This window comes from Lachnospiraceae bacterium GAM79, from assembly GCA_020735665.1.
Lineage (GTDB): Bacteria > Bacillota > Clostridia > Lachnospirales > Lachnospiraceae > Coprococcus.
Genome location: CP085928.1, coordinates 1,780,172 through 1,837,842 on the forward strand (window position 1 = coordinate 1,780,172; position 57,671 = coordinate 1,837,842).

Below are 57,671 nucleotides of genomic sequence, written 5' to 3' on the forward strand. Positions count from 1 at the left end.
TCACAGATGATAAATAATTTATATTTATCAGTTACCCCGCTTTTCAATGCCTCTACAGCTTCCGCTGTATTTTTTACTACAACCTTTGTTCCGGATGGTTTCGCCATCTTTAGTGCGTTTAATCTCAGCGGATCATTTTTAACCGTGTCACTTACCAGCAGCAGGCAATCTGCCCCTAATGATGCTGTCCATGACACTGCTACCTGTCCATGTAAGAGACGATAATCAACACGAATTGATTTAATCATATAAACCTTCTCCTTTCTTTTCTGTCAATACACAGATTAAAAATCATCATCATCATACGTTGCATTTACTGTATTACAATAAACCATCATATCTTTAGCCTCTGCAACCGCACTTTCAATTACAGATGCCGTATCCTGATCCTCTGCACTCAACAGGATACCGATCACTGCAGCCAGATTCACACCGGCAACAACATGTATCCTTGGATCAGACAATAATGCGGATGCATTATTATTCACACTTCCGCCTAAAAGATCTGTCATTATCACAATCTCTGCCTCTGAATTCGCTTCAACAATTCTCTTTAATTCCGGAAGCGGATCCGGGCATTCATCTGTATAAGCATTGATACAGGTCAGATTTTCCTGTGTACCTGCCAGCATTTCAATCGTTGTCAACATTCCTTCGGCCATCTTTCCGTGTGTTGCTAAGACATATTTTCTCATCCGTTCTCCTCCCTTCTGCTCCTTTCAAGCTTTTCTTTCATAATCCTGTCATAGTCTTCTGTTTTTGGCGAAACAGCCTGTTCCATCCGGGAAAACAGCGGATGACAAGTAAAATTATTTTTTTCTTTTGTTACATGAGCCGCTATATATTGAAACAATGCAGCTGTATATAACGGTGTGATCTCTGCCGGAAGCCGGCATGGTATCCGAATCTGTCCATTTCGTTTATCGTGAACCTGATCCGTAATCATATAGCAATGTTCCGTGATCAACGATGTTGCTTTATAAATATCATACAGTCGATCAGAGGTTTTACCACAGTCTATAAAGAAAACCGAATAATCCGGAGTTAGCTGCATATCCGGTCCATGTATAAATTCTTCGCTCTCATAATATACCGTCGAGACTTTCAGAGTTTCCTGAAATTTCAACGCTCCCTCTCTGACCGTTGCCAGATTGGCTCCATCGCCGACCAGTATTGCTTTTTCCATACACAAAAGATCCTGATATCGTTTTTGTACCAATTCTTTCGCCTGTATCAGGCAAAGCTCCTGCATTTCACAAGCTTTCCGGATCTGGCTTACTGCAGTTTCATATTCCTGATCACTGATTTCTTTTTTTTGAAAACCTATCTCCAGTATCATAAGCATCAGAAACTCGACCAAAGTAGAATATCCAAGAGTTACATAATCAATCGTTTCATTCCCAACTCCATACTCCACAAGACGATCCGTGTATCTGCTTGCACTGCCATTCTCATTCCCTGTTAACAAAACAAATGGTTGATGCTCTTTATCCAGCTCCTTCATAATTTCAATTATGTTTGTACTGCATCCACTCTGGGATATTAAAATCGTAAACCGGTTCTTTTCTCTCTCCCGGTAAACATCCAGATATTCCACTGTACTTAATACACTGATATCAAATTTACTGTATTTTAAAAGAAATGGTCGAGCTGCATATGCTGCATTCAGGGACGATCCGGATGCGATCAGACATATATCTTCTTTGTCCTGATCCAGATACCAGTCGCATATCTTTTGGGTAAGAGACTTTCTTTTATCAAGATTATCTTTCATGATACGACCGGAAACCTGAATATAATATTCCATATCCTTCTCCATTTTCATCTCCTTTTGTGGTTCTTTTTGTGAACCACTTTGTAAACATAATATACCACCTATCAACTGGTTTTGCAATACCAATTTTATATTTTTTTATACCAATTTGAAAACATGTAAAAAAACAGAGAAACTGGCATACTTGTAGTACCAATTTCTCTGTTTTTTAGATATCACTGTTTTTAAATTACTGATTTCTTTTTTTTATTATCTTATTCGCTCACAACGGTTCGGTTACGTCCGGCTTCCTTCGCCTGATACAGCGAATTATCTGCCCGATTGAACCATGCCTTTGCACTCTCTCCTTTGGAATATTCCGCAACACCACAGCTACAGGTGATTCCACTGTTATTCATGAACTGGAAGTAGTAGCATCGGAATTCTGTTCTTACATCCTCTACTACATTGATAACCTTCGGCAATTCAATATTATTGAACAGTATAACAAATTCCTCTCCACCGTAACGGAATGCAAGACCATAGTCTTTGGATTTCTCCTTTAGCATCTTACAAAGTGCCTTGATAACCACATCACCATTGCTATGTCCGTATGTATCATTTACATTCTTGAAATGATCGATATCAAAAATCGCAATATATGCTTTCTCTCCGGTTTCTTCTGTACGCTGGATTTCTTTCTCCAGGCTCTCCTCAAAGGAACGTCTGTTATATAATCCTGTCAACGGATCTTTACGAAGCTCTGTCATAAGATTCATCTGACGAACTGTGAAGTTACCGATGGATTCCATCAGCTCTTTCGTATGCATATTCAACAAGAAGGTTACCACGCTCAAAACTAAAACCAACCCAAATGAAGCTGTTACATACGCCCCAAAGCTAATCTCCTTCCACTCAAACAGGCTATACAGACGGATATCATTAATGATCAGACTGCAGAATGTCAGAAGCGTCATCACCAGTGTAATATTCTGATTCGCAAATACGGCTGTGATCACGATTGAAACCATAGGCAACAGCGCTAGTACGATCGCATTATAATGCTCAAATGCCGGAACAATAAAGATCACAAACATCATCATGGATACCAGCCAGTCAGCTCCGTTCTCGGTCAGCTTGTTTTTTTTCAAAACATATACGGTTCCGGACAACACCCCTGCATATATGACAAGAGGAATTGCTACATATAACCCCATATACGCTCCTCGCGTCATTCCCAAATCTTTTTTTACCAGACATATGATTACTTCCACAACCATGAACATGATCGCAGCCGACAAAAATACCTTCCACAACAACAACCGCCATTTTTTACTGATATCAACATTTATTGTATCATTATTCATTACGAATTCTCCTTGTACGTTTCCACCAATTTTCTTTTCGCATGAAAGCACCCACATTTTTGATTTTACACTATATAAGCCATATCGTCCACTGTTTTTTGTCAAAAGTACCTAAAAATCGACAGTTTTTGCTTCAATTATTATACATAATGTAAAAATACCTCCTGTACATATCTGCATGAACTGTTTCTTATGTACAAAAGGTATTTTCCCTGACGGTTTTTCACAGATGCTTCTGTAATAAACCATTTATTTAATTTTAATCTTTATAATGCATATCCGACTTCAAATGCCTTCAGGTTCATCTCAACTGTCTTTGGAGGAACCGTTGCTTTGATAACCTCTACCCATTTGTCATGGTCAAAATCCATATGTTTTGCAGCAACACCGATAATGATCGTATTAAATACTTTTGGATTGCCAAGCTTCTTTGCCTCTGCCATCGCATCGATGGAGATCACCTTATGCTTCTCTGACAATGTCTCTAAGATGTGTTCCGGATATTCTGCCTGACCGGTTACAACCGTGATCGGATCGATTCTCTGATCATTTGCAATAATCACGCCGTCCTTCTTCAGGAAATGAGCATAACGCATAGCTTCAAGCTTCTCAAATGCGATCAGAACATCTGCATGACCTTCTTCTACGATCGGTTCCGCAACCTTCTCACCATATCTTACATATGTAACAACACTACCGCCTCTCTGACTCATACCATGAACCTCGGAGAGCTTTACATCATAACCTGCTGCTGTCGTGATACCACCGAGGATACGGCTTGTAAGAAGAGTTCCCTGTCCACCGACACCAACTATCATAATATTCTTTACAGCCATTAGAATTCCTCCTTTTCGATCGCATCAAACTTACAACGCTTCATACACAGTCCGCAACCATTACACATGGTCTCATCGATCTGGATCGTTCCATCCGGCTGCTTGATAACTGCCGGACATCCCGGCTTTAAGCACATACCACACTTCTTACATTTCTCCGGGATAGCTCTGCATACACCTGTTACCTTGGTTGTCTTTAAAAGAACACAAGGAGACTTGGTGATAATAACAGAGATCTCATCCTTTGCAACTTCCTCTTTGATCAGCTTCTTTAAACCGTCAATGTCAAATGCATTGATCTCATGTACACTGTCAATACCGATCGCCTTACACAATTTATAAATGTTGATTGCATATGTAGGTTCACCCTGCAAGGTCTTACCGGTCGCTGCATGATCCTGATGTCCTGTCATACCGGTTGTTGAGTTATCAAGGATGATAACGGTTCCTGTACCCTTGTTGTAAACCATGTTCATCAGAGAGTTTACACCTGTATGCATAAATGTGGAATCACCGATAACCGCAACCCAGTTCTTGATGTAATCTTTTCCTTTTGCTTTTTCCATACCATGTAATGTAGAAATGGAAGATCCCATACATACGGTTGTATCAATTACGCTAAGCGGCGCAACTGCTCCCAGTGTATAGCATCCGATATCTCCTGCTGCATGGATCTTCAGTTCGTTTAATACTGAAAATACACTTCTATGCGGGCATCCCGGACAAAGGATAGGTGGTCTAGGTGCAACCTTTGCAGGTTCTTCCTGCTCAACCTTCTCGCCGAGGATCTTCTCTCTTAACATATTTGCACTGTATTCACCCTGAACGGTCAAAAGCTCCTTACCTACTGCATCGATGCCCCAGGCTCTTACCTGTGTCTCGATATGAGGCTCTAACTCCTCAATAACATACAGCTTATCAACCTTTGCCGCAAAGTCTTCGATCAACTTTCTAGGAAGCGGATTTACCATACCGAGCTTTAATACGGAGGCATTTGGCATTGCTTCCTTTACGTACTGATATGGAATACCGCTGGTGATAACACCAACGCTGGTATCATTCATCTCTACACGATTGATCGGCATATCCTCACCGTCTGCTGCCATGTCCTTTAATCTCTGTTCTACAAATACATGACGAGGGATCGCATTACCCGGCATCATAACCATCTTCTTAATGTCTCTCTCGTATGGCTTGTCTTCTACTTCTACTCTGTCATTTAATTCAACAACGCCCTGTGAATGTGCCAGTCTGGTTGTTGTACGGAGCATGATCGGAGTATCGTACTTCTCGCTGCATTCAAATGCATACTTTGTGAACTCCTTTGCTTCCATACTGTCAGATGGTTCAAACACCGGAATCATCGCTGTCCTTGCTACCAGTCTGGAATCCTGTTCATTCTGTGATGAATACATACCCGGATCATCGGCTGCTACTAAAACCATACCACCCTTTACACCGGTATATGCTGCTGTAAATAATGGATCTGAAGCTACGTTCACACCTACATGCTTCATTGATACGATTGAACGGACACCGGCAAATGATGCTCCGATCGCAACCTCTGTTGCAACTTTTTCATTTGGAGACCATTCTGCATATATCTCAGGATATTTTACAATATTCTCACTGATCTCTGTACTTGGAGTACCCGGATATGCTGCTGATACCTTTACACCGGCCTCATATGCGCCTCTGGCGATCGCTGCATTACCGAGCATTATCTTTTTTTCACCCATTAATTTATCCTTCCTGTCATTTCTTATATTTGCCTTTTGGCAACTCTAATGCTTTATTATACAAGAATTATCAATAAAAGGGAAGTGCTTCTATACGCTTAAAAATAAAAATGTTAGCATATATCAGAGAAAAAACACCTTTTACGGCTTATATTTATTATGAATTTCGAGTATAAACAACCGGCCGTCTGTTAATCGCACTGCCACATCTGTGCTGCCGGTTCACGTTGAGGTATTTTCTCCGTCTTCCGCACCAGTTCAAGGAACTGGCTCCGGTATAACTGGTCGTTGCTTGCCTGAGCCATGTTTCTTTCATCCGTCTGAACCGTGATTCCTGCTTCCGCAAGTTCTTCCACCATCTTATACGTCGCTATTCCTTTATATGCGCTGTCCGTAAGCAGCATTCCATATACCGCAACCGCCGATGCAAAGCTCAGGTCATGAGACATTCCCTTTTGACCGCTTTCTGCCTTTATAACGGCTGTTTCCAGTGTGCTCTTATCTCCATCCGGTTCTTTGTAACGGATATTCACGGTTGCCAGTTCGCCGGAATAATCTGTACTCTGCTTTTTCGATGTATATTTTGTCTCTGCCCCCGGCACGTCAAATTCCGAATCGACCGGAACCACCTCATAGAGTGCAGTCACCACATGACCGGCTCCGATCTCGCCGCCATCCACCGTATCATCTGCAAAATCTTCTGCGGAAAGCGTACGGTTCTCATATCCGATCTGCCGATAACCTTTCACCTGCTCCGGATTGAATTCAATCTGCATTTTGACATCCTTTGCAACCGTATATAAGGTTCCACCCATTTCGTCAACCAGAACCTTCTTTGCTTCATAGACAGAATCCAGATACGAGTAATTACCGTTTCCGTGATCTGCCAATGCTTCTAATTTGTTATCCTTCAGATTATCAGAGCCAAATCCCAGAACGCTCAAGAATATACCGCTGTCCTTCTCCTCAGTGATCAATCCTACCAGATCACTCTCGCTTGTCAGCCCGACATTCAGATCCCCATCCGTCGCAAGGATCACCCGATTATTTCCGTCTTTTATAAACTGCTGCTCTGCGATCTCATATGCCGTGATCAGTCCCGCACTTCCATTTGTGCTGCCGGATGCTTCCAGCGAATCCAGTGCCTCGCATATCGTATAGGCCTCCGAACCTGCCACGCCATTTAGAACAACCGTATCCGAACCCGCATATGTAACAATACTGATCCTGTCGTTCTCATCCAGATTCTCTGCCAGCATTTTAAATGCTTTCTGTGCCAGCGGCAGTTTATTTTCCTCATACATAGAACCGGATGTATCGATCAGGAATACCAGATTGGATGCTTTCTTCTCACTCATATCGATCGCGGCCGTATTCAGTCCTACCATCATCAGCTTTGTATCTTTATTCCATGGACAATCCGCATATTCCGTATATACTGCAAACTTCTTCCCAGCCTCCGGGCCTGATACATAGTCATAATCAAAATAATTGATCATTTCTTCGACCCGGACTGCTCCTGCAGGCGGCAGCATTCCTTCTTCGATATAACTTCTGATATTGCTGTAGGAAGCTGTATCACAGTCTGCCGCAAATGTTGAAAGCGGGAAATCTTTAGCAGACACAAAACGGTGTTCTTCCTGATAGTCATACTCTCTGGTATCATAACCGGATTCTCCATATCCGATTTTTACATATTCAGAATTTGATGCACTGTCCATTACCGAATTACATGTATCGGCAGCCGAAACCACACTATCACAAGCCTCTTCTTCTATACCTTCCGGCACAGCCATATTTTGCTGTGACTGTCCGGTTTCCGCTATATTTTCTTCAAATTCCTCTTTTATGGCTTTCTGTCTGTATCTTTCTGCGATGCTCTCCCGCTCCGTACCTGACCGGCTTTCCGTTCCCTGTCGTTCTCCATGCGTGCCTCCTGTTTCTTTCCAGCTTCCGCAGCCTGCAAGACAGCCCGCCATCATGCAGGAGATCATAACCACACTTACCATCCGTCTGATTTTTCTCATAAAAAATACCCTCCTTATCTTAGTCACTATCCGATATCTGCATAATTTCTGCTCTGATCACCTCCGACGTTATCAATCGTCGAATGTGAAAACGAAATTTTACAGCTATCTGTTCTATTTATGACTAAGATACGGATGGGTATCCTCTTTTTATGGATTTTTTTCTTACAGATCAACTACTGTCTGCTTAAGATCCATGCCTGTTGTTCAGAATCATATCGGAGAAGTGTACCTGTTACTTCTTCCCCTACCGAAAATGTCTCTGCTTCTTCCGGCTGCAATACGATGTCCTGACCGGTTATTAATTCCCCGGATGCATCAGATACCTGCAAGAGTTTTGCGGCATATTTTTGTACCGCATCCGGCTCTGCTGTTACAATCTCTGTGATCTGAAGTGTAACTGCTATATTACTCATTTCCTGCCATGCATCCATATCAGCTGATTCCGGCACCTGAAGATCTGTACATCCCGCATTTTCCTGTGCATCTGTCTGACTCTTTGTATGGCCTGCTTCCGCCTGAACATCGGACGAATCTCCACCGGCTCCATTCATCTGTATAGCTTCTGTTGTATTCTGTGTCGGTCTGTTGGCAGTTTCATTCTGTACTGTCTCCGGTATGGAATCCGCTGTTTCATCCACATAATCTTCCGCCCGATCGGATATATTTGAATTCTCTGCTGCATCCAGCCCATCATTTGAAACATCCGTTGTCCTGCCTGCATTTATTTCTTTCGAATGTCGCTTAGAATCAGACAGCAACGGTGTCGCGATCACTGCGGCCAGAAGAACCGCTGCGATCGCAAGAACCGGAATTACATATTTTACCTTTGAGGTTTTCTTTTGTTTTTCTTCTACATCCTTTGCTTCACGGTCAAGTCCTGCTTCGATCCGATCCCACAGATCCGGTGCTTCTGCATCGATCCGGTTCAGATAAGCTTCTATGAATCTGTCTTCTTCCGTCTGTCTGTTCTTATTCTGTTCATCTCTCACAGCCTGCACCTCCTTAATTTTTGTATTGCCTGATTATAGATCCATGTGATCGTTCCGATCGGTCGCCCTTTCATTTCCGCGATCTCTTTAAATGTAAATCCTCCGACTACCTTCAGATCCAGAATCTCCTGCTCCTCCGGCTTTAGCGTGGCAACTGCCTGCTTCAATGTCAGATTCTCCACTACCTGACTCTCCATCGTCTTTCCTTCGTCTCGCTCCGGCATTTCATCCACCAGCATTTCACGATCGATCTTTCGTATCCGGTCGATCGCCATATTCTTTGCGATCGTCACAAGCCATCTCTTATGACCGGTTCCCTTCTTATAACTGTCTGCGATCCGATAAAGCTTGATGAAGAACTCCGATGTAACATCCTCCGCTTCCTCTCTCTGCCGGATCGTATCATAGACCACCGCAAAGATCAGCTTCAGATATTCGTCATACACTGCCCGAAGGCTCTCCCGGTCTCCCTGTGCGATCGCAGACATATATTTTCCAAATTCTCTGTCTGTCATTTGTCTCTCCCTATAACCGCTATACGTTTTTACCCCTGTTTTTTATGGAATTTTTCCGATTTTCTATTACTGTTCATTTCACTTCAATTTGCTAATATTCTGTCCGGCTTCGTATAGACCCAATTCCTCTATTATTCAAGAGGCTGTACTGCCAGCAATTCCATCACATACCCCTTCTTTCGCTCCTTCCATGCAAATGGCCAGAACAACCGCCGCTCCGCTTCAATCCGGATATCAAAACCCTTATGCATTCCGATGTCATGACGAAGCTGCAATGCTCCTTCAATTTCTTCAGGGACAAGATTCTCCCACTGATCCATAGCGGATTCATTTACAACTGCCCATTCTAACCCGAACACCATTAATTTCTCCGTCAGCATATAGATCACATCATTTGTCCGGGTAACCGCAACTTCGTTTAATGCCCGGATCGCATTCTCGATCATCTGCAATTCTTCCTCGTCATAATTCTCCCGATACATATATAACAGGCCTGCAAATCTCGCATTCAACTGACTGTGAAGTCCTACGCAGACGCTGTAGTCAAACCTTCGTCCAATCTCCGGCAATACCCTGTGGCTGTTGTCAAATGCAACCTGTTTCAAATGCTCGATCACAATCTCTGCTTCTTCACCCTCTGCAAGCAATGCTTCAAACATTTCATAAGTCTCAAGCTCTACATTCCAGAAAGGAAGATCCACACAAATAGCATCTGTTTCCTCCAATCCATAGGCCTTACACGCCTGTGCAAGTCCCTCTGCATCCCGGTCGATCAAAACCAGCTTAAATCTCTCTGCAAGTCTTGCCAGATCGATGTCATTTGACCGTCCTGCTCCCCATATAGCAAGAACAGGCTTACACCCTCCTTCGGCCACACAATTTTCTTCTATAAAGTCTGTCAGCTTCTGTCGGTATCCCCGCCACTCTTTATAAGCATTCGGAAGAACCTCTGATGCAATCAGCCGATCCAAATATCTCATATAATTCACTTCTTTCTCGCATTATGCCGATATGTGCAAGCACATCCGTCGCAATGCTCATTTTATCACGTTTTTATAGTATACTCTACCTTTAAAATGTAGTAGAATGATAGGGACAATGATTTTTTGTCTATTCATGCAAATTGATAAAATAAAGATTGCCTAAAACAGAAACGGAGATTATGAATATGTCTGCTAAAGATAATAATACAAATACAAATATATACAGAAGCTATATTGACGCTCTTCTATATCCGGAGCAGAATCCTTTTATAGAAGACATGAAACGATTCGAGGAGCTTATGATGATGTACTCCTGTGCGATCAAGGAAGTTCAGACCAAGCTGGATGTATTAAATACAGATTTCAGCGTCCGCTATAACCGAAATCCGATTGAATTTATCCAATCACGCATCAAGAAACCGGTCAGTATCGCAACAAAACTGTCTTCGAAAGGATGTCAGGTATCCGTAGAAAATATCGTATATAATTTGAATGATGTTGCGGGACTCCGTGTTATCTGTTCCTTTATCGATGACATCTACGCCGTTGCAGAGAAGCTCATCAGTCAGAATGACATTACTCTGATTGAGGCAAAAGACTATATCAGCCATCCAAAGCCAAATGGTTACCGTAGTCTTCATCTGATCATAGAAGTTCCTGTCTTCTTTGCCGACCATACGAGAAATATGCGGGTAGAAGTTCAGATCCGTACCATCGCGATGGACTTCTGGGCAAGTCTTGACCACCAGCTCCGTTATAAAAAGGATGTCGCCGATCCCGAACTTATCTCCGGTCGCTTAAAACATTGTGCTGATGTTATCTCTCAAACAGACCTCGAAATGCAGGAGATTAAAAATATGATCTACGGAGATGGTGCTCAGCCACAGATCAAATTGTGTCTTGAAAAAAATACAGAAATTTTTTAAGAAAATCTTAGATTTTGTTTGACAAATTTATAGAACTGGTATAGAATACTATCTGTTGTTGAACAACGTGTGTATGTAGCTCAGCTGGATAGAGCACTTGGCTACGGACCAAGGTGTCGGGGGTTCGAATCCTCTCATGCACGTAGAAAAAGACAAAACCATTTCGGTTTTGTCTTTTTTATTTACTACATATGCTCATCGGGTAGAAACGAAATGTGTCATTGTTTATTATATGCACAATCAATCTGTAGGGGTGTATTTTTTACAGCCCTCGCTTTTTGGCTGTGTATATCCTCTTATAATCTTGCTGCGAGAATCTGACGTTTGATCTCCTGTCCATTCAGGATAAACTCTGCACGACCGTTCTCCAGTTGTATATTCTTTTCAAGTGCTCCGATATCTGAATTGAACTCTGTAACGGCATTCGTTCCAATATCAGCATTGGAACAGTACAGCTTGGCAGACATGACCGAATTACCAAAGGCAACCGCCGCCTTGCCCTGTACCACGCTTTTAACTGCCGCATACCCGATATAGATATCCGTTCTTCCTGCACGGCATCCGATGCCATAACATTCCTTTGCACGGATATTCGACGAGATATTTACATTTTCCAGACGAACCATACAACTGTTACCGGCAATCGTTCCGATACCGGTTATAATATTACCTGCCCCCTGAAGCTTTGCCGATATATTCTCAAGCTTAATATCTGCATCACCATTTACAGATCCAATGATCGTACCGTTTGATATACCTGAATAAATATCCATATCGCAGTATTCTATAAACAATTCGGAATCACCATTTACAGATCCGATACAGGCTCCTTCCTGACCTTTCATATCAAACTCATAATGTCCGCGTTTGATGTTGATAACACCGCCAAGTCCGGAACCAATACCAATGCCCTTCATACCATTTGCATTAATGATGATTCCACCATCCTGATAGAAGTTGAGTTCGCCATGATACTCATCCAATGAATTACCAATGCCAAAGTATTTTCCCGAATTCAGATTGATCGTCAGATTACCGTCTCCTACAACCGTAAGCACTGAACTATCCGGAACTCTGATACCTCCTGTACGTAGTTCGTTTTCTCCGGTAATCTGAAGATTTACATTACACTTCTTACCGATATCAATACACGGAATTCCGCGTTCTCCCGCAAGACTGACATTCTCAAGTATGATGGTGCCACGGAATCCATCTTCTACAGACATCAGTATATTCGGCTGGAAACCGACAGAACCTTTGATTATGATCTTTTTATTGATTCCCCGTGCTTTCTTAACCTTAATGCTTGTATATTTATTAGCGGCAAGCTGAACCATGGAAACCGTATCATTATAATCCGTCTCATATTCTTTCTTATACATTCTGGCATTCAGACTCTGATTATATTGAACAATTTCATTCATCACACGTTCATCGATCGAACGCACAACATACGGCTGCGGCCTTGATGTATAATAACCCTGAATCAGATCAACGCCCAACTTAATAACCTCCCGCAGCTCCTGCGTCAATTCAATTCCCTCTGCCAGGGTCAGAATATCATTATCATGCGCAAATTCTATAATATCCTTTACAAAATGCTGTTTCTGGATATCTTTGTGTATATCTGTCATAAGCATACGATCGATTTTTACAAACCGAGGCATGTATCGAAGTAAATTATTTACATTGGAATAACCGGAACCATAATCATCAATGGCAGTCTCAATGTTCATCTTTGCAAAGGAGTTCTTCAGCTCCTTTAACTGAACATCCCCCATCTCTGTTTCTTCTGTAAATTCAACAACAAGCTCTCCTGCATGCTGTTCCATAATCTCAGTTAATTTCTTCTTATCCTTACCTGTCAGCTGACACCCCGGAATACTGTTAATAAATACTTTCTTACCCTCAAAATCCCGAGAGTGTTCCTCTATGTAATCAACCACATTAAAAAATGTCGCTTTTTCTATATCATATAAACGGTTCAGACGATCTGCACTTTCCAGCATATCAAGCGGCGAAATCTTACGCTCTGTGTCCGCACGCATTAGAGCCTCATATGCATAAACATCTCCTGTTCTGGCATTGATAATTGGCTGGAAATGATAAACAAACCGGTTATTATCCAGAATAAATTCCATCAAATGGTCATCCGCTTTCTGTTTATCCGTCAGAACACCTGCCCTTTCCTCTTTTCCTTGCTCTATGGCCTTCTTATTGTTCTTCACATTGATAGTTTCATTGATCAGATGATCCAGGGCTTCCGAACCGGAGATCATATCACAACGGATACCCGTGCAGATTTCAATCTCATATGCCTCTTTGCGCAATTCATTATACTGCTTTATCTTATCCGACAGACGTTTGATAAACGCCTCTCCGCATGTTTCATCAGATGCTTCAACCGGGAATGCAACAACGAATTCATCATTACTGATACGGGCACATATAGCATCATCATCCTGACTTTCCGATATCAGCTGCGCCAATTTTAAAATAGCGGCATCCCCTGCTTTTCTTCCATAGCTTGCATTGATATCCTTTAATTTATTAATATCAATCGCGATCACCGCTATTGATTTACCATCAAATGTCGCATTTTCACAAAGCTCATTTCCCTTCTGTAAGAAGCCCTTATAATTATACAAGCCGGTCATTGCATCACGAATCTGTGTTGCTTCCATCTGGCGCAACAACTCCCGCAGACCATTCTGACGATAAAACGCTTCCATACTCTGCATAATACTCTTTAACCAGTTTATGTAAACTTCTGTAAACTGTGCTTCTGTATCTGTAAAACCAATAACTGCATAACCAAAGCTTCGGTTATCAAAATACAATGGTGTAAAGAAAAATGTCTCCGGACACTCTCTTTGCTCAGATAGTTCCGGTATCATCTCTTTCATTTCAAATATGTCATCAAAGCTGATACGATTGTCTGTGTGTTCACTCGGTCCACATTTTATGATACGATATATCTTGTCCGTATAGCCGTTAGAACGCATTGCGTCCTCACTGATCATAACCTCCGATGAATTCCAGTAATCATTCATGCATATACTAAGCGAATGGAATGGCCGCACCTGATATACATGCTGAAATATCGTATTGAAAAAACTTCTGTGATCCCGTTCAGATAACAAATCCTCCATAAACTTGTTATAATAAGAAGAGTATCCCATCTTCGCATGATCCGTATTCCAGAAATTCTCTTTTTCATCAAAATATTTTTCTGGCTGCATTTTCCTTTCGCATCCGCAGCTTGTCCCCTGAAAGATCACGGATTCTGATTCAAATTCCGGTATCGGTTCTTTCTCAAAGGATGCATGGATATATTTCGCACAATATCTGCCGCATTCTCTGGCCGGAATATCAGCGGATGTTAACTTGCATTTCAGGTTTTTCCCTTCTTCGGTAGAATCGTAACCAATCACTGCTACCTGCTCCGGTACATGAATATGATTACTGAATAATTCTGCCGCTACCCCGATCGCCATACAGTCATTTGCACATGCGATCGCCTCCGGAAGTTTCTCTCTGGAATCCAGAATCAGCTTCACAACCTCTTTGCCGGAATCATACCAGTAATTGCCATAATAAATATTATTCGGATCAACCGGAATTCCATGCTCCGTCAGACTGTCTCTATATGCCTGTTCTCTCTGTATGGAATGAACATGATTCTTCCACCCGTCTAAAAACATAATATCGGAATAATGATGAACCTCGATCAAATGATCGATCAATTTCTTATATGGTTTATAATGATTTATCTTTACAGTCGGAAAATAACGACTGTCCTTATCTACGAAAAGAACAACTCCTGAGAATACCTCGTGAATTTTGTCTTCTAACCGGGTTGCTATATCGGTTGCCTGAATGGTATCCGGAAGAACAATGATCGCATCAAATGCATCCCATTGAATCAGATTATAAATATTCGAATCCCCAATCTGTCTATACAGAGTATCCTGAAATCTTAAGTACATGGAAAATACACATATATCGTATCCATAGACATATGCCTCCTCCATTAATCCTTTCATAAACAGGCTCTGTGAGTTCTCTTCCGCCTGCGCGATAATAACTCCAATTTTTCTGCGCTCCATACATGCTCCCCTCTAAAATACAAAATCCTTTTTTCAGTTTAGCATAATTAGGCAGAAAAGTATATAAAAATGACTAAAAAAAGTTTACACCGCGTTATTTTCTGTACATTTTATACAATTTCGACATATTGTCATACAAAAAAATATTTTTATCATATTATAAACAACAGTCCTGCAAAGTAAAAACAGTCCTGTTCTTATCCGAATAAAAGAAGTTCTTATAATCAGATAAGAAAAGCAAGACTGTTCTGTACTTGTTCATATTTTGTTGTTATATCTTATATACTGCACTAAGATACCTGTTCAAACTGTGAATTATATAGCTCTGCATAAAATCCGTTCTGTGCCATCAATTCCTCATGATTACCCTGTTCAATGATATCGCCATCCTTCATGACCAGAATAATATCTGCATTCTTGATCGTAGATAACCGGTGCGCAATAACAAAGCTTGTTCTGCCCTTCATCAGATTATCCATCGCGCGCTGAATGCTGTGTTCTGTTCTGGTATCAACGGAAGAGGTCGCTTCATCCAGGATCAGAACCGGATTATTTGCAAGGATTGCTCTTGCAATCGTAAGAAGCTGTTTCTGTCCCTGTGAAATATTCGTCACTTCCTCATTCAGTTCCATCTGATAACCACCCGGAAGTGCCGAGATAAATCGATGTGCATGAGCTGCCTTTGCTGCCGCAATTACTTCCTCATCCGTCGCATCCAGTCTTCCATAACGGATATTCTCCATGATCGTCCCCTTAAACAGCCATGTTTCCTGAAGAACCATACCGAGAGCATCACGAAGCTCTCTTCGATTATATTCTTTAACATTGTGACCATCTAACAGGATGGCTCCTTCATTTACATCATAGAACCGCATCAGCAGCTTAACCATAGTGGTCTTACCTGCTCCGGTCGGACCAACGATCGCTACCTGTTTGCCCGGATCAACATGAACACTGAAATCATGTATAATGATCTTCTCAGGATCGTATCCGAACTTTACATGACGGAAATCTACTTCACCCTTTATATCCTCGACAGAAGCAGGATGCTCAACAACCTGAACCTCCTCTTCTTCCTCTAACAGTTCAAATACACGTTCCGCCGCTGCTGCCATCTGCTGCATCATATTTGTAACCTGTGCTACCTGCTGGATCGGCTGTGTAAAATTCTTCACATATTGGATAAATGCCTGAATATCACCGATCGTGATCGTACCACGAATGGCAAGAGCCGCACCAGAAATAGCTACGCCTACATATCCGAGATTACCGACAAACATCATAACCGGTTGCATCAGACCGGAAAAGAACTGGGCTTTCCATGCGGATTTGTATAAGACTTCATTTGTCTCATGGAATTCCTTTAAAGTTGTTTCCTCTTTGTTAAATGCTTTGATTACCGTATGTCCGCCATAAACTTCTTCAACCTGTCCGTTGATATGTCCGACATACTCCTGCTGCTGTTTAAAGAAACGCTGTGACTTCTTAATGATGATACCCATTAATGCCACACTGATCGGCAGGATGATAATTGCGATCATCGTCATAAGCGGGCTGATCGTAAGCATCATGATAAATACACCGATAACAGTCGATACCGAAGTAATAAGCTGTGTGATACTCTGATTTAATCCGTTTCCCATTGTATCAATATCATTTGTAATACGAGATAATACCTCACCATAGGTTCTGGATTCAAAATACTTAAGTGGCATACGGTTGATCTTCTCAGATACATCCTTACGCATCTTGTAACATAGCTTCTGGGTTACACCTGTCATGATGATACCCTGTGTAAAGTTAAATAATACACTTAACAGATACAGTCCCAGACAGAACAGGAGAATCTTACCGATATAGGTGAAATCGATTCCACCGATTCCGTTTATCTTCCGCATAATGCCTTCTGATAATGCTGTCGTTGCCTTACCGAGTACCTTCGGGCAGACAACATTGAATACCGTACTGAACACCGCAATGATCATGACCACGATCACTGCCGGCAGATATTTTCTTGTATATCGAACCAACTTCGATATGGTTCCTTTAAAATCCTTTGCTTTCTCGCCGCCTCCCATTCCAGGAGGTCCCATATGTCGTCCACCACGTCTTGGTCTGTTTTCTTCCATGTCTGTTACCTTCCTTTCCTGAGTTCTTATGCTATGCTCGCCGCAATCTCTTTTTCAGATAATTGCGAACGGGCGATCTGTTCATATACCGGACAATTCTCCATCAGCTCTTTGTGTGTACCCTTGCCTACGATCTTTCCTTCATCCAGCACCAAGATCTGGTCTGCATGTAAGATCGTACTGACACGCTGGGCAACGATGAATACCGTACTGTCTGTCATATCTTCACGAAGTGCTTTTCTGACTGCTACATCCGTCTTGAAATCAAGAGCGGAGAAGCTGTCGTCAAATATATATATCTTTGCATTCCGGGCTACTGCTCTGGCGATCGCAAGTCTCTGCTTCTGACCGCCGGAAACATTTGTACCACCCTGTGAAATGCTGCTGTCATACTGTTTATCCTTTTCCTCGATGAAATCTGTTGCCTGTGCGATCGCTGCCGCTTTCTTCATCTGTTCATCGCTTGCATCCTCTGCACCAAACCGGATATTAGATGCGATCGTGCCGGAGAACAGCACACCCTTCTGCGGCACATAACCGATATTCTCCCGAAGGCTCTCAATTGATACATCCCGGATATCCGTTCCGTCGATCGTGATCTTACCACCTGTGACATCATAGAATCTTGGCATAAGCTGCACCAGGGAAGATTTACCGCAGCCGGTACTTCCTATGATTGCTGTCGTCTCGCCCGGTCTTGCTTCAAAATCAAGATCTGTCAGAACATCTTCATCCGCTCCCGGATATGCGAAGCTTACATGTTCGTAACGGACAACACCCTTTACAGCTTCTAACTTCTTACAATCCGGCTTGTCACAGATCGTACTCTCTGTATCAATAACTTCCTTGATTCGGTCTGCTGCCACACCTGCCCTTGGAAGCATAACGGATAACATACCGATCATTAAGAAGGACATAATGATCATCATCGTATAAGTAATAAACGCTGTCATGGATCCAACCTGAAGCTCACCCGAATCGATTCTGTGAGCCGCAACCCACTCGATCAGGATCGTAACCGCATACATAATAAACATCAGAACCGGCATCATAAATGTCATTACGCGGTTTACAAATAATGATGTCTTTGTCAGATCCTTATTCGCCTTATCAAAACGTTCTTCTTCGAACTTCTCTCTGCCAAATGCCCGGATAACCGGAATACCGGTCAGGATCTCTCTGGACACAAGATTAACACGGTCAACCAGATCCTGCATGATCTTGAACTTTGGAAGTGCAATTGCCATTAACACTCCGAGAACAACCAGGATGCCTGCTACCGCAACTACGATCACCCATCCCATGCTGGCGCCGCTCTCTACAACCTTTATGATACCGCCAACTGCCAGAACCGGTGCATATAAGACCATGCGGAGCAACATAACCGTAACCATCTGGATCTGTTGAACGTCATTTGTCGAACGCGTGATCAGGGATGCAGTCGAAAACCGATTGATCTCTGCATCTGAGAATGAAATAACCCGTTTGAAAATGCTTTCTCGCAGATCACAGCCCACACCTGCAGCTACTCTTGCGGCTACCAGACCGGTAAGTATCGCCGATGCAACCATTAACAATGTCATAAGGATCATCTCTACACCGACACGTTTCAGATAGGACATCTGGATATCCTTATAATTATAATCCATACTATCATAACAGGTTCTTGTACAGGTAATGGCAGATGACATCATCATATCATCCCCCATACTGTCACGCATGGAATCGATCATCTGCTTCATCTGCGTTCCCATCTGACTCCACATCTCAGGCGGCAGCTCGTCCAATGTCATACCGCTTGCTGCAAGCATCTGCTTTAACTGATTATCTTCATCTGAATCCACCATCGTATATGGATAATAATACATCATCATCGGCTCCATACACGCCTGATCGATCTCATCTATATGATCCTTGCCGTCATCTGTCATATGGTATATGCCATCATCCGACTGCTCATAATACTTTTCCCACACCGTCACATCATCTTCATCCATAAACCCTTTAATAATGGTATACGCTTTTTCCGGGATCTGCAACGGACTGCAATGATCAATGCCGTAATTCTGGATACCGGTATCGATCAGCTTCGACGTATAATCCGGCAATGCCAGATCACAATATGCCTGAACGATCAATAACAGAACAATGATCAGAACCGATTTCCAATATGGCTTCAAATTCTTAATTATCTGCATAGTTTCACCTCTCTATAATTTTCGCATGTAGAGGTATTCTATCACTACCTATATAAAAGTCAATTAAATTCCCATAAAAAATGAATGAAAAAAGACCCGCCTGTCGATTGACAAACGGGTCTTCCTGTATATTAATACTTTGTATATTGGGAGGCTTTATTTTACTGTAACCTTTAAGACCTTACGCGCACCATTCTGTGCTATGGCATATACATAGCATTTTCCTTTCTTCTTGCCCTTGATCCTACCGGCCTGAGTAACTGTAGCTATCTTCTTATTTGTTGAAAACCAGCGAATCTTCTCGCAATGTCTCTTTAATTTTTTGCCCTTTGGCATTTTTACAGTTGCTTCAAGCAGTACAGATTTCTTCTTTTTCACTGTTACCTTTGAAACAGTCTTTTTCTTAGTTGTTTTAACTACAACAGCTGTCGGATTGCTGTATTTGTACTTTTTGGTAGCAGTAATTGTATGAAGCTGGTATGATTTACCAATTGCCTTCTTTACAGTCTTTCCTGTTTTGGCATCCTTCACATTCTTGTATGCTATTACCTTAAACTTATAGAATGTATTTTTCTTTAATTTCTTACCACCTGCAATTTTGGTAACCTTACAGCTGACATTCTTTTTGTTCTTAAATTTCTTAGCGCTTACAGTTTTGATCTTGTTGTATTTGTATACTTTCTTTTTGGTATTACAGTAATTACCATAAATTATATATCCATCTGCTCCCTTTACATTTTCCCAACGTAAAGTAACTGTCTTTGTTGTGGCAGATGCTCTACCGGTTAACTGTCCCATTGTATACTTATCAACAGCATCGCTCTTAACCCAGTTATCAAATTTCTTTGTTCCCGGTACATAAGAGCTTACCGAAGTTGTCTCCTGCTTCTGAGCAGGTGTATCAGGCTTGGATTCACCCGGCTTCGGATCTTCAACAACTGTAATCTGCGTAATCTTGCCTGCAACCTTCAGAACAATAACCTGAACGATCTTACTGTTGTTCATTCCGTCTTTTCCGGCTATTGCCGTAATTGTAGTACTGTCTTTTGTTAATTTAATCGGTCCGTTATATACTGTTCCGTTTGAGGCTGATGGTGTTGTTCCATCTATTGTATATATAATTGTAGCACCTGCCGTCTTACTTGACAGAATCAACGAGGTACCATCTGCTGATTTTTCTGCAACCGGCATCTCAACCTGCTGCTGTTTGCTATCATCTGCCGATACCGGATTTGATAAGATCACCGGCATACTTGCATAATCTGTAAATAAGGATTCATCGATTCCCATAGTCGCCGGATCATCCGCACTAATATCTTCTGCAACAATATATACTTTATAACTCTGGAACAGATTATCTGCTGTACATCCATTTCCAATCTTTGCGGCAACTGATGCAAGATCCATCTGCAGGCTTCCTGTCAGGTTAGATGATACATCTGTTAGCTTACCGTATGCCTTAATCTTTGCTCCGTCGGCATTATATACCTTATCGGTAACAAAATACGAAAGCTGTGAAACATTATCTTTTTTCTTTCCTGTTATCTCGTATGGAATAGTAATCGTATTACCTGTCTTTGTAATTACACTGTCGGTAATTTGTACATTCATGCCGGAATCCAGTAATGTAAATTTGTAAGAAGCGCCGGTCTTACCTGCTGTTCCGTCTACAAGGGTTGTAAATAAAATATCTTTCTTATCTATATTGAAAGCAGGTGACGGATAAAATGGTGACGACGTTACACTCATGCTTACAGCACCTGTATTTGAATATCCAAAAGCATATGGGAATGAATTTGTAGAACTGGCACTTATCCAACGATAAGATGTACGACATCCCCAGCCATTTCCCGGTTTACTTCTCTGAGCAGTATTTTTATAAGTATTTGGATAACCGTAGCTTGTGTTTGCTGCTTCCGTAAGGTCAAGAGCAAATACCTTTTCGTTTGTAATCGGCATATAGCTGATCTCATCTTTATTCCAGAAATATGTATCTCCATCCTTAGCATTTTTGCCGGTTTTTGTAGATGCGACAATCGTCTCCTTCTCTGTATCCGAGAAGCCATACAGGAATCCGTCTATCTTATCCGAGATACAGTTAACCGGTGCATTCGCATCATTTTTGGATGATTCGTTATTTAACCATTTATACATATTACTGTCTTCCCATGAAACAGTACCTGATGAGAACAGGATCGGAACTTTAATGAGCTGTTCGTCACAGTCAAGAAGCATACTATCTGTTCCTGTCTTAAAATCTTCTCCTGATGCTGTATCAAGTACACGATATTTTACAGGTTCTCCATTATACTGACCATAGTATACATAACTGCCCTTCCATTCCTCATTCACATCAAGCGTTTCTCCCGGATGTGAACCATATGGTGTATCGATACCTGAAGTACCATTCTCTATTACAGTCTTATCATCATCTGCTACCATACCTTCATTTGCCGGTTTTGACAATAATACCGGTGTACTGGCCAGATCAGTAAATAAACCTTCGTTTATATCTGTTGTACGATCCCTATCTGTCTGTACACTCTCTGCAACAAGATAAACCATATAATTATCAAAGAGTGTATCAGCTGTACATCCACCGCCAACCTGTTCTGCAATAGCTGCAAGATTCAACTTTGCATTACCGGCTTTACCGCCACTGACAGAAGCAATCTTGCCATATGCTCTTATCTTTGCACCCTCAGCATCAAACTGCTTATTTGTGACAAGATAAGACAACTGATTTACACTTGTGCCATTTGATCCATAGATATTATATGGAACAGCCACAATATTGCCTGATTTCGTTGTACTGCTTGATGTAACAGCAAGCTTAATGTTATTATCCAGCATTGTTAACTTATAGGCTGCACCATATTTTCCGGCAGTTCCTTCTACAAGTGAATTGAATAACACCTTATTGGTGTCAATATTAAATGCCGGATTTGCATAACCATAAGCTTTATCGTCTGCTGCGCCTGTTAAGGTTACATCACAAAAAGCTCCCTCACTATCTACACAATTTACCTGATCATAAAAATGATACCTTGTTGATGTGCTTCCGTATCCTGATCGAAGAAAATACCAACCGACATTGTTTTTGCCTCGTTGTTTCATGGTTGAAAGTGAATTCGGATATCCATACGATTTATTTGTTATCTCTGCTTCATCTAATGCAAATACTTTTTCGCCTGTCAATGGTACAAATTTATAGTATTTGATCGCACCGGGAGCAAACTCACCCTTTCCGTCTTCACCGGAACGTATCTGCTTGTTACTGCTTACAATCGCAGCTTGCTCTGCATCTGAAAAGTATCTTAAAAATCCACTCATATTTCCCTGAGTATATGCATTATATATCGCTGGGTCTGTGCTGTTCATCCACTTATAAACATCACTGTTTTTCCAGTCATTCGCAGACGCATCTACATCATAATAGAGAACCTCAACTCCGGATTCGCAGTCAAGAAGCATACTGTCTGTTCCTGTCTGGAAGTCTTTTTTCGAATCTGTATCTAATACACGATAACGGATAGGACTTTCCTTGTATTTTCCGTAGTATACATAGTTGCCCTTCCAGTCGTCAGAACTTGTATCTGAACCATATGGATTGATGATGCCATCAATTCCAAGACCCGAAACCGTTTTTGTCTTCTGTACAGCGGCTTCTACCTTTGGTATCGAAGCAAGCGGCGGTAAGATGCTGATAGTCATAACAGCTCCCAGCACAAGCGCTGCACCTCGCTTAAATATTTCTTTTTTCATAATTTCCTCCATGTGAATTTAATCATTTCTACTTAACTGTAACTTTGATCTTCTTTCTTGCCCCATTCTGCGCAAGCGCATATACGTAACACTTACCCTTCTTTTTAGCTTTGATCCTTCCGGCCTGTGTTACGGTTGCAATCTTCTTATTTGTTGAAATCCAACGGATTTCCTCACAATGTTTTTTCAGCTTCTTTCTCTTCGGCATACTTGCACGGGCATCTAAAAGAACAGATTTCTTTTTCTTTAATGTGACAGCTGATATCTTCTTATTCTTTGTGGTTGTCACAATAACGCCCTTTGGATTTCCGTATTTACCGGACTTAGTCTCAATAATTGTATGAAGCTGATATGATTTTCCTATTGCTTTTTTTACTGTTTTTCCGCTCTTGGAATCTTTAACATTCTTATATGCAACTACCTTAAATTTGTAAAATGTATTCTTTTTAAGCTTCTGTTTGCCAACTACTTTTGTAAGCTTACAGCTGGCAGTGCTCTTATTCTTAAATTTTTTTGCACTAATTGTTTTAATCTTTTTGTATTTGTATTTCTTAGCCTTTGTATTGCAGTAATTACCATAAATAATATAACCGTCTGCATCCTTCAGATTCTCCCAACGAAGCGTAACTGCCTTTGTTGTTGCAGATGCTCTACCGGTCAACTGCCCCTTTGTCAGAGAATCTACCTTATCACTGGTCAGCCATTTTTCATATTCGACTGTTCCTGGCTTATACTGTTCTTCTGTTTTTTTCTGATCAGTAGATGGTGTCGGATTTGGTGTTGGTGTCGGATCTGATGTTCCATCAGTCTTAATTACAATAGTACCATCTGCTCCCTTGATAACGATCAACTGTATAACCATACTGTTATCCATACCATCCTTTGCAGCAATGGCTGTTATAGTGCTGGTTCCGGTCGGAAAAGATATTGGCCCTGTATATTTGGTTCCGTTTTTCTGATCAGGAATGCTTCCATCCAAAGTATAATAAATATCTGCGCCCTCTGTTCCTGATGAGATTATCAAAGAGGTCTTATCATCCGAAACTTTAGCAACCGGCTGTTTTACGGTCTCGCGCACCCCTGTCTCCTTACTAACAGAAGTCAGACAATATGGCAGGCTTGCATAATCAGAATAATTTCCATCTGTTACACACTCAGCAAGAAGATATACCTGATAATCTGTTCCCCAAGTACCTGTCAATGTCTGTGGTAAAGTAAATGTACCGGTGCCTATTGACTGTGTTGTATTTCCGGATAATGCTCCATAATATAACACCTTGGCATCCTTATCGGTATATGCCTTATCCGTTATTAATACAGATACCTGATTAACCGGATTTTGTGAATTTCTACTATCTGAATATGTGTATGGAATCGTTACTGTTCCATCAGCAGCAAGAACCGCTTCTTTTCCTGATGTTAACTGTATTGTTTTATTTGTATCTTTCAAAGTCAAAGTCCAATCATTTACCGCACTCTCTTTTATCTGTGCGGAAGATGCTGTTATTGCTTTCTTCTTATCAAATCCGACTGCAGTTGAAAACAGGGCTCCACTTGTATTCATATTAAATGCCGGACAAACACCAATGTTACCATCCATACATTCGGCATCTATCTGAAAATTACCCACTGAATCCAACCATACCACTTTCATTGAATTAGCCCTAGAAGACCGTAACCACCAATAATCTCCCGATACATTCTTATTGGTAGACTGCTTGTCTGCATATAGATTCCGAATCTCCTTTGCCGAAAGAATAAAGATATAATCTTCAGCTGCCTCATCCTTTACAGATTCAGTTCCTGATTCACCTTCCAGATAAGTTCGTATCGTATATGTATTTTCTTTTAATGTCGTAGGCATAAGCAGATTCGCTTCTACTTTTGAAAACATCGCACCCTGCTCTGCATTTCTTGAATCAACATATTTGCTGTTCAATAATCTCTCCAGATAACTACCATTCCATCCACCCGATGATTCATCAAAATAACTACGGTATAAAATAGAATCTGAATCAAGCAATACATAATCCTGTGCAGCACCTACACTCTGTGTCTCAGTACTTTTTCCAAGCACACGATATGCAACAGGACTTTTACCGGTCGCATCAGTAAGATTTCCATAATATACCTTTGCTCCTGTTGATTTACTCCATGATGTTGAATCCGTATACAAAGATGACATACCGAGATTCACTTCATTCTTCACCGGGCTTGCATCCGAAGCAGCTCTTGCTGTTGATCCTGTTCCCAATGGCGGCACAATGCTGACTGCAACTGCAGTACTTAATGCAAATGCCATTCCTCTCCTGAAAACATTTTTTTTCATAATTAAATTCATTTTTCTGCTCCTTTATTGTAATTTTAAAGATATCAATCTACATATTTGAAGTATATATTGTCATATTTTAAATATCAAGTGTTATCAAGCATATATTTTCATTTTTGTATATATGCACAGAAAATATATGCTTTCTACAAAAAACTGAGACACTTTTATGTAAGTCAACTAACCATATGGTTAGATTAAGCCCTTTCTATAATTATCGTTTTTATCTTTGTATTTTAAATGTCATATTTTTAATATCGGTTGTTATATCATGTGCTTCGCACATTCTATGCATTCCGCAAAATCAGCACCCTTGCAAGCAAATAATTTTGCGTTCATTATATCATGTCTAATTTATATTTTATAGAAATATACATAAAATATATGGTTGAGGTGATTAAAAGAGCTTGCAGAAAAACTGGACATTTCAAGACAACATCCGGGAGCCGTCGAAGCCCCTAACATCGTTCGATCCGTTTCGCTGGATCCGCTGTTTAATATTACAGATGCACTTGAGGTAGACGTTCGTGAGCTTCTGGATTTTCATGGAAATGCCTAAAAAAAGATATGACGTAGATTCCGAATGGAACTTACGCCATATCTTTTTATTTATAAGAACTCTTTATAATTAGTCTACTTTGATCTCTTTGATCCATCCTTCTGGAGCTTCGATCCTGCCCATCTGGATACCTGTTAATGTATCATAGAGCTTCTGAATAACCGGTCCCATCTTCTCCATTCCACTTGGGAAGCAGATCTCTTTGCCATGATCAACAATCTTACCTACCGGCGAAATAACGGCTGCTGTACCACACAGACCACACTCTGCAAAATCTTTTACCTCATCGAAGTATACTTCTCTGTGCTCAACCTTCAGTCCGAGGTACTTCTCAGCAACTACCATAAGAGAACGTCTTGTAATAGATGGAAGGATACTGTTTGATTTAGGTGTTACAACTGTGCCATCCTTTGTTACGAAGATGAAGTTTGCTCCACCTGTCTCCTCTACCTTTGTTCTGGTTGCTGCATCCAAGTACATATTCTCATCATAACCTTCCTGATGAGCTGTAACGATTGCATGAAGGCTCATTGCATAGTTCAGACCGGCCTTGATATGACCTGTTCCATGAGGTGCTGCACGATCGAAATCAGAAACCTTAATTGTAATCGGCTTTGCACCACCCTTAAAGTAAGGACCTACAGGTGTACAGAACATTCTGAACTGATACTCGTCTGCCGGCTTAACACCGATTACAGGATTTGTACCAAACATATATGGTCTGATATAAAGTGTTGCTCCTGAACCATATGGTGGAACAAAACCAGCATTTGCTCTTACTGTCTCTTCTACTGCCTTTACAAATCTATCTTCCGGGAATGCAGGCATCTCAAGTCTCTTTGCTGAATCTGCCATTCTGCTTGCATTCAGGTCAGGACGGAAACATACGATCCTGCCATCCTCTGTTGTATATGCCTTTAATCCCTCAAATACTGTCTGGGCATACTGGAGAACACCTGCGCATTCGCTTAATACGATATTGGCATCATCTGTTAATGTTCCTTCATCCCATGCACCATTCTTAAAGTTTGATACATATCTCTTATCTGTCTTGATATACCCAAAACCGATATTAGACCAGTCAATGTTTTTCTTTTCCATAACTACTCATCCTTTCAGTTTCTGTTTCGTAAAAAATAATATTCATAGCTTCTGTTATAGCACATTCTTTTCTCAATTTCTATAGTATTGATAATTTTTTTACTGTTCAAATATATATTTTACCATATCTGATACGGCATTGCTATCCTTATGCTTTAAGGTTCGTTTTGCAAGAGGCACGCGATCCGTAATAATATTATCCACACCGATCGCCATCATACGACGCATCTCACTGCTGGTATTTACCGTCCATGCACACACCATAATACCTTTCTTATGCGCTCCGGCTACCACCTGCCTGGTCAGATATCTGGCATCAATACTTAATACATCCATGGCCTCATAATTCGTCCGATTGCTGTATCCGAAGCTGTATATATAGCCGGTTACAATATCAGGATCATCCTTCTTGATCCGCACAAGAGATCGTTGCTTAAAAGATGTAACAATACATTGCTCTTCCATATGATTCTCCCGGAGCAGTTCAGCAACTTTTTTCTCCAGTTCACCATCATTCCGAACTGTTTTCAGTTCTATATTCATCATTACTTTACCTTTGCAGGTGTCGATTGCATCCTTCAAAGTCGGAATCTTGGTTCCGGCATATTCTTCCGGATATTCTGCTCCGGCATCTAACTGCTGCAGTTCCTCATATGTACTGTCACAGACTAACTTATCAACGCCTGTCGTCCGTTCCGTTGACGGATCATGCATTAGCACCAATTCTCCATCCGAAGTCAACCGGACATCCATCTCCACATAGTCTGCCCCTTCTTCGATCGCCTTCTCAAATGCCGGGATCGTATTTTCAGGAGCTTCACTGCTGGAACCTCTGTGTGCGGTGATCAACGTTGCCCCAAGGGAAGCATATGTCGGTGTAGCACCGGCAGACAAAAAACGAACATTCAGATATACTGCAAGCATACAGGCTACAGCAACCAGACTTACAAGTACATAATGAGTCTGCTTTTTCAGATCTGCATCATCCACATGGTACATAAGCATCTTCGGTCGAGCAAGCTGCAATACCGCCGATATATTGAACATACCGCAGATAAAAAGCAGCAAAGCACCTACCACGATATTGATATTATTATATACCTCATAGAACAGAATAAGCACATTATCTCCATCGGATTTTGCTTTTATCACCAATACACTTACAACGATAAAGATCGCATATAACAATACGCAGAACAATCCGACAAATATCTCCCATAACGCCTGGAATATAAAATGATGCACCGATTCCCGACAGGTCAGTCTGGTCTGTCCCGCTGCCTTTGCAGTCTCCTCATTCCCCAGTATCAACAAACGGATATATGGAATTTTTACCGACATAATCCAGATACTGATCAGATAGATTACTATAAATCCTATCCAAAATGCCTTCTTGCCTGTTTCTCTGATACAAAGCTTCAGCAGATATTTGGTAACTGTGTTATTATTCAACGCCATCAAAAACGGCGGCATATATACCGCAAATGCAAATGGAAGCATATAAAAGATACGACCAATCTTCTTTTTACCGAAGAAACGAAAGAAATACTTCTCAACCTGTACCAGATATCCGAACAGCCCTTGTCTGCTGTGCCTGAGTGCCGCATCAAACAGCACAACATACATCGTAAGGTTCAATAACATGAACACCATGAGCAATACGATCAAAAGCAGCATATATATGATCGTTCCCGGTTTTACCAGAACATCTAAAAAGTTCTCCTTCGTGACAGAACTGTAACCGGATAATTTAATTGCAAGATAAAATCCTCGAAATACAACAGGAATCAGGATAAATGACGAAACGACCAGAAACGCAAGCTGACACAGCACCACCCTTATTTTATTATGTGCCAGAAAATATCTGACTCGGAGTATATATCCCGCTTTCATATCTGTCTGCCTCCCGGTTGTTTGTTCAAAACAGGCATTGCAGAATATTCAATGCTCTATTTACAATACGTTTCTGCAATTGCCTGTTTAATCTCATAGTCTATATTATAGGCACAACCAAAGCTATCTGCAAGCACTCTCTGCCACAATAATCTGACAACCGAACACATCCGGTTTTTAGCAGTATATAAAAACCAGGGGAAATATTCTACACAGTTAATCGTACTCACCATAACGCACTATAAAAACTGCATGCTGTACATATAAAGGCAGGGGCTTACCCTTGGTTATTAGTCCTGCCATCATAATATGACATATGTGAGGATTTCGTTATTCGCTGCATATTGTCAGTAAATACGAGTGCCTGTCTGAGCCGAAGGCGAGTTGGCACAGGAGTATTTACGAATCAGACATATGCAGTGAATAGAAACCGCAACAAGTCATTTATGATGGCAGAACTAAAAAACAAGAAGTAAGCCCCTATCGTATATCCAGGTTTAGAAGCCGGTGTTTCGGTTATCGATGATACGCTTTGCCTTACCCTCGGAACGAGCGATAGACTTCGGTGGAAGCAGTTCCACCTTGGCACTGATCAGCAGAGTCTGCTTGATCTGTGTCTTGATATATGCAGCCAGCTTCTCAAGCTTATCTGCATCGTTTATATCAACATCATCCTTTAATTCCACCTGAACAGTAAGCTTATCCTGTGAATTCACACGATCAACTACCAACATGTAATGCGCAGATGTTTCTTTCACGCCCATCAGTACAGCTTCGATCTGACTTGGGAATACATTAACACCACGAATAACAAGCATATCATCGGTACGTCCTGTGATACGGCTCATCTTAACGGTTGTTCTTCCGCAAGCACAAGTTCCATGATGCAAAGTACAGATATCATGTGTTCTGTAGCGGATCATAGGTACACCTGTCTTGGTCAGTGTCGTAAATACCAGTTCACCCGGTGTATCGTCCGGAAGCGGTTCTTCTGTTATCGGATCGATGATCTCTGCAAGCACATGATCTTCATTGATATGCATACCATGCTTTTCCATACATTCAAATGCAACACCCGGTCCACCAATCTCAGTCAGTCCGTAAATATCAAGTGCATCAAAATCAAGAAGCTCTTCCAGATGCTGTCTCATTTCCTCTGTCCATGGCTCTGCACCAAAGCAACCGGATTTCAGTTTTAATTCTTCCGGCTTGATTCCCATTTCATGGATGGTTTCTGCCAGATATGTTGCATAAGACGGTGTACAGCAGAGCATCGTAGTACCAAGCTCTTTCATCATTATAATCTGTCTCTGTGTATTACCGGATGACATTGGAATTACTGTAGCCCCAATCTCTGTTGCGCCCTGATGTGCCCCCAGTCCGCCGGTAAATAAACCATAACCATAAGCAATCTGAATGATATCATCCTTTGTACCGCCTGCAGCAGTCAGTGCTCTGGCAACCATCTCTGTCCATACCTTAATATCATTTTCCGTATATCCTGATACGATCGGCTTTCCGGTTGTTCCTGAAGAACCCTGAATACGTACAATATCTTTAAGATCTGCAGCAAATAGTCCATATGGGAAATTATCTCTCAAATCGGTTTTCTGCGTAAATGGAAGCTTTACGATATCTTCAATTCCATTAATATCTTCCGGTTTTACTCCGGCTTCGTCCATTCTCTTTCTGTAAGCCGGAACATTATTATATTCCAACTCTACGGTAGCTCTCAGTCTTTCTCCCTGAAGCTTTTTTCTTTCATCAAAATCCATACATTCCATTGCATCGTTATAGATGTAATGAATCTTCTTCTGTCTCATATGTGACTATCCTCCATGTCTGATCTTGGCTTTACTTTTTCGCTTTTATGTTTTTCCACACTAAAGCGTTTACCCATAAAAATTTTAGCTGAGCAGCCTGTATATGTCAAGGAAGTTTTTACCTTCCCTTAAAGATTTTCCATATAGTACAAAACGACCACCACACAGGCGCGTCCTGCATGATGGTCGTTCTATCAATATATTGGTATATAAGATTTACGCAAATCTTGTTGTGTTAATCTTTACACCAGGACCCATTGTTGAAGCAATTACAACGCTCTTAAGGTACTGTCCCTTAGCAGCTGATGGCTTTGCTTTTACAATAGCATCCATTAAGGTCTGGAAGTTTTCGTCTAACTGTTCCTCTGTAAAGGAAGCTTTTCCCACTGGCACATGGATAATATTGGCTTTGTCAAGTCTGTACTCTATCTTACCGGCTTTGATATCGTTAACAGCTTTTGTTACGTCCATTGTAACTGTACCAGCCTTAGGGTTTGGCATTAAGCCCTTAGGTCCAAGTACACGACCAAGACGTCCAACAACACCCATCATATCAGGTGTAGCTACAACAACATCGAAATCTAACCATCCGTCTTTCTGGATCTTTGGAACTAATTCCTCACCACCTGCGTAATCAGCACCGGCAGCAAGAGCTTCGTCTACCTTAGCTCCCTTAGCGAATACGAGAACCTTAACTGTCTTACCTGTTCCATGAGGTAATACAACTGCACCACGTACCTGCTGATCTGCGTGACGTCCATCAACGCCCAGTCTTAAGTGAGCTTCGATTGTCTCATCAAATTTAGCTGTAGCCATCTTCTTTACCAAAGCAACTGCCTCTTCGAATTCGTAAACGGCTGTTTTGTCATAGAGCTTGCTTGCATCTATATATTTCTTACTCTTCTTCATTATAAACCTCCTGTGGTCTTATCGGGAGCGACCCTCCCACCAAAATGTTTTTATTCTTAATTACTCTTCAACTGTAACGCCCATTGAACGAGCTGTTCCAGCGATCATGCTCATAGCAGTTTCAAGGCTTGCAGCATTTAAATCTTTCATCTTAAGTTCGGCAATTTCCTGAACCTTAGCCTTTGAGATAGTTGCAACCTTTGTCTTCTTTGAGTTAGCTGAACCGGATTTGATATTACAAGCCTTCTTGATCAGAAGTGCTGCAGGAGGAGTCTTAGTGATAAAGCTAAAGCTCTTATCCTGATAAACTGTAATAACAACAGGAATGATCATATCTCCTTCGTTAGCAGTTCTAGCATTGAATTCTTTTGTAAATGCAACGATATTAACACCATGCTGACCAAGAGCCGGTCCAACAGGTGGTGCAGGTGTTGCCTTTCCTGCAGGAATCTGTAATTTGATATATCCTTCTACTTTCTTCGCCATCTTAGCGCACCTCCAAAAATATTGTGGTAATAACGGGGGATACCCTTCCACTCACTCTTACAATTTCTTGATATCAGCGAATGCAATCTCTACAGATGTTGCACGGCCAAATATTTCTACATCGATGGTAATGGTCTGTTTACTTGGGTTAATTGCCTTAATACTACCCACGGTACCTTCCCAGGCACCTGCTGTAACCTCAACCATATCGCCTACTTCCGCATCGATCACGATTGTCTCCTTGTTGATTCCAAGGTACTTCATCTCATCATCTGATAACGGAACCGGTTTTGATCCCGGTCCTACGAATCCTGTAACACCTCTTGTATTACGAACTACATACCATGTAGCATCGTTCATAATCATATTGAGCAGGACATAGCCGGGAAACAGTTTTCTGGTAACAGCTTTCTGTACACCGTTCTTAACCTCAATGGATTCTTCTACGGGTACAGATACTTCTAATATCTGGTCCTGTAATTTTCTGTTTTCAATTGTTTTCTCAATATCAGCTTTAACCTTATTTTCATAACCTGAGTAGGTATGGACTACATACCATTTTGCGCTTTCTGCATCTGCCATATAATTCACCAACCTTTACTCATTATATTATGAAATTCAAGCCTATTTGTATAAGCCAGTCAACGACTGCAATAATAGCTCCGAGGATTACCGTTGAAACGATTACTACGGCTGACTGCTTAAACAGGGTTGTTCTGTCAAGCCATGTGATTTTCTTGAATTCACCCTTTAGTTCCTGGGTCCAGCTTTTCTTGAGAGCTGTTGATTTTTCTTCACTTTTTGCCATTAAACCAATCCTCCTTCACTGGTCCGGAACTATTTTGTTTCCTTGTGTACTGTATGCTTCTTGCAGAATCTGCAGTACTTCTTTGTTTCCATTCTGTCTGGATGCGTTTTCTTATCCTTTGTCATATTGTAATTACGCTGTTTACAATCCTGACATGCCAATGTTATTTTAACGCGCACTTCCATCTACCTCCATTACTTATTTTAAGGCATAAAAAAAAGACCTCTTTCATCGCACGTTTAACAATAACACAAGTATACAGTGCAAGTCAAGAAATCTTTTTCTGTTTTTAGACATATTCTCTATTTTTTAATTTTATAAAGAAATATGCCGCATTTATTGGATTGTCTGCATTTACCCCTTCAGATCCTTTAAGGTATGGAATAATTCCATATCCGATTCTGTCAGTTTTACATTTGTACAGATCTGCTTTCCCTCCGGATCCGTGATCTTTACTTCTATAATATAGTCTTCTTTGATCCCGCTTGCCATCGCAGCCTGTAAAAACATCGGAAACTTCGGATGATTGGATGCAAATTTCTCCCATGCGGATTTTATCTTAAAAATTGATGCCGGATTTACCATATCTATCTCCTTATCTACCTGTAGTTTCCCCGGATTCACTCACCCTGCAGGCATATCTTCTGTCCATTTATTCTATATTACTTGCAGCATCAGAATAATGCTGCGACCGCACCAAGCAGTCCATAACTTACAACTCCCACGATCAGGCCTGCAAGTACAACACCACCCATAACGGCAAGTGCGCTCTTCTTCCAGTCAAGATCTAAGAAGCTGGCTGCCAGAGTACCCGTCCAGGCTCCTGTACCCGGAAGTGGGATTCCTACAAACAGCATCAGTGCGATATAGACTCCACCGCCTGTCTTCTCAAGCAGCTTCTGCCCGCCTTTTTCACCCTTCTGAATACACCATGTAAAAAATTTTCCGATATATTTTTTGTCTTTTCCCCACATCAAAACCCGTCTGGCAAACCAGAAGATCACCGGAACCGGAAGTATGTTTCCGAGCATACAGATGATCAATGCCCGCAATGTCGGTATTCCGAATACCGCTGCATATGGAATTGCTCCTCGCAGCTCTACGATCGGAACCATAGATATCAGGAACATGATAAGATATTTTTTAACCATTATTGTCTCCTAATTTTCTTTTTTATAGAACGGCTCTGCATTTTCCAGAACTTTTTTTCCAAGTCCGTTATCTGTCCCGGTAAGTGCGATCGGAATACCGAACGCAAGCGGTTTTATCTTCGGAAGAAGTGAATCAAATAAATCTTCTTCATCACCTTCAAAATCAATTGTGATCAGATATTCTTCATCTGAATTTTCTTTTTCCATCATCTGAATATAAGCCGCCTTTATATTTGGGCGTTCTACAAAGAATTTCTTTGCTTCCTCTAACATATCAACCGGCATATATTTCGGGCTTCTCAAACGGATCTTTGTATTTGCAGGAATAGTGTGTTTCTTGATATTCGTATTCTTTTGTTCTTCAAGAACACTCTTTCTGCTCTCATCAACTGTCTTAATCAGAGCATCCGGCACCTGCATTCCAACTGTATACGGATCGATCACGATACCCTGAATCTGTCCCTTTGAATTCAGAACCAGCGGAGCAACCTCTTTATAAGTGAGTGCCATCTTCTCAACTTCCACTTCTTTGATCGCATGCTCGAATTCTTCATCATTTGTAAAGCATGGGAAGAAATTCTTTCCTGTATTATCTGTGATAACCCGGAAGTTCACTTTGAATTTTCCGTCTCCCATGATCCTGCCCTGATCGTCTTTCACCGGTTTGGGATCCAGTGTCGCCGGCAGGATAAATCTTGCCTGTAATAACTTCTCAATAAAATTCTTTAGATTCTGCTGATTATTTTCGGCCTTAAAAACCTCAATTGCCTCCAACAATGCTTCATTCTTTATCTTGCCGCTTTCCATACTTAATTTTCACCTTTCTCTTTTATACTGTCCTTATAGGCTCTGTATTCAACTTCTGCCTTCTTGCCTTCTTCACTTCTCTTGGATGCCACCATCTCAGGCATAATATCCACCATCGGCTCGTTAATATATTCCGTCAGCTTCTGAAGGAATTCCTTTCCACCTTTATAAGTAGCTACCGGAATGGCCACGACACCCTGATTAGTCATCATAACATACCCTCTTACCACATGGTAAAACGGCTTATGCAGCTTTGCCTGTTCCTTTATATCAGAAATATCATAACATTTCCATCTTCCGGGGATCTTACTGTAATACAGATGTTCTTTATCAAGCTTCGCAGCTGACCCTACGATACATCTGCACATCATACCGATCAAAAATCCAAGCGCCAGTGCCGCAAGAATCAGGATCCGTCCGGTTCCTTTAAATACACTGTCAAATCCCAAAAGTGCTACAACGATAAATAATACGATTGCTGTACCAACAATAAATGCCAGATACCCAACTGTAGTATATGCCTGATACTGTCCATTCTTATTTTTTTTGCATTTTGAATAATAACTGAACGGTGAATCAATAAGACCAAGGTCAGCCCCGCATAACGGACAATATTTCTGATTCAGTGTCGCATTTGCAGGAATTGACTTTCCACAGTGCGGACAACGGAAAAAAAACTGATTGATAATACCCGATAATAACAGCATGATAACAAACAGTCCCCATCCGTATATGATCTTTCCGACAAATGTAAATATAAACAGTCCCAGCGTACCGATCACAGGCATAATTACAATACAGCCCTTGGCAATTCTTAACTTCATCTCTTCCTCCATCCGCAACAGAGTATTCCATCTGTTATTCTGTATAACAGCTCTGCTGTGGCTTTCTTCTTTCTATTTTCAGACCGGATCAGATCCTAGATCTGTGCAAATGCCTGTTCCAGATCCGCGATCAGATCTTCCGCATCTTCCAGTCCACATGAATAACGAACAAGATCCGGATATACACCACATGCTGTCAGTTCCTCATCATTCATCTGCCTGTGTGTTGCACTTGCCGGATGCAGACAACAGGTTCTTGCATCAGCTACATGTGTCTCGATTGAGCCAAGTTTTAAGTGCTTCATGAATTCTTCCGCTGCTTTTCTTCCGCCCTTTACACCGAAGCTTACAACACCGCAGGAGCCGTTTGGCAGATATTTTTCTGCAAGTGCGTGATATTTGTCATTTTCCAGTCCGCAGTAATTCACATAAGCAACCTTATCATTCTGTTCCAGATATTTTGCAACTGCGAGTGCATTCTCACAATGACGCTTTACTCTGACATGCAGACTCTCCAGTCCGAGATTCAGGATAAATGCACTCTGCGGAGACTGTACAGAACCGAAATCACGCATCAGCTGTGCAGTTGCCTTTGTGATAAATGCGCCCTCTTTTCCGAACTTCTCTGCATATGTAATTCCGTGATAACTGTCATCCGGTGTGGTAAGTCCCGGGAATTTGTCTGCGTATTTCATCCAGTCGAACTTTCCAGCATCTACGATACATCCACCGATAGCTGCTCCATGTCCGTCCATGTATTTGGTTGTGGAATGGGTTACGATATCTGCTCCCCATTCGATCGGACGACAGTTGATCGGAGTCGGGAATGTATTATCTACGATAAGCGGTACGCCTTGCTCGTGAGCTACCTTTGCGAACTTCTCAATATCTAATACAGTCAGAGCCGGATTTGCTATGATCTCACCAAATAACGCCTTGGTATTCGGGCGGAAGGCTGCACGGATCTCATCTTCGGATGCATCCGGATCAACAAATGTGAAATCGATTCCCATCTTCTTCATGGTTACAGCAAATAAGTTGTAAGTTCCACCATAGATAGAATTCGATGCAACAACATGATCGCCGCAATTTGCAATATTGAATACTGCATAGAAGTTTGCAGCCTGACCGGAACCGGTAAGCATTGCAGCTGCACCACCCTCTAACTGACAGATCTTCTTTGCAACCAGATCATTTGTAGGATTCTGAAGTCGGGAATAAAAATATCCGTCTGCCTCCAGATCGAATAATTTACCCATATCCTCACTTGTTGCATATTTGAATGTCGTGCTCTGGTAGATCGGAACCTGTCGTGGTTCTCCGTTTCCCGGTTCATAACCTCCCTGTACACATGTTGTATTAATCTTGTATTTACTCATTACGTCCTCCTAATAACCATATATCTTCTGTGTTTTATAATCTGTTTCAGGCTTCTGTATCCATATCTTTTCTCAATATTTCCGGTCATATGAATATTACCTTTTCCTGTAACATTCAGCACATCATCTCATTATATATAATTTATCCCATTCCTGCAAGCACATGAACTACGGCAATAATTAAAAATCGGTTAAGATTTTCTTATATTTATGACAGTTCAAAAATCTCCCTGCAAAGCTTTCTTCCCGACCGTGTCCGGAAAATCTTCTCATAGGCAGACCAGACTGCCTTAATATGTTCTTTATCCTCATACAGATTAACAAGAAAATCTGCTTCTACCAGTATCTGATAATCCGTTCCGTCAATATTCGAATAAGTATGGTGATGACCGACCAGATAGCATACTCTTTCAATAAATGCAGTATCATCCGTCAAAGACAAAAGCAGCTTTTCTGCTTCCGGCGGTCCTTCCTTCTCCTGCGTTTTCCCTGTATTATATCCATATTTCTTTTCTGAATTCTTTATTCCTATATCATGCACAAGTGCGGCTACTTCCAGTATTTCCATCTCTTTTCCTGCAATGCCTTCCATCTCACCGATCAGCTTGGCAAAAGAATGAACCTTCAGAAAATGATGGATCCGTCTGGCATCTCCTGTATAATATTCGATCATTTTTTCTTTAACCCGAGATTCCAAATCCCGGCTTATAGGGATTATGTGTTCTGCTTCCATTCTTTTCCTCCTGACTGTCTGCCGACTGTTTTGAATTATATGGTCCGACCGTTTACTGTCTTTTTATTTATTTTATATCTCTTTTCACTCCCCGATTATATATGGCAACTGCAGAATACGCAACTTTTTTTCCGGTTTCTTCCGATTCTGAAGATTTTCACCTTATTCTTTTGCCTTATTAAAATGTTTTATATCGTTTTTTACTTATAGGTTGTCTTTTCTTTTCATATAGTAGTATAATTTTCAAATGCAGGTATTTTTAGGAGGTTTTATAAATGAACGATAACTCCCGTCCAATCGGTATATTTGATTCCGGCATTGGCGGTATCAGTGTCTTAAAAGAGATCGTTGCACTGATGCCGGAGGAAAATTATATATATTATGGTGATTCTGCACATGCTCCATATGGGACACGACAGGTCGCCGATATTCAGAATCTAAGTCGGAGTTGTGTAGAATTCCTGCTTGAACATGATGCAAAAGCGATCGTGATCGCTTGCAACACCGCAACCAGTGCTGCTGCCGCCATGCTTCGTGCCGACTATCCCGATATCCCAGTAATCGGCATTGAACCGGCATTAAAACCAGCCGTTCTCTGGAAGGAACATGACCGGATTGCGGTTATGGCTACCCCTATGACATTAAAACAGGATAAGTTTCTGTCACTGATGCATACATACGAAGACCGATCCGTAATCTACCGTGTACCATGTCCAAAGCTGGTTGGCTTTGTGGAAAACGGAGATCTGGACAGTCCGAAGCTTCATGATTATCTGCAAGAGGTTCTCTCGCCTTATCTGGAAAAGGGAATTGATGCGATCGTGCTTGGCTGTACACACTATCCGTTTGTGGAAAAAATGATCCGAACCGTTGTCGGTCCGGACATCAAGATTTTTGTCGGGAGCCACGGAACTGCCGTAGAACTGCGTCGCCGCCTGATCGCAGCAGGCTTAAAATCAGATTCTACCGGAGATGGAACAGTCGAGATCTATAACAGCTGTACGACTGACGGGGACGCGCATGTTGCCCTTTGCAGGAAGCTGCTGGCATTATAATGTATCGTACGGAAGAAGCTGGAGGCTATCATCCATTTCGCAAATCACTTTCGTTCTATTTCGCAAAAAGATTAACAGGTATCCGGTTTTATATACCCTTTATTTCACAGAACGCTCGCGCTCTATTTTTCACGTAACGGTACTAACCTCACTGCCTTTAGCAGTTCGCTAAGGACCGACGTGAAAAAAGGTCTGTTACATAAAGGTATATAAAACCGGATACCTGTTAATCTTTTTCTATGATCCTGTTAGAGATTGCTGAATTTTTATGAGCATACACATTTAATACAACTCTTCATCGTAGTATCGTAATAACAGTCCGGTCACGCGGTCATAGGCTGCGAAACCGTCTGAGACACCGTTCAGGTTCAGACTTGTTTCAGTGAAGGTATTGGATGCCTGATTGACGGTATCCGTCGATAGAATGGCCTTATCCTCCACCTTTTCCCATGTCTCCGGGAGTAGAAAGATATCATCTGACAGCACCTGTTCGGATATCCTCTCATTTGCCAGATATAGCTCCGCGTCCTCCCCGATAGCCTCATAATAGGCATTATCTACATAAGATAATACACTCAGATACCCGGAATAAATAAAGAATGGATCTTCGCTGCCGATGCAGGCAAGATAAGATATAAAGTTTGCCTCATCCTCATAGATATACCCATGCAGATGCGCCAGCTCATGGCAATAGGTTGCCGGATAATTTGTGATATACATATTTGCATTACAGTTTGCTTCCATCGAAAATGGGAAATAATATCCCGCCATATAGCTCTGGCTCATCAGCCCGGAGAACATCATATGCTTGACATTCGGATAGTACCCGGATAACCGTGGATACCGGCCGGACAGTTTCCGAAGTGCATTTCGTGCCTGTTCCTGCATATCTCCGTCATATGTTATGTGTCCGTTTTCATCCCGCTCTACTTTTGTACTGTATTCGTTACACTGCTTTACGATATAATTGCGAAGCTCCTGCAATTCTTCTACCTTATACTGCCGTTCCTCTGTTTCCCCGTTTACAGAAATCGCTGAACAGTGATAGTAGATCGTACAGTTTCCGGTCATAATAAGACAGACCACAACCGTTATATATGCAACAACAAGGTCATAGATCCTGCAAAATCTCCGATATTTCTTATGTTTTCTTAAAAAGATCAACAGAATATTCAAAATCAGGAATGCAAGGATCAGCAGAATCGCCGTAACGATCATAACCTCTCCGAGCGAAAAGGAAAACAGATTGCCAAATCTTGCAAATATTGCAACGATAACCGGATTCACATATTCGGCATACCAGTCACACCAGTTTCCCCATCCCGCCTTTTCACTGATCCACGGAGCAGCCCACGCTGCTGCATTTATCACTATGACCGGAAGCACTCCTGTAAGAAGAAGGATTCTGTGAATATGCCTTTTTTTCTTGTTCTTTTCTACCTTATTCATAATCTTATTCTTTCTGCCAGATAATGTATTTTCTGATATGCGTCCTGTCGGCTTCTCATACATAGAGGCAAATAGCATCTGTAATTTACCTGTTCAGTATAACATCCTGCTTTACTTTTTACGACGCACTTCACAGATTTATAACAAAAACTCCCTCAAAGTTTGACATCTTCTCTGCCTGCTGGCAGACCTGTCATTCTTTGAGGGCATTCTATTTCCTGTTATACTTTTTACTATCAGCACATATTTACGATAAAATTATTTCAGATCTTCTACCAGCTCATACAAGGCTTCTGCAGAATTGAAATTATCAGATGTGATCTCATCACTTGGGATGATAACATCGTATTTGTCTGCAATCTCCGCAATGATCGTTATAATATCCAGAGATTCCAGTATCCCATCATCTACCAATGCATCTTCATTTTCAAAGTCAACATTTGGCTTGATCTTTTTTAACATTGCAATAAAATCATTCATAATCTTATTCTCCTTTGTTCTTTGATTCTGCTATCTTTTTTATTTCTTTTCGAAGAAGCGAGCCCTTAAATGTCTTCGGTACTTCTTCAATATAAAATATCTTCTGTGGTAGCTTATAGCTTTCTACCTGTTGCTGCATATAGATCAAGAATGCAGCTTCGTCAAAACCATTCTCTTGTACAATCAGCATAACCGGTAATTCTCCGGTAATCGGATCATGAACGGAACTGTAGGCACAATCTGCCACACCCGGATACCGGATCGCAACAGCTTCTACCTCTGCCGGCGAGATCTTGCTTCCGCCATAGTTGATAACATCATCTGCCCGTCCAACCAGAATAATACTGCCATCTTCATCCATATAGCCAAGATCATTTGTCATAACATAACCATCCACTACCGTTTTCGCAGTAAGCTCCGGATCATTGTAATAGCCCTCCATAACAATCGTACCACCCCAACCCAGTAAAGCAGGCTGTTTCTCGGATCCATTCTCTATAACATTTCCTTCTCCATCTATAAACCGCACCAGAGAATTGACGGTCGGATATCCGATACAACCATTCTTATTCTGTCGGCTAAATTCCAGAATACATGAACAGCCGGCTTCTGATGATCCATAAAAATTATAGAGTCTTGTATTCGGAAGATACCGGAGTAGTTTTTCCTTATCTGTTTCCGGAAGTGGTGCTGACCCCACCTGTATATAATCAATCTGATCCGCATATTCGGAGATCCTGTCACCTGACAGGTGAAAGATCATTCCGAGCGTTGCCGGAGAAATCGCCATAGATGTTGCATGATACTGCTCGAGCATCTTCCAGAGATTGCCGATCAGCGCCATGCCATTCATCAGACAAACGGTTCCTCCATTAATCATATCCGACTGATACCGTCTTATGCCAAAGGAATGATTAAGCGGCATCGGTATGATCTCCACATTTCCCGGTTTCATCTGTGTTCCTTCCATGACATTTCCGGCGATAGCAACGTCATTCTTATGATACATGACAACACCTTTTGAGTTCCCAGTCGTACCAGTCGTGAATAACAACATTGACCATGTATCTGAATTCGGAAGTGGATATTCCAGTTCTTCTGCACTTTTCATCTGCTCCACCAGCTTCTTTGTGGATAACCAGCACATTCCCTCTGACTCTCTATTTGAGATCAGCCATTCTGCATCCACCTTATCCCGAATCTCCTGTATACGCTCCGGTGAAGTGGATCGCTCTACAGGAATCACAAGTGCCTGTATATATTGCAAAGCCGAAAACAAAACCATATAATTAATATCCTGAGTACATCGCAAAATAACATGTGCGTCCTTTTTTATACCATTTCGAACCAGCACATTTGCCATCTTTCTGATCGCTGTCCAATACTCCGAATATGTCAGATATTTTTTTAACTCACAGACAGCCGGTGTATCCGGCTGTGTCTCCGAATATTTTTTTATATAATGAAGCACTGTTTCCATTTCTGTATTATTTCTCCTTTGCAATATTATCTTCCCATTTCTGCATAAGTGTAGTTCTCTCTTCGTGCCATAGTTCACAGGCATGCTGCCATTCAGATCTTTGTTCCTTATCTAAATCAGCGCTCAGTCCATATTGTTGTTTCATATATTTCGCCAAATATGATGTTACCTTCTGTGAGCCTGCAACATTGGTATGTTTGCCATTATACAAATCTGTAGAGTAGTCTATCCCTATATCATCCACATAAAGATTCATATCCAAATAATCATATCCCTGTTTCTTACAGTATTCACCGATCTGCTTTTGTTCAACGATCTGATCTTTGCGTGGTTTATATGGGGTAAATATTAAAAGCACCTTTTTATCCAGCTCTTTTGCCTTGTCCTCAATTGCATCTATATAAGTTTTAGATTTCTCCGATAATATCGTATCATCATCTGACTCATATACCAGTTTTTTCTTTGCTTTTACATCTGCTCTTACATTTACATATTTGTCTGAAACCGGTTCATTTTTTAATCGCTCGATCAAATAGTCTCTGTCGTATTCCATTAAATTATTATGATACTTTAATACCGAGAACATCATTTCCATCTTACTTATCAAATCTTCATCATATAAATCATTGATCATTTTTAAACGTGTAATTGACGGATTCATTCCGGATGTTACAACCTCAAATCGATATTTCTGTTCTTCCGGACTAATCGCATCATACTGATCTCTCGCTACTATATTTCTAAGCTCTACCACGATCAAATCTGCATCCTGACTTTTGACTGCTTCCTCCATAATATATGGTATCTGACAGATATCCTGACTGGCACTTCCTATAACCGTGGACGTAAACCCCTGTTCTTCATATGCCTGCGGAGCTATCCAATAACGATACAAGGCACTTGAACCAATCATGATCACATCAATAGTATTTTTATCTTCCGCATAATATGTTGCCCACATATCTGTATCATTATCATCCGGTCTTGCAAACTGACCAGTCTTAGAAACCAAATATACTAATATAACGAAAAATATTATAACAGATATTATTTTCTTTATAATCTGAAATCCTTTTGTGTTTATTAATTTCATTTTAGCTCCTTTTAGAATTGCTCATATATAAATACAATCTGGCTGCCGGTTCCATATACTCCAAATATCAGCACGCATAAAATACCGGCAATAAGAACCGTCCATCGCAGCCAAAGATTCTGACGCAGCAGCCAGTCTCTGATATCTTCCTTTATTCCTATTTGCTCCCGAATCTCCTGTGCAATTGATACACATAACAAAATCAGTACACCGATAAAGATTACTCCCCACTCCCGCTGAGATATAGAAAAATCATTTACCAGATCATAAATTTTTCTGTAATCTACTATACAGGATGTAATCATTTGAAAACTCGCACGGATTCCCTTTCCCATAAAAATGATACGTCCGATCACACATAATAAAAATGTCCGAAGCATCCGGAATATATTCCAGCTTATACAGTTTGTCCGTATATTCAGTTTCTCTGTTAATTTAGCGACCGGCTGCTCAAATAATGTCGATAAGCAGATCAGGATTCCGTGAAACAATCCCCAGCCGATATAATTCCACTTTGCCCCATGCCAGAGTCCGGTCAGGATCCATACGCACAGGATCGGTACACAAGAGGCAAATCCGGTTCCTATGGTATTTCCCAGATATTTCCGCACCTTGGTATTCCATTTCAACAGGATCTTTGAAGTCGATACCGGATAGAATACATATTCTCTGAAGAACGCTCCGAGTGAAATATGCCATCTTCTCCAGAACTCCGGCAACGTCTGGGAAAAATATGGCCGCCTGAAATTTTCTCCAAGCGTAATGCCAAAGCACTCCGATGCGCCACGTACGATATCCATGCATCCGGAGAAATCACAGTAAATCTGGATGGAGTACATAACCGCCGCCAGAAAGAAGATCATACCTTCATACTGATCAGAATGTTTAAATACTTCTGTCACAAATGGACTGATACGGTCTGCCATCACCATTTTCTTAAGTGCTCCCCACAGAATCAACCATGTACCTTTTATCACCGTATCATAATCAAACTTATGCTTTTCCCATAGTTGATGCGCAACCAGTTCATATCGCGCAATCGGTCCCTGCGTAATATGTGGAAAATATAATACATACGACAGATATTTCAGAAAATTCTTCTGTGCATGGATCCTTCCGTTATAGACATCAACCAGATAAGAGATCATCATAAAGGAATAAAAAGAAACTCCAAGCGGTGCAGGGAAATGCCAGTCCGGAATCCGCTGTATCGCTTCGTATGGAAGAAAACGTTTGATGTTCTCGATGGCAAATCCTGTCACCTTGAATACAATAAGCGCACCTATTACGATCAGCAATGCTAGCACCAGATATTTCTTTCGTTTCTTTTTCTGTGCTGTTTTTATCTTTCTTGCAGTTCTCTTATCTGCATCCAGAAGCAGCCGGTCCTGTTCCTCCAGATTTTTCTCCATCAACATTGTCAACGGATATACCAGAAATGCGGTTCCAACTACGATCAGGAGATCATCAATCCCACTATAAGCATAGAAAACCACACTTGCGGCAAGGAGCACCCACCACTGGATTTTCTTTGGTACTATATAATATATCAAAACTGTAACTGCTAAGAATACTATAAATATGTATGATACGACAGACATGCCTTCTCTCCATTTCTTTCTCTTTGTTTCACGCCCGTTTCTGTATGGCTTTTTTTACACCGTACTGAATGTGCTCCAGTATTTTAACAGCAATGTGCAAATGATCGACATTACAAGAATAATGATAAGGGAAATCTTCCAGCCTTCCCGGAACATATACTTTGGTTCCAGTCCATATCCCACCGGAATCGCACGAATCGACGTTGGCAGCATATAAGACAGGTTCACACCAATGGATGCTACGTATATATACGGAATCGGATTCAGCCCACATCCCTGTGTGATTGAGATCACAAGTGGAATCGCAACCGCTGCCGTAGCTGTATTTGAGGTCACATCCGACAACAGTAGTGTTGCAGTCAGAATGATCAGGATCGTTACAAAACCACCCTTCATATCAAGGGAAGAAATCACTTCTCCAAGTGCTTTTGCAACACCTGTTGCATTGATCAGGCTTCCAAGTGCCAGACCTCCGGCAAATATATACATCAGATCCCAGACGATCTTTCCCTGCACCTGTTTCCAGACCATGATCCGTTTTCCCTCTTTATTTGTAAAAAGAAAGGCGATGATCGCACAGATGATAAATACATATGCAGGCTTTAATCCCGGCAATATATCCTGATAAAGCTGTCTGGTAAATGCCAGACCTGTTGCCACTACAAACAGCACAAGTGCGGATTTTTCTTCAAAGCTCATCTTTGGAAGCTTCCGGTACTGTTCCGCAAAATATTCACTGGAACCACCTAACAGATCTGTCTTCTTTACATCACGAAGAATAAATACTACATTGATCAGCATTAAAATCAGCATAACCGGAAGGAACCGGATAACCCAGGAGGAATACATATATTCTTTTCCGGTCAACTGCTGGATATATTCCACCGTTACCAGATTCATAGCCCCACCAAGTGGAGATGCCAGACCACCAAGTCCTGTCGCATAAGCGATCGTCAGCAGGATCTTCGATGCCGTCTTGCTGTTTTTCACGTCATCCATTCCAATATATTTCAGCATAGAAACTGCGATCGGCGTGATCGTTGCGCATACTACTGCATTCGGAAGCACCGCAGATAATACCATTGACAACGCAAACCAGAACACAAGCTGCATTCTAAGACTGTTTCCGATCAGACGCAGAAACGTGATCGCAATTCGTTTGTCCAGTCCTGTATTTTCCCATAATACTGTTATGATCGAAGCTCCAAGCAGCAGCAGAATCGTTTCGTCCGCATAATTCGATATTATGACCTTCATCTCCGCCATAGGAACTACTGCATTGATCGCAATCGGCAAAAACGCCGTTACTGCATAATCTACCGGACCTGTTACCCACCAGTATGCCATCCAGAATACCGTTCCAACTGCTGCCCGTTCTGCAAATGTCGGCAGAACTGAATGCGGTAAAAGAAAGCATGCCAACAGGAATAGAACCGGTCCAAGTAACAAATGAATCAATCGTTTATAATTTCTCATATAATCCTCCAAGCAAGTCCTACTCGATATATTGTTCTTTCTACATAAAAAAAAGAACCCTAATATCGGATTATAAAAATCCAATATTAAAGCTCTATTAAAAATTCGACATTCTTCTATTTATTTTTAAGGTTTTGGAATAAAAAATGTGAAAATACTTCCTTTATTCTTTGTACTTTCAACATAAATCCCTCCCCCATATAACTCAGCAATCTTCATTGCCTGTGAAAGTCCCAGACCAAAGCCTTCCGCATTACGATCTTTTTTTTCTCGATAAAAGCTTTCAAATATTTTGGATATATTTTCTTTCTCTATTCCACAGCCTTCATCCTGAATACGAATATACGACTTTCCGTCTTTCTCTCCACAGGACACATAGATTTTAGCTCCTTCATTGCTATACTTTACAGCATTTGAAAGCAAGTTATTTATAACAATATAGATAAGATTCATATTTGCCTGTATGATAGTCGGCTGAAGGGAATATTCAAATGTAATGTGTTTCGTATCAATATATGCTATATCATCACATGCAGATTCAATTACATCCCGAACATCAATATCTTCTATACTGAATGTTGTCCCCTTTCTATCTATTGCAGTCATCTGAAGCAATTGATCAACCAGATTCTTCATACGGTTTGTCTGTCGCTCAAATACCTCTATACTTTTTATTGCTTCTTTATCCTGCTTCTTTTCTGCCACCTCTCTCGACACCTGGCATTGTGCATGCATAACAGCAATAGGCGTACGAAGTTCATGGGATACATTCGCATTAAATTCTTCCTGACGTTCCAACTCCTGCTGCACTCTCTGGTACAAATGATTATTTGCATCTGTTAACATCTGAAGTTCTTTAAAACATCCTTTATATTCCAGACTATCCGTAAAATCCAGATTCTCCCCGCTCTTTTTTATCGATTCATTCAACTGTCTCATTGGTACAGCGATCAGATATCTTAATAAAAGGGCAAATAAAATAAAAAATGCGCCAACAACTCCTATCACCAAATATGACTGATGCCACAGTTCGCGATAATTGTCTTTCACCGCCTGTTCCGATATCATAGCACATACCAGATAAAAACTGTCATCCTCCGTTCCATTCTTCATTTTTCCACGTCTGGTTGCTACGTAATAACGCTCTCCCTGAAAGGTTACTTTTGTAAGACTCTGTAATCCGATATCAAGCCCGGTTCTGAAATCATCCGGCATTCTGCCATCAAGAAAACTTCCGTCTCTTGACTGTAAAAACACATATACATTTTCGTTATAAGTATCTTTCTCTTCCAGATCGTAAAAATCGCTTTTTATATACGGATTCTCACTCTCATCAAATCCTATATTTTTTTTTGCACGTTTCACTTCCTGCGCCAGTTCTGTATAAGCCAGATATTTAGTATCCTCTGTGATCAGATTCTTCTGCATCAATAAAAGACATATCGTTCCTGCTGCAATGATAAGTCCACAAACAATAACAGTAAAATTAATAAATGAGATTTTCCTTTTTAACATTCCAGTCTATAACCTACTCCCCGGATCGTATGTATCAGTTTTTCCTCAAATGGATCATCGATTTTTCTGCGAAGATATCGAATATATACATCAACTACATTTGAATTGATATCATCATCAATGCTCCATATATTTGCACGAATCTGTTCTCTTGTGACAACAATGTTCTTGTTTCGCACCAGATATTCCAGGATTGCATATTCCCGGACTGTAAGATCGACAGTCACACCATCCCGGACAACCCGGTGATTATTTGTATCAATCTGTAATGACCCATAATTCAAAATGCTGTCATTACTTATATGTACAGTACGAAGCATTACCCTTAACCTTGCGAGCAATTCCGAAAACTCAAACGGTTTTGTCATATAGTCACTGGCTCCTGCATCCAGTCCCCTGACAATATCCTGCGTTTCGGACTTTGCAGTCAAAAAAAGCACCGGAACCTGTATTCCTTCTGCCCGGATTGTTTTTAAAACCGACATACCATCTTTCTTCGGAATCATAATATCCATTATAACTCCATCGTAACTTGCTGTCTCCAGATAATCAAGTGCTGCCTGTCCGTCAAAACAGGCATCTACATTGTAGCCTTCTTTTGTCAGTTTATTACATATTATATGATTCAGATCCAATTCATCTTCAACAACCAAAATGCGCATGGACACAACCTCCCTATCCTAATATACAATGGCATACCATCATTAAAATAAGATTAAAGGGACTGACACCGAAAAATATTTTCAATGCCAATCCCTTTTATCATGCTTATTTTAGTTGTTACCAGGCATTTACTACCTGTTTATATTACTACTTCTCATTTCTCGCTGTCAATTTCTGACCGTCATAGTCAATGATGATCGCTGACTGGGTGGACACTTCACCTGCAAGGATCATACGGGCAACCAGCGTCTCGACATTCTTCTGAATAAAACGCTTCAATGGTCTTGCACCATAGACCGGATCATAGCCCTGATCGATGATCGCACTCTTGGCCTCATCTGTAAGCTTGATCGTAATCTCCTGTCCGGCCAGACGTTTGTTCAGATCCTTGACCATAAGATCAACGATACTGCCGATGTTCTCTTTGCTTAATGACTTAAAGATGATCGTCTCATCGATACGGTTCAGGAACTCCGGACGGAAGTGCTGTTTCAGTTTATTCATAACTGTCTCCCGTATCTCATCAGTAATCTCGCCACCGCCTTCTGCGATATCCACACCACCGATATTCGATGTCATAATGATGATCGTATTCTTAAAGTCTACCGTTCTACCCTGTGAGTCCGTGATACGTCCATCATCCAATACCTGTAATAATACATTGAATACATCCGGATGTGCCTTCTCAACTTCATCGAATAAGACAACCGAATATGGTTTCCTACGAACTGCCTCGGTAAGCTGTCCGCCTTCATCGTAGCCTACATATCCAGGAGGCGCTCCGATCAGTCTGGATACACTGTATTTCTCCATATATTCACTCATATCGATACGAACCATGTTCTGTTCATTATCAAATAAAGCTTCTGCCAGTGTCTTTGCAAGCTCTGTCTTACCTACACCGGTTGGTCCAAGGAACAGGAATGAGCCGATTGGCTTGCTTGGATCCTTGATTCCTGCTTTGGAACGGATGATCGCATCGCTGACATATTCAACAGCTTCATCCTGACCGACAACCCTCTTATGAAGTTCATCTGCAAGATTCAGTGTCTTACTCTTTTCACTCGCCGTCAGTTTGGCTACCGGAATACCGGTCCACTTGGATACAATCTCCGAAATTTCTTCTTCTGATACGACCTCATGTACCAGCTTTCGTTCTTTCTCCGATGCGGACTGCTCTGCCAGTTCCAGCTCTTTCTGAGCTGCCGGAAGTTTGCCATACTGCAATTCGGCTGCTTTGTTCAGATCGTAATTTCTCTGGGCAACCTGAATATCATTCTTGATCTTCTCGATCTCCTCTTTCAGGTTACGGATCTTCTCAACGCCTGCCTTTTCATTCTCCCATTTGGCTTTCAGATTATTTGCTTTATCCTTTAACTCTGCAAGCTCTAACTGTATATCCGCCAGTCTCTGCTTGCTCAGGTGGTCTTCCTCTTTCTTCAGTGCGGCTTCCTCGATCTCAAGCTGCATGATTTTTCTTGTGATCTCATCGACTTCGGCCGGCATGGAATCCAACTCCGTCTTGATCATCGCACAGGCTTCATCGACAAGGTCGATCGCTTTATCCGGAAGGAAACGATCTGTAATGTACCGATTGGAAAGTACCGCTGCACTTACCAATGCACCATCCGAGATCTTAACTCCATGGAACACCTCATATCTTTCCTTGATACCACGAAGAATGGAGATCGTATCTTCTACCGTCGGCTCATCGATCTGTACCGGTTGGAAACGACGTTCCAGAGCGGCATCCTTTTCAATGTACTGTCTGTATTCGTCAAGTGTCGTTGCACCGATACAATGCAGTTCGCCACGGGCAAGCATAGGCTTTAACATATTGCCTGCATCCATTGCGCCATCTGTCTTACCGGCTCCAACAATCGTATGCAGCTCATCAATAAAGAGGATTATCTCACCTTCTGATTTCTTTACTTCATCCAGAACTGTCTTCAGACGTTCCTCAAATTCACCACGATACTTGGCACCGGCAACCAGCGCACCCATATCCAGTGCGAATATCTTCTTATTCTTCAAGCCTTCCGGCACATCACCTCTGACAATACGCTGTGCCAGGCCTTCTGCAACCGCTGTCTTACCTACACCAGGTTCACCGATCAGAACCGGGTTATTCTTGGTCTTACGGGAAAGGATCCGGATCACGTTTCGTATCTCAGCATCTCGTCCGATAACCGGATCGATCTTCTGCTCTCTTGCCCGTTCCACCAGATCGTATCCGAACTTCTCCATTGCTTCATAGGAATCTTCCGGATTCTCACTGTCTACCTTTTTATTTCCTCTGATATCTGCCAGAGCCTTTAAAAATGTGTTCCGATCGATCGCCCATGTTTTAAGCAATGGCTTCACATCGGAATCGGCTTTTTCGATCAGTCCAAGGAACAGATGCTCAACCGATACAAAGCTGTCTCCCATCTGCTTTGCTTCCTTTTCAGCCTGAATGAGCGCCTTTGAAAAATTATTTCCGGCATACAGATTTCCGCCACTTACTTTTGGCAGTGATGCAAGCTTATCTTCCACCCTATTTACCGCTGCTGTTACATCTATATCGAGTTTTTCAAAAATCTTCGAAATAAGGCTTTCGTCTATCTCAAGCAATCCTGCAAGTAAATGAATCTGTGCAAGCTCCTGATTATCATATTCCAGGGCTTTATCTTTCGCTTTTTCTATTACTTCAAGCGACTTTCTTGTATATTTGTCCATATCCATAATCATTTACCTCCTGACATATAAAAACTACTGTAATTCAAGATACACTTTCATTACAGTAGTTAACATAACACTTTTTGTTAGCACTGTCAAGAGGTGAGTGCTAATTATTTTTTTATTTTTTCACACACATTTCAGGAATGATCACTGGGTAAAACTCACATCAAAAATCGTACCTCCGGATGGATTAGACCGGACTGTAATTGTCCCATCATGCGCACTTACGATTTCATGAACAAGTGCAAGTCCAAGTCCGACACCACCAAGTTCCCGGCTTCTGGATTTATCCACACGAAAGAACGGTTCAAACACACGCTGCCTGAGTTCCTCCGGGATTCCATTTCCGGTATCCTCTATTGACAGGTAAATATGTTTTTCCTTTTGATATGCGGTCACTGTAACCCGTCCCCCAGAATGATTATATTTTATAGCATTCTCAACAAGATTGTATACCATCCTGTAAATAAGGATATCACTTCCGATCATCCTTATATCCGTGCATTTTCCAATAAGTTTTATATTTTTTTCCTGTGCAAGCGGTTCCAGATCCGCCAATACTTCATCAACAAGAGCATTGACCATTATTACATCGTCTCTCCCCACAGTTTGAAGCTCGCTCATATCCAGAAGGGTTTTTACCATTTTACCGAGTCTGTCATTCTGTTCCGTAACCATCTTTATCGTTTGCTCGGTATCTGCATCATTGCCCGGATGCGGATTGGAATTATATGAATCAAGCTGTATCTGCATTAAAGATAATGGGGTTCGAAGCTCATGTGCCGCATTTGCGGTAAATTGTCTCTGTATATCAAATGCATCCGAGAGACGTTCAAGCATCTTGTTATACGAAACACTCAGTTGGTTCAGTTCTTTAACATTGTTTTCTTCTATTCGTGAATCTGCCAGATTTTGTGCCTGTACCTCTTCAATCTTATCAGAAAACTTACCAATCGGCTTTAGGGCATGTCCACTAATAAAATACGTAGCTACACCACCCAGAAGCGCCAGCAAGGCTGAAATTATCAGGCTGTTTTTTTTGTAGTCTGCCTTGTTATTGTACACCTGAACGGAAAAATCATTTGCAAAATCATCCCAGTTATCCTCCGGAATGCTGATATATATTTCATCCGAAGAGCTTCCGTTATCATCTCCCCTGGCATCAACAGTCTCTTGCAGAGAATCAATATAGTACACACCGTTTTTATAAATAAGCATAGTCAGACATCCACATATAAGCGCAATATATAATGTAATTATACATGTAAGCCTCCACTGTAGCGACATTTTTTTCATCTGTCGGCCTCCTCCCGTATTTTATACCCTTCTCCCACCTTGTTCAAAATCGGATCATATCCGAGCACTGCCTTAAGCTTTCTTCTAAGCGAAGACATATGTACTCTGATTGCTCCACTAAAGCTGTCCACGGATGCATCCCAGACATGCTCCATCAATTCTTCCTGACTTACCGGTCTTCCCAGATTGAGAAGCAGATATTCTAAAATACCATTTTCTTTTCTTGTAAGGGAAACCTTTTTCCCTTTTGCATATGCCTCACGTTTTATCGTATCAAAGCTTATCCCGCCGCTTTCCAGACATACATCCTTCTGCACAAATTTTCTTCTTGTCAGACTTCTGATACGTGCTTCAAGTTCCTTTATATGAAATGGTTTTTCCATATAATCATTTGCACCTGCATCCAGTCCCTCAACCTTATCCGCAATCTGTCCTCTTGCAGATAATATAATAACCTTTGTCTCCTCATTTTCCCGTCTGAGTTCTCTTAAGATTTCCATTCCATCCATACCGGGCAGATTCAGATCCAAAACGATCAGATCATAATCCTCCGTAAGGATACATTCAAGAGCTTCTTCCCCATCATAACAGGTATCCACTTCATACCCAACACCATACAGGCTTTTCGCAACCATATCACATATTTGTTTCTCATCTTCAACTATTAATAATCTCAAAAATCTTTCACCTGTTTCTTAACAAAAATTTTACATCAGCTATTGTATAATACCCAGGTCAGTTGGTCAACAAACACAACAAATGAAAGGAACTACAATATCTTGAAATGCAGAAAAATATCTCAGATCATTTTGCTCATCACAGGAATAGCCATGATCAGCTATGGCGCTGTCAGAGGTGAAGCAGCCACCGTGCTCGGAAAAGCAGTAAAATTATGTCTGGAGTGTGTCGGAATTGGATAAAATTAAGAGATCATTATCAAAAAAAACAGCCAGAATGCGCGGGTGGATACAGGCAGCCGCCACCCTGCTTACCAATATTCATATTTCCAATTTATTTAAAGGTAAAATCTATCAGGGCAAAGCGAAAACAATATGCGTGCCGGGATTAAACTGTTATTCCTGTCCTGCTGCTACCGGAGCCTGTCCTATCGGGGCATTCCAAGCGGTTGTCGGCTCATTCAAATTTAAGTTTTCGTACTACATAACTGGTTTTTTCATTTTACTCGGTGTGATCCTCGGAAGATTTATATGTGGTTTTTTGTGCCCATTTGGATGGTTTCAGGATCTGCTTCATAAAATACCGGGGAAAAAATTTTCCACAGCCAGACTGAAACCGTTAAGATACCTGAAATATATCATCCTGATCGTTTTCGTTATACTTCTGCCGATGCTTGTAACGAACTCCATAGGAATGGGTGATCCGTTCTTCTGTAAGTATATTTGCCCACAGGGTGTTTTAGAGGGAGCTATACCACTTTCACTTGGAAATACCGCTATACGGTCTGCTCTCGGAAAGCTTTTTTCTTTTAAGTGCCTTATTTTAATTACGGTTATTATACTGAGTATTTTGTTCTACAGACCTTTCTGCAAATGGATTTGTCCTCTTGGAGCAATCTATTCATTATTTAACAAGGTCAGCCTTATGAATATCAAGGTTGAAAGCAGCAAATGTGTCGGATGTAACCAATGTTCAAAGGTATGCAAAATGGACGTCGATGTCTGTAAGACTCCGAATCATCCTGAATGCATACGATGCGGAGCCTGTATAAAGGCCTGTCCAAAAGACGCAATCCACTACCAGTTTATGGGAAAGCCATGTTCCCCAAAGGACATCTGCAATCATCCAAAATCAACAAGTAACAATTAGCCACACTACTATTATTTAAAGGAGCAATTATTTATGAAAACAAAAAGAACATTACTATCTATTATCACTCTCTGTGCAGCATTATCTCTCACAGCATGTAACGGATCAGGAGCTTCCACCACTGAAAATTCACAAAAAGTCCGGACAGAATCCACCACTGAAGCTGTGGACAATTCCAACACAAAGCTGGATGATCTATATCAGCAGGAGAACCAGATCTTTGCAGATCATGCAGATGTATGGAACAAGGCATTCGGCATGATGAATAAAAGCAACGCTGATCCGAGCGGCAATTATGCAGATTATCTGGCCGGCACCGTAGAATCAAACAAGGAAGCCTTTACGGATGATGAACTGAAAACGCTTACCGATGATATTGAAACTATCAGACAGATTGAAGAACAGATATCCGAAATCGAAAATAAAAATACAGGATCAGAAAGCACTGACCAGAAAGACAGTTCCGAAGAAACCTCCCCTTTCAAGAGTTTCTCCGGTAAGGATTTTGATGGTAATTCTGTTGATGAAAGCCTGTTTTCCAATAATGCGGTAACCGTCGTTAATTTCTGGTTTACCGGCTGCAAGCCTTGTGTCGCCGAATTGTCCAAGCTTAATGAATTAAACGATGCCATCAAATCGATGGGAGGCGAAGTAGTAGGTATCAACACAGAGACCTTTGACGGAAACGAAGATGCTATCAAAGAAGCTGCAGCCATTCTTGACAGTCAGGGTGCCAAATACCGCAATATTTCCATTGACTCTGATTCAAACGCAGGTAAATATGCCTCCGACATCATGGCATTTCCTACAACCATACTTGTCGACAGAAATGGTAATATTGTCGGAGATCCTATGCTCGGCGGTATAGATGACCAGAATAACTATGACACTCTTATGAAACAGATTCAAACAGTAATCGATGCTGACAAATAGAATGAATAATCAGATTCAGGGGCAGGATAAAAAGCAAACTTTTTATCCTGCCCCTGATTGCATTCTTAATCATGCTCCTTTACAATCAATTGACCATACAATAAATATATCCGGGAATATACCTGCTGCTGCAATTAACTCTGCCTTGTCTAACAAAACAACCATTTCACTTCGCAATATATTATTTTGTTATCTTGATCTTCTTTACTGTGCTGTACTTACCATATACCTTCCTGCCTGTGGAATCCTTCTTATATGCACGAACCCGTACATAATAGGTCTTTCCTTTTTTCAGCTTCTGTATGGTCTTCGTTCTCTTCGTTGTATTGACAACCTTTTTACCCTTGGTGAACTTAGAATTGGTCGCATATGTGATCTGATATCCCTTTGCCCCGGATACCTTTGAATACCTCACAACCAGATTCTTGCCCTTCGTATTCATAACCTTAAGTCCGGTTGTCTTCTTCACCTTTACCTTCGACCACTTCGCATATATGGTATAATTTTTCTTTGAACCTTTCTTGATCGAAGTGATTTTCTTCGTGCATTTACGATCTGTATACCAGCCCTTGAATGCATATCCCTTCCGGGTCGGTTTCTTTAATACAACCTTCTTCGCTGATGTATAGGTCTTCGGATTCTTCTTGTTATTCTTACCCTTATTTAACTTATATGTAATCTTATACTTCTTCTGGCTTAACTTACTAACCTGATGTTTCTCTGTCTGTTTACATACGGAACAGGTTCTGCTTTCTTCCCCTGCCTTTGAGGTAGTCGGCTTCACTGTCACTGTCCATGCAGTCCAGATATGACCCTTTGCTGCTATACTGACATTCTCCTGCACCGTCTTTCCACAGGTATCACAAACATAATGTCCGCTTCCTGCCATCGTACAGGTTGCTTCCTTATCTGTTATCAGACGTTTTGCCTCATGATCACAGATAAGCTGCGCCAGCTCTCTTATCTCAACCGCTCCACATACAGAACAGGTTCTTGTTTCTTCTCCTGCCGCATCATAGGTAGCAGGTGTAACAACCTTCCATTCTCCACAGGTATGTTGATCCGCAAATTCAACCACGATCTTCTGTGGTTTTGTCACATTTTTGATCGTATACTTTCCATCTGCAAATTCTATCCTTGTGCCATTTGCAGATACAAGAACACATCGACCGGCTGCAGCCTTAACTGTAAAGGAATAATCCTCGCCATAACTGATCGTTTCTCCCTCTTTCTCCGGAAGGATCGTATAATCATCCCCACCGGATGGGATCGTAACCTCATACCGGTTCGGGATCACATCTTCTGCTTTCACATCTATGATGTAGTCTTTTCCAATGTTCTTAATGGTATAGCATCTGCCATCTGTCTTAAGTGCCTCTGCCACTTCATCAGACAGTTTATAATAGTTGCCATCAAATCCCCTCACCGCTTCGTACACATAGACAACCGCATGGGCATTGCTATATCTATCTCTTGCCGATAATGTATAGTCTGAATCTTCAACTACGTCGCCACCTGTCTCTTCCAGGTAGTCCCGCGCATTCTCTGTAAGAGTAACTCTGTAATACTCGATGATTCCGTCAGGTTTCGTATTTGTCGCTCTGTTCATCGAAAGCTTAAGATCCCGACCGGTTACATCCGATTCCTCTAATCTGACACCGACTGTTTCACTCTCTGCCTTCCAGTTATTCTCATAGTACTTTATGGCTGCTAACTGATATTCTGCCTCTTCTAATTTCTCGAACCGATAAGAGCCATCTTCTGCTGATGTCGTCTTTTTTGTATCATCGTTTCCTTTTAATTTAACTGTTACACCCGGCACAGGATTGCCTTCCGGATCGCGAACAGTTCCGGAGATCGCATAGGTCTCTATATTCTTTTCAAAGATTGCTGTGTAGGTCTCGCCCTCAAAAACACCGTTTACCGCAGTTGGATAGAGTC

At 41.3% G+C, this 57,671-nt stretch carries 45 protein-coding genes, 1 tRNA gene and 1 pseudogene (2 of these 47 running past the window's edge); 6 read left to right on the forward strand and 41 right to left on the reverse strand.

Going from position 1 to position 57,671, the window contains the following annotated elements; translation table 11 throughout:
* From LK416_07975 to LK416_08020, 10 genes are all read right to left on the reverse strand, one after another.
* Positions 1 to 248, reverse strand: partial view of a PTS sugar transporter subunit IIB gene (locus LK416_07975; protein UEA73631.1) — the 5' portion only. The gene continues 220 nt to the left of window position 1, outside the view; the window shows 248 of its 468 coding nt (coding positions 1-248); its start codon is at positions 246 to 248; the stop codon falls past the left edge of the window.
* 36 nt (positions 249 to 284) lie between these two features.
* Complete coding sequence (locus tag LK416_07980; protein UEA73632.1) at positions 285 to 695, reverse strand: hypothetical protein; 411 nt, start codon at positions 693 to 695, stop codon at positions 285 to 287.
* The gene (locus LK416_07985) at positions 692 to 1,819 is read right to left on the reverse strand and encodes an SIS domain-containing protein (protein UEA73633.1); all 1,128 of its coding nucleotides are present in this window, start codon (positions 1,817 to 1,819) and stop codon (positions 692 to 694) included. Before LK416_07985 ends, LK416_07980 begins: the two co-directional genes overlap by 4 nt.
* 209 nt (positions 1,820 to 2,028) lie before the next feature.
* Positions 2,029 to 3,120, reverse strand: coding sequence for a GGDEF domain-containing protein (locus LK416_07990; protein ID UEA73634.1), 1,092 nt, complete (start codon positions 3,118 to 3,120; stop codon positions 2,029 to 2,031).
* Between the two features lie 266 nt (positions 3,121 to 3,386).
* Positions 3,387 to 3,956, reverse strand: coding sequence for an indolepyruvate oxidoreductase subunit beta (locus LK416_07995; protein ID UEA73635.1), 570 nt, complete (start codon positions 3,954 to 3,956; stop codon positions 3,387 to 3,389).
* Complete coding sequence (iorA, locus tag LK416_08000) at positions 3,956 to 5,695, reverse strand: indolepyruvate ferredoxin oxidoreductase subunit alpha (GenBank protein UEA73636.1); 1,740 nt, start codon at positions 5,693 to 5,695, stop codon at positions 3,956 to 3,958. Before iorA ends, LK416_07995 begins: the two co-directional genes overlap by 1 nt.
* A 191-nt stretch (positions 5,696 to 5,886) precedes the next feature.
* Positions 5,887 to 7,722, reverse strand: a complete 1,836-nt coding sequence (locus tag LK416_08005; protein ID UEA73637.1) for a VWA domain-containing protein — start codon at positions 7,720 to 7,722, stop codon at positions 5,887 to 5,889.
* Between the two features lie 176 nt (positions 7,723 to 7,898).
* Positions 7,899 to 8,714 carry a hypothetical protein gene (locus tag LK416_08010; GenBank protein UEA73638.1) on the reverse strand — a complete coding sequence of 272 codons (816 nt, stop codon included), beginning with the start codon at positions 8,712 to 8,714 and terminating at the stop codon, positions 7,899 to 7,901.
* Positions 8,711 to 9,229 (reverse strand): RNA polymerase sigma factor, encoded by a 519-nt coding sequence (locus tag LK416_08015; GenBank protein UEA73639.1) that lies wholly within the window; start codon positions 9,227 to 9,229, stop codon positions 8,711 to 8,713. Before LK416_08015 ends, LK416_08010 begins: the two co-directional genes overlap by 4 nt.
* A 131-nt stretch (positions 9,230 to 9,360) precedes the next feature.
* Positions 9,361 to 10,209 (reverse strand): hypothetical protein, encoded by an 849-nt coding sequence (locus LK416_08020; protein ID UEA73640.1) that lies wholly within the window; start codon positions 10,207 to 10,209, stop codon positions 9,361 to 9,363.
* Between the two features lie 182 nt (positions 10,210 to 10,391).
* Here LK416_08020 and LK416_08025 point away from each other — a divergent pair, with 182 nt between their 5' ends.
* A complete protein-coding gene (locus tag LK416_08025; GenBank protein UEA73641.1) occupies positions 10,392 to 11,138 on the forward strand; it encodes a GTP pyrophosphokinase family protein in 747 nt (248 codons plus the stop codon).
* A gap of 69 nt (positions 11,139 to 11,207) precedes the next feature.
* A tRNA-Arg gene (locus LK416_08030) sits at positions 11,208 to 11,281 on the forward strand.
* A gap of 153 nt (positions 11,282 to 11,434) precedes the next feature.
* Here the strand turns inward: LK416_08030 and LK416_08035 are convergent.
* From LK416_08035 to LK416_08125, 19 genes and pseudogenes are all read right to left on the reverse strand, one after another.
* Entirely contained in the window at positions 11,435 to 15,247 is a 3,813-nt protein-coding gene (locus LK416_08035; protein ID UEA73642.1) for an EAL domain-containing protein, read from the reverse strand.
* Between the two features lie 290 nt (positions 15,248 to 15,537).
* The gene (locus tag LK416_08040; GenBank protein UEA73643.1) at positions 15,538 to 17,376 is read right to left on the reverse strand and encodes an ABC transporter ATP-binding protein/permease; all 1,839 of its coding nucleotides are present in this window, start codon (positions 17,374 to 17,376) and stop codon (positions 15,538 to 15,540) included.
* A 44-nt stretch (positions 17,377 to 17,420) separates the two neighbouring features.
* Positions 17,421 to 19,574, reverse strand: a pseudogene (locus tag LK416_08045) (ABC transporter ATP-binding protein/permease).
* A 156-nt stretch (positions 19,575 to 19,730) separates the two neighbouring features.
* Positions 19,731 to 23,339 carry a chitobiase/beta-hexosaminidase C-terminal domain-containing protein gene (locus LK416_08050; protein UEA73644.1) on the reverse strand — a complete coding sequence of 1,203 codons (3,609 nt, stop codon included), beginning with the start codon at positions 23,337 to 23,339 and terminating at the stop codon, positions 19,731 to 19,733.
* A 28-nt stretch (positions 23,340 to 23,367) separates the two neighbouring features.
* The gene (locus LK416_08055; protein ID UEA73645.1) at positions 23,368 to 25,680 is read right to left on the reverse strand and encodes a chitobiase/beta-hexosaminidase C-terminal domain-containing protein; all 2,313 of its coding nucleotides are present in this window, start codon (positions 25,678 to 25,680) and stop codon (positions 23,368 to 23,370) included.
* 616 nt (positions 25,681 to 26,296) lie between these two features.
* Entirely contained in the window at positions 26,297 to 27,328 is a 1,032-nt protein-coding gene (locus LK416_08060; GenBank protein UEA73646.1) for a branched-chain amino acid aminotransferase, read from the reverse strand.
* A 99-nt stretch (positions 27,329 to 27,427) separates the two neighbouring features.
* Positions 27,428 to 29,221, reverse strand: coding sequence for a hypothetical protein (locus tag LK416_08065; GenBank protein ID UEA73647.1), 1,794 nt, complete (start codon positions 29,219 to 29,221; stop codon positions 27,428 to 27,430).
* Between the two features lie 497 nt (positions 29,222 to 29,718).
* A complete protein-coding gene (locus LK416_08070) occupies positions 29,719 to 31,044 on the reverse strand; it encodes a phenylacetate--CoA ligase (protein ID UEA73648.1) in 1,326 nt (441 codons plus the stop codon).
* Between the two features lie 216 nt (positions 31,045 to 31,260).
* On the reverse strand, positions 31,261 to 31,956 hold the full coding sequence (gene rplA, locus LK416_08075; protein ID UEA75888.1) for a 50S ribosomal protein L1: 696 nt from the start codon (positions 31,954 to 31,956) through the stop codon (positions 31,261 to 31,263).
* Positions 31,957 to 32,013: 57 nt separating this feature from the next.
* Complete coding sequence (gene rplK / locus LK416_08080; GenBank protein ID UEA73649.1) at positions 32,014 to 32,439, reverse strand: 50S ribosomal protein L11; 426 nt, start codon at positions 32,437 to 32,439, stop codon at positions 32,014 to 32,016.
* A gap of 57 nt (positions 32,440 to 32,496) precedes the next feature.
* Positions 32,497 to 33,021, reverse strand: coding sequence for a transcription termination/antitermination protein NusG (nusG, locus tag LK416_08085; protein ID UEA73650.1), 525 nt, complete (start codon positions 33,019 to 33,021; stop codon positions 32,497 to 32,499).
* 22 nt (positions 33,022 to 33,043) lie between these two features.
* Positions 33,044 to 33,247 (reverse strand): preprotein translocase subunit SecE, encoded by a 204-nt coding sequence (gene secE / locus LK416_08090; GenBank protein ID UEA73651.1) that lies wholly within the window; start codon positions 33,245 to 33,247, stop codon positions 33,044 to 33,046.
* 29 nt (positions 33,248 to 33,276) lie between these two features.
* Positions 33,277 to 33,426 (reverse strand): 50S ribosomal protein L33, encoded by a 150-nt coding sequence (gene rpmG / locus LK416_08095; protein ID UEA73652.1) that lies wholly within the window; start codon positions 33,424 to 33,426, stop codon positions 33,277 to 33,279.
* Positions 33,427 to 33,601: 175 nt separating this feature from the next.
* Positions 33,602 to 33,832 (reverse strand): hypothetical protein, encoded by a 231-nt coding sequence (locus LK416_08100; protein ID UEA73653.1) that lies wholly within the window; start codon positions 33,830 to 33,832, stop codon positions 33,602 to 33,604.
* Between the two features lie 89 nt (positions 33,833 to 33,921).
* Positions 33,922 to 34,398: a small multi-drug export protein gene (locus LK416_08105; protein ID UEA73654.1), complete on the reverse strand. Its 477-nt coding sequence runs from the start codon at positions 34,396 to 34,398 to the stop codon at positions 33,922 to 33,924.
* 9 nt (positions 34,399 to 34,407) lie between these two features.
* On the reverse strand, positions 34,408 to 35,205 hold the full coding sequence (locus tag LK416_08110) for an enhanced serine sensitivity protein SseB (protein ID UEA73655.1): 798 nt from the start codon (positions 35,203 to 35,205) through the stop codon (positions 34,408 to 34,410).
* A 2-nt stretch (positions 35,206 to 35,207) separates the two neighbouring features.
* On the reverse strand, positions 35,208 to 36,029 hold the full coding sequence (locus tag LK416_08115) for a zinc ribbon domain-containing protein (GenBank protein UEA73656.1): 822 nt from the start codon (positions 36,027 to 36,029) through the stop codon (positions 35,208 to 35,210).
* 95 nt (positions 36,030 to 36,124) lie between these two features.
* On the reverse strand, positions 36,125 to 37,408 hold the full coding sequence (locus tag LK416_08120; protein ID UEA73657.1) for an O-acetylhomoserine aminocarboxypropyltransferase/cysteine synthase: 1,284 nt from the start codon (positions 37,406 to 37,408) through the stop codon (positions 36,125 to 36,127).
* A gap of 208 nt (positions 37,409 to 37,616) precedes the next feature.
* Positions 37,617 to 38,141 carry an HD domain-containing protein gene (locus LK416_08125; GenBank protein UEA73658.1) on the reverse strand — a complete coding sequence of 175 codons (525 nt, stop codon included), beginning with the start codon at positions 38,139 to 38,141 and terminating at the stop codon, positions 37,617 to 37,619.
* Between the two features lie 275 nt (positions 38,142 to 38,416).
* Here LK416_08125 and murI point away from each other — a divergent pair, with 275 nt between their 5' ends.
* The gene (gene murI, locus LK416_08130) at positions 38,417 to 39,196 is read left to right on the forward strand and encodes a glutamate racemase (protein ID UEA73659.1); all 780 of its coding nucleotides are present in this window, start codon (positions 38,417 to 38,419) and stop codon (positions 39,194 to 39,196) included.
* Positions 39,197 to 39,478: 282 nt separating this feature from the next.
* Here the strand turns inward: murI and LK416_08135 are convergent, their stop codons facing one another.
* The 11 genes from LK416_08135 to LK416_08185 form a co-directional block, all read right to left on the reverse strand.
* Complete coding sequence (locus LK416_08135; GenBank protein ID UEA73660.1) at positions 39,479 to 40,645, reverse strand: DUF3810 domain-containing protein; 1,167 nt, start codon at positions 40,643 to 40,645, stop codon at positions 39,479 to 39,481.
* A 258-nt stretch (positions 40,646 to 40,903) separates the two neighbouring features.
* Positions 40,904 to 41,125 carry a phosphopantetheine-binding protein gene (locus LK416_08140; GenBank protein UEA73661.1) on the reverse strand — a complete coding sequence of 74 codons (222 nt, stop codon included), beginning with the start codon at positions 41,123 to 41,125 and terminating at the stop codon, positions 40,904 to 40,906.
* 4 nt (positions 41,126 to 41,129) lie between these two features.
* Positions 41,130 to 42,605 (reverse strand): acyl--CoA ligase, encoded by a 1,476-nt coding sequence (locus LK416_08145; protein ID UEA73662.1) that lies wholly within the window; start codon positions 42,603 to 42,605, stop codon positions 41,130 to 41,132.
* Between the two features lie 7 nt (positions 42,606 to 42,612).
* Positions 42,613 to 43,698, reverse strand: a complete 1,086-nt coding sequence (locus LK416_08150) for a hypothetical protein (protein ID UEA73663.1) — start codon at positions 43,696 to 43,698, stop codon at positions 42,613 to 42,615.
* A gap of 11 nt (positions 43,699 to 43,709) precedes the next feature.
* The gene (locus tag LK416_08155) at positions 43,710 to 45,251 is read right to left on the reverse strand and encodes an MBOAT family protein (GenBank protein ID UEA73664.1); all 1,542 of its coding nucleotides are present in this window, start codon (positions 45,249 to 45,251) and stop codon (positions 43,710 to 43,712) included.
* A 102-nt stretch (positions 45,252 to 45,353) separates the two neighbouring features.
* Entirely contained in the window at positions 45,354 to 46,775 is a 1,422-nt protein-coding gene (locus LK416_08160) for an anion permease (protein UEA73665.1), read from the reverse strand.
* 126 nt (positions 46,776 to 46,901) lie between these two features.
* Complete coding sequence (locus tag LK416_08165) at positions 46,902 to 48,290, reverse strand: HAMP domain-containing histidine kinase (protein UEA73666.1); 1,389 nt, start codon at positions 48,288 to 48,290, stop codon at positions 46,902 to 46,904.
* Positions 48,284 to 48,952, reverse strand: coding sequence for a response regulator transcription factor (locus tag LK416_08170; GenBank protein ID UEA73667.1), 669 nt, complete (start codon positions 48,950 to 48,952; stop codon positions 48,284 to 48,286). Before LK416_08170 ends, LK416_08165 begins: the two co-directional genes overlap by 7 nt.
* 148 nt (positions 48,953 to 49,100) lie before the next feature.
* Complete coding sequence (gene clpB / locus LK416_08175) at positions 49,101 to 51,677, reverse strand: ATP-dependent chaperone ClpB (protein UEA73668.1); 2,577 nt, start codon at positions 51,675 to 51,677, stop codon at positions 49,101 to 49,103.
* Positions 51,678 to 51,821: 144 nt separating this feature from the next.
* On the reverse strand, positions 51,822 to 52,970 hold the full coding sequence (locus LK416_08180) for a HAMP domain-containing histidine kinase (protein ID UEA73669.1): 1,149 nt from the start codon (positions 52,968 to 52,970) through the stop codon (positions 51,822 to 51,824).
* Positions 52,967 to 53,647 (reverse strand): response regulator transcription factor, encoded by a 681-nt coding sequence (locus LK416_08185; protein UEA73670.1) that lies wholly within the window; start codon positions 53,645 to 53,647, stop codon positions 52,967 to 52,969. The genes LK416_08180 and LK416_08185 overlap by 4 nt, the downstream gene beginning before the upstream one ends.
* Positions 53,648 to 53,746: 99 nt before the next feature.
* On the opposite strand from LK416_08185, the gene LK416_08190 reads away from it, so the two are divergent.
* Genes LK416_08190 through LK416_08200 form a run of 3 tightly spaced genes read left to right on the forward strand, consistent with a single transcriptional unit; the run spans position 53,747 to position 55,730 of the window.
* Positions 53,747 to 53,890 (forward strand): thioredoxin, encoded by a 144-nt coding sequence (locus LK416_08190; GenBank protein ID UEA75889.1) that lies wholly within the window; start codon positions 53,747 to 53,749, stop codon positions 53,888 to 53,890.
* Complete coding sequence (locus LK416_08195) at positions 53,883 to 54,797, forward strand: 4Fe-4S binding protein (GenBank protein UEA73671.1); 915 nt, start codon at positions 53,883 to 53,885, stop codon at positions 54,795 to 54,797. Before LK416_08190 ends, LK416_08195 begins: the two co-directional genes overlap by 8 nt.
* A gap of 33 nt (positions 54,798 to 54,830) precedes the next feature.
* Positions 54,831 to 55,730 (forward strand): TlpA family protein disulfide reductase, encoded by a 900-nt coding sequence (locus LK416_08200; GenBank protein ID UEA73672.1) that lies wholly within the window; start codon positions 54,831 to 54,833, stop codon positions 55,728 to 55,730.
* Between the two features lie 181 nt (positions 55,731 to 55,911).
* Here the strand turns inward: LK416_08200 and LK416_08205 are convergent, their stop codons facing one another.
* On the reverse strand, positions 55,912 to 57,671 hold the final stretch of the coding sequence (locus LK416_08205) for a leucine-rich repeat protein (protein UEA73673.1). The gene runs 4,141 nt beyond the window's last position; 1,760 of the gene's 5,901 nt are visible here — the last part of the coding sequence; the start codon falls outside the window, past its right edge; the stop codon is at positions 55,912 to 55,914.

What these genes read in the sequence shown, in the direction of transcription:
- LK416_07980 (UEA73632.1), bottom strand. Translation starts at nt 695, where the DNA reads ATGAGAAAATATGTCTTAGCAACACACGGAAAGATGGCCGAAGGAATG.
- LK416_07985 (UEA73633.1), bottom strand. Translation starts at nt 1,819, where the DNA reads ATGGAGAAGGATATGGAATATTATATTCAGGTTTCCGGTCGTATCATG.
- LK416_07990 (UEA73634.1), bottom strand. Translation starts at nt 3,120, where the DNA reads ATGAATAATGATACAATAAATGTTGATATCAGTAAAAAATGGCGGTTG.
- LK416_07995 (UEA73635.1), bottom strand. Translation starts at nt 3,956, where the DNA reads ATGGCTGTAAAGAATATTATGATAGTTGGTGTCGGTGGACAGGGAACT.
- iorA (UEA73636.1), bottom strand. Translation starts at nt 5,695, where the DNA reads ATGGGTGAAAAAAAGATAATGCTCGGTAATGCAGCGATCGCCAGAGGC.
- LK416_08005 (UEA73637.1), bottom strand. Translation starts at nt 7,722, where the DNA reads ATGAGAAAAATCAGACGGATGGTAAGTGTGGTTATGATCTCCTGCATG.
- LK416_08015 (UEA73639.1), bottom strand. Translation starts at nt 9,229, where the DNA reads ATGACAGACAGAGAATTTGGAAAATATATGTCTGCGATCGCACAGGGA.
- LK416_08020 (UEA73640.1), bottom strand. Translation starts at nt 10,209, where the DNA reads ATGAGATATTTGGATCGGCTGATTGCATCAGAGGTTCTTCCGAATGCT.
- LK416_08025 (UEA73641.1), top strand. Translation starts at nt 10,392, where the DNA reads ATGAATATGTCTGCTAAAGATAATAATACAAATACAAATATATACAGA.
- LK416_08035 (UEA73642.1), bottom strand. Translation starts at nt 15,247, where the DNA reads ATGGAGCGCAGAAAAATTGGAGTTATTATCGCGCAGGCGGAAGAGAAC.
- LK416_08040 (UEA73643.1), bottom strand. Translation starts at nt 17,376, where the DNA reads ATGGAAGAAAACAGACCAAGACGTGGTGGACGACATATGGGACCTCCT.
- LK416_08050 (UEA73644.1), bottom strand. Translation starts at nt 23,339, where the DNA reads ATGAAAAAAGAAATATTTAAGCGAGGTGCAGCGCTTGTGCTGGGAGCT.
- LK416_08055 (UEA73645.1), bottom strand. Translation starts at nt 25,680, where the DNA reads ATGAATTTAATTATGAAAAAAAATGTTTTCAGGAGAGGAATGGCATTT.
- LK416_08060 (UEA73646.1), bottom strand. Translation starts at nt 27,328, where the DNA reads ATGGAAAAGAAAAACATTGACTGGTCTAATATCGGTTTTGGGTATATC.
- LK416_08065 (UEA73647.1), bottom strand. Translation starts at nt 29,221, where the DNA reads ATGAAAGCGGGATATATACTCCGAGTCAGATATTTTCTGGCACATAAT.
- LK416_08070 (UEA73648.1), bottom strand. Translation starts at nt 31,044, where the DNA reads ATGAGACAGAAGAAGATTCATTACATCTATAACGATGCAATGGAATGT.
- rplK (UEA73649.1), bottom strand. Translation starts at nt 32,439, where the DNA reads ATGGCGAAGAAAGTAGAAGGATATATCAAATTACAGATTCCTGCAGGA.
- nusG (UEA73650.1), bottom strand. Translation starts at nt 33,021, where the DNA reads ATGGCAGATGCAGAAAGCGCAAAATGGTATGTAGTCCATACCTACTCA.
- secE (UEA73651.1), bottom strand. Translation starts at nt 33,247, where the DNA reads ATGGCAAAAAGTGAAGAAAAATCAACAGCTCTCAAGAAAAGCTGGACC.
- LK416_08100 (UEA73653.1), bottom strand. Translation starts at nt 33,832, where the DNA reads ATGGTAAATCCGGCATCAATTTTTAAGATAAAATCCGCATGGGAGAAA.
- LK416_08105 (UEA73654.1), bottom strand. Translation starts at nt 34,398, where the DNA reads ATGGTTAAAAAATATCTTATCATGTTCCTGATATCTATGGTTCCGATC.
- LK416_08110 (UEA73655.1), bottom strand. Translation starts at nt 35,205, where the DNA reads ATGGAAAGCGGCAAGATAAAGAATGAAGCATTGTTGGAGGCAATTGAG.
- LK416_08115 (UEA73656.1), bottom strand. Translation starts at nt 36,029, where the DNA reads ATGAAGTTAAGAATTGCCAAGGGCTGTATTGTAATTATGCCTGTGATC.
- LK416_08120 (UEA73657.1), bottom strand. Translation starts at nt 37,408, where the DNA reads ATGAGTAAATACAAGATTAATACAACATGTGTACAGGGAGGTTATGAA.
- LK416_08125 (UEA73658.1), bottom strand. Translation starts at nt 38,141, where the DNA reads ATGGAAGCAGAACACATAATCCCTATAAGCCGGGATTTGGAATCTCGG.
- murI (UEA73659.1), top strand. Translation starts at nt 38,417, where the DNA reads ATGAACGATAACTCCCGTCCAATCGGTATATTTGATTCCGGCATTGGC.
- LK416_08135 (UEA73660.1), bottom strand. Translation starts at nt 40,645, where the DNA reads ATGAATAAGGTAGAAAAGAACAAGAAAAAAAGGCATATTCACAGAATC.
- LK416_08140 (UEA73661.1), bottom strand. Translation starts at nt 41,125, where the DNA reads ATGAATGATTTTATTGCAATGTTAAAAAAGATCAAGCCAAATGTTGAC.
- LK416_08145 (UEA73662.1), bottom strand. Translation starts at nt 42,605, where the DNA reads ATGGAAACAGTGCTTCATTATATAAAAAAATATTCGGAGACACAGCCG.
- LK416_08150 (UEA73663.1), bottom strand. Translation starts at nt 43,698, where the DNA reads ATGAAATTAATAAACACAAAAGGATTTCAGATTATAAAGAAAATAATA.
- LK416_08160 (UEA73665.1), bottom strand. Translation starts at nt 46,775, where the DNA reads ATGAGAAATTATAAACGATTGATTCATTTGTTACTTGGACCGGTTCTA.
- LK416_08165 (UEA73666.1), bottom strand. Translation starts at nt 48,290, where the DNA reads ATGTTAAAAAGGAAAATCTCATTTATTAATTTTACTGTTATTGTTTGT.
- LK416_08170 (UEA73667.1), bottom strand. Translation starts at nt 48,952, where the DNA reads ATGCGCATTTTGGTTGTTGAAGATGAATTGGATCTGAATCATATAATA.
- clpB (UEA73668.1), bottom strand. Translation starts at nt 51,677, where the DNA reads ATGGATATGGACAAATATACAAGAAAGTCGCTTGAAGTAATAGAAAAA.
- LK416_08180 (UEA73669.1), bottom strand. Translation starts at nt 52,970, where the DNA reads ATGAAAAAAATGTCGCTACAGTGGAGGCTTACATGTATAATTACATTA.
- LK416_08200 (UEA73672.1), top strand. Translation starts at nt 54,831, where the DNA reads ATGAAAACAAAAAGAACATTACTATCTATTATCACTCTCTGTGCAGCA.